Consider the following 57,671-nt stretch of genomic DNA (forward strand, 5'->3'; position numbering starts at 1 on the left):
GCGCGCCGCAGCGCGCTTCGCGCGCGGCCGCGTCGGCGTCCAGCTCCGCGAGACGCCGGGCGGCAGGCAGGCGCGCCTCCAGCTCGGCGCGCCGCTTCGCCGCCGCTGCGGCTTCACGCTGCCGCAGCGGCGACGGGGCCGCCATCAGCGCCTCGATCGCCTCGGCAGCCGCACGGCGGAACCTGGCGGTAACGCCTGCGGCGACCGCAGACGCATAGTGCAGCGTCGATTCGCCGGACCATACGGCCCCGCTTGGCAGCGCCTCCGTTATCCAGCTCTCCTCCGCGCGCGGCATCCAATCCTCCAGCTTTGCCTCCCACTGCTCGTCCCAAAGCTCCAGATGCTGTCCGATTCGTCGCAGCTCGTTCCGGACATGCCAATCCGCCTGGGCTTCCGTCTGCTCCGCTAAAGCCCTTAAGAACTCACTGCTCCGCTTCTCCTTCTCAGCAGCCGTTTTGCTTCCGCCGCCAAACCAGCCTTTCGCCTTAAAACCCGGCGCCTGGCTCTCCAGATACAGCCCTGCCAGCTCCCGCAGGGAAGGCGTCATCAGCTGGGCGTTATCCAGCATTTTGCCGATCTGCGCCAGCTGTTCCTGTCTAAAGAGCTCCCGCCTGCCGCTGTGAACCGAAGCGCCGCTGATCTCCTGCAGTTCCGCCTCCAGCTCCTGAATCTGCAGCTCGCCGCCGGACTGCTCCAGCAGACCCTCGCGTTCCTCCATCTCAGTTTGGGCGATCCGGTTCAAATGCTCCTTGACCGTTTGGGAAGCGGCCGTGTAAGTGCTGTAAGCCAGCAGGTTCCCGCTGTCTCTGAACAACCCGGAGACCGTCTTCTTAAGCATCTCTAAAGCGTTATAAGGATGGCCCGCTTCTTTCAGTGATATATAGAAGATGCCCGCAGGCTTCACATTCCACATTTCAAACGCTTGACTGACCGAGGCCTGATAAGCACGGAAGGACAGCTCCTCCTCTCTGTGCTTGTCGATCTGATTAACCACCATATAGACCGGTTTTCCATAATCGGAAAGGGATTTGGCAAACGTCAAATTGGTCTCCGAGCCGACGTGATTGTAGTCCATCACATAGAAAACAACATCCGCCAAATGCAGAGCCGAATGTGTCGCCATCGCATGTCCTGCATCGTTGGAATCGACCCCAGGCGTATCCAATAAAACTCCGTGAGCGCCGAGCAGCTCCAATGGCTCCCACAGCTCGACACGGGTAAAATCTTCTCCATTCCGGCAGTAATCAGCCGCCTCCTGCAGCGGAACCTCAAGGGTGCGTGCCTGATCCGCTGACGTCAGCAAAGCCCGTTCTTCCCCGTTCCGGATCATGACAATATTAGCGCTGGTAGGCAGCGGACTCGATGGCAGCACCCGCTTGCCGCACAAAGTATTGATCAGACTTGATTTTCCTGCTGAGAAATGGCCGCAAAAGGCCACCACAAGCTCCTGCTTCGACAGTTTATGTTTTAATTCCTGAATGACTTGTTCCGCTTGCTGATCCTGATCGGCTCGAAGCTGTTCCTCCAGCTGTCCAAGCCGATGCTGCAGGTCCTGCTCCAAAGATACTGTAATCGGTTTCATAAATAAGTTACCTGCCTTCCGCATCCTGAAATCTGCAATATGTAAAGCATCCTCATTTTATCATTGGATGCTCCGCCCGGGAACCCTGTGGAGAAAGTTATCTGCTTCCCCTGCTCGTCTACAGCACACCTGAACGTCCAGCACATAAAAAAGCAGGCCGGGAGATTGACTCCCAGCCTGCTCTTCATTGCCGGCACATGGCCTGCTTTCATTATGAATTCTTAACCCAATACTTCCGCTGTTTCTTCAGTCGGCAGCAAAATTTCAAACACTTTGCCGTGCTGGAAGATCGTGATCCCTCTGGTTTTGTCTTTCATCACTACTACCTCAGGCTTGGCGGACATGCGTTCAATATAATGGTCAGGAACCTCACCTGAATCACTTACCGTAACTCCTTCGACTTCGCGCTCATCGTTCTCTCCAAGCTGAAGCGCAAGAACGTCCTCAAACATATCGGAGAACAGTTCAAAATTGTCCGTATAAACAGAAATACATCTCATGGGGTCTCATCCTCTACTATCAATGTTCATTTGGAATTGATTTCTTTATCTTTCCTGACTTGCATCGTTTTCATACGTTTTCTGCCTTCCCGGCATACATCCAGAAGCGGGCAGACCTGGCACTGCGGATTCTGGGCCTTACAATGATATCTGCCGAAAAAGATCAGCCGGTGGTGAGTAAGCGTCCATTCCTCCTTTGGCACCTGCTTCATCAACTTTTTCTCCACTTCCAGGACAGAATCCTTCCACCCTGCAAGCCCTAACCGTTTACTTACACGTTCAACATGGGTATCCACGGCTATTGCAGGAACGCCGAAAGCATTTGATACCACTACGTTAGCGGTTTTTCGACCTACACCAGGTAATTTGACAAGCTCGTCATGTTCGCTTGGTACTTCGCCGCCATACTGCTCGATCAAAATCCGGCACAAACTTTGAATATGTTTGGCTTTATTCCGGTACAGCCCGATTCTGCGGATGTCATGCTCCAATTCCTCAAGCGGCACCGCAGTATAATCAGCCGGCGATTTGTACTTCCTGAACAAGTCGGCGGTAACTTTGTTCACCGTTGCATCCGTACATTGGGCTGAGAGCAGGACGGCGATGGTCAGCTCAAAAGCATTGGCATGATTCAGTTCGCATTTCGCATCCGGAAACATATTTCCAATCGTCTCCAATATATGTCTGACACCAGCTGCATTCATCTTTCTTTCCTCCCGGCGCAAAAAAAATCTTGATGCGGGAAGATCCCGCATCAAGACGGTGAATCTTAAGAAAATGTTATTGTTTTACGATTTCGACGAGCTTGTCCCCGTTGAAATACAATACAATATTATCATTTTCCTGGAGCGATTGCACGACTAAAGTCGTGTCTCCTTGATGAATATATACATTTGAGTCCAAATTAAAGCGGTAATTCGTGTCCGAAAGCGTATCTTTTTTGACATAGACCACTTTTGAAGTAGAATCATAATACCAATAAGTACGGTCTAAAGCCGTTAACACCTTAACCATGGTAGAGCCGTCGGCATCTTTAAGCACAAGCACATGATCATCTGCTGTCAAGGAGGACAAGGAAGAGCTTGTTCCGGAATCCCGGACAACCTTCACGGTCCCAGCCGCCGGAATAGTCGTTGTTGTACCGCTAAAGGTATCTAAGGTAACAGAGCTGGCATCAGCGCTTGTCACTACCCCATAGGTCAGCTTGGCAATTTGCACGGTAGAAGCCGTTGTTCCGTCAAACGTAACATTAACATAATCCCCTGCCTGCAAGTCAGCGATTTTAATAGCTGCTCCGCTATCGTCCAGCAGAGAAGCGTTCGTTACATAGAAGCTTTGCGTAACCCCGTCTAAAACGGCAGTCAGCCGGCTGTTTGCTGTATCCACCGAGGTTATCTCAAACTGCTTTGCAGTTTGGACGTTAATGCTTTGCACAGCATCCTGGCTGCTGCTCAGCACAGCCTTGATGGAATCACCCTTTTTCAGGCTCGACAAAGTGGCGGTTGCTTTACCGTAAATATAGACAGGCATAGAGGCATTCGTATAAGAAAGCTCTCTCGTCTTACCAGCTGCATCAACGATCACCAGATTTTTGCTGGCGGTATCAACACTTACAAAACTGCCTTCATATTGGTAGATGACGCTGATCGACAGCACTTTCTTTCCAATGTTTGTCAATGTTACTACACGATTCGTGGTCAGCAGGGACTCAAGACCGGACAGTGTTGGAGTAGTGCTGTCATACTGAACTGCCGTATCATCGTCCAGCTGAAGAACATAAGGGTTGTCATCGCTGTCTACAACGGTTAACAGCTTGCGTGTTTTGTCGTACTGAACAACGCTGACCTCAGACAGCTGCTCTGCTTGGCGTCCCAGCACATCAATGCTGGTAATTACACCATCGCCGTCCAGGGTAAGCTCAACTTCATCTCCACCATTAACGTCAGCGATCAGATCGGATAACGTTGGTGCTGTAATGCCATCAATCGAAACAGCAGCGTCATCCGCAATTTGGAGCGTGGCGTAGGTGCCGTCTGATTTCTTGTAAGTCAGCAGCTTGCCGCTCTCAAGACTGATTAAAGTCCCGCTTACGGTGCGCTCAACACTTTGCGTTACTTCTACACTGATAACAGCGTTATCTTTAATCGTGTAGCTGATTTCGGAGCCCGCTTTCAAGTCTGCAAGCTCAATTACTTGGCCTTGATACAATATCTTTACGGTTCCATCAAGTACAAGCTTGTCTACATTTCCTGACGATTCTTTAACCGTAATCGTTTTGGTGCTCGTATCCACATCCTCCACGGTTCCGCTGGCAGTCTTGTTCACGATGCCCGACTTCACATTCACCACAACCGGTTTCTTGTCGGCCGTAAAGGTTTCCCGTTTCAGCTCGATCGTACTGTCGTTTGTCAGATCTTCCGGCTGAATGGCGTTTCCGTTCTGATCGTAAAACAGCGTCGAATCATCATAAGTGTAAGTTTCGGCGTCTTCTCCTACGAGGAGCAGCAGTTTATTGCCAGACAATACACGAAGCAGTGTGCCTTCAATGGATTCCAGCTGCTGCGCAGAGTCTGTGACTTCCAAGTAAGCAGCAGCTCCTGCTTTTTCAATGACCATCACTTTGGTATAGGCTTCAACATCGCTTTGGGCGACTTTCGTATCGGAATCTGTTGTGTAATATACCATGCGGCTGTCAAGTGTAAAGCTGCGGCTTTGGCCATCCGTATAAAGAGTCAGCCCGCTGCTGCCGATCGAGGTCAAGACCCCTTCATATACATTAGAGTATCCCGGCGTAATATACGCCTGCGCTCTGCTGAAGAAGGTGGCGATTTGGGCGCGGGTTACGCTTCCTAACGGATCAAAGCGATTGCCGTCAACTCCATTTGTTAATTCCAGACTGATGGCCACATTCACGTAGCCTCGTGCATCCGCCGAAATGGTAGCGTTGTCGGCGAAAGTGGTTCCTTTGCCGGCAGCTGCTTCAGCATCGGACTCTTTGCCAAGGGCACGCACGATAAGCTTGGCTACCCATTCACGAGTTGCCTTCTTGGTCCCCCACGATTCTCCCGAAGCTGTAGCCGCAGTTTCTTCATCGGTGTCAATTAGCTTGTCCTTGACGGCAAGGGCAACATAAGGCTGAAAATAAGCGGTTGCCTCAAGCTGATCAGGAGCTTTCGCACTTTCATCCAGCTGATCTGTTACGTTCATAAAACGCAGGGCCAAAGCGACTGCTTCCTGCTGGGTGATCGAATCACTTGGGCGGAATTTTCCGTTGTCTCCCAAAATAATGCCTTCAGAAGCGAGTTTGTAAATATGCTTCTCTGCCCAGAAACCGTCAGCTACATCACTGAACAGCGCCGTCGACGCCGTGCTGCTTACCGCTGCAGCAGTGCTGGCAGTATCGGTGCTTGCAGCCGCCGCTGTCTCATCGGCCGCGAATGCCGCCGTCCCGCTGGTCAGAAAAGTTAAAGTAAGCAGCAGTGTAGCTGCCGTGCGCTTCAAATTTCTGTTTGACTTATTGTTCTGAATCATCCAAGTCTCCCCTTCTGGCTTATGTTCACCTTACTGTGGTTCGCCGGACCAGGCGAAGACTCCTGCTATTCCCGGGTCATCGGGTGAAGCAGGTCAGCGTGGCCCATTAAGGTTTCCAGCTGTTGTCCATCTACGAGCAGCTCAATACTTGTCACTTCATTAAATTGGAACATGGTCTTCTGCAAGGACTCCAGCGCCATCAGTTCCCCGTCTGACCCTAAGCGGGCCTCGTCAGGCAAATGAATGTCAATCGTTACTTCGCCATCAGCAAATTTAACGCTGAGCAGCTGGACTTTCGCCCACAAAGAAACCAAACCGCTATCCGTGCTGTCCTGCAGGGCTTCAAAAGCCGCTTTATACTTGCCAGCCGAATCCTCAGAATCTTCGAACTGAATTTGCCGGGTTGTTTCCTTTAAGTCCACAAAATCCTGATCTGCATAATAGAGCTTGATTGTTTCGGTTATTTGTTCATCCGTTGAAGCCGCTTCTTCAGAAGAGGAAGGAGCCGGAGATTCTGGCACCGTGGAGCTGCTGGTCTCAGAAGTTCCATCTCCATTCTGTGAATCCTCGCTCTCCGCCGGAGCTGCACCGTTAGCCGAAGCAATATCACCGCTGGTTGCAGGAGCGGCTGCAGGCTTTTGCCCGCAGCCTGCGATTGCTGCCATTAACAGCAGACTCAACAAGATCGTCCAGTGTTTTTTATTCACGGATACACCTGCCTTCTTTCACAAAAATCCTTAATCAATTCCGAGATACTCTTTGATACCGGCTACGATTCCCTCTGCTACTTTCTGCTGGAAAGCCGAGGAGTACATTTTGGCTTCGTCATTTTTATTGCTGAGGAACCCGCATTCCAGCAGTACAGCCGGCATGGTGGTCTCTCTCGTTACATGGAGACTCGCCTGACGGACCTTGCGGTCTGGCAGTCCTGAAGATTTTACAAGGTATTTATGCATAATGTTAGCCAGCTTGAGGCTTTCACCGCTGCGGGTATAGTAGGTTTCAACGCCGGTGGCCGTAGCAGCCCCGCTGTTGCCGTGCACTGAAACAAATACGTCTGCCTTCAGATTGTTAGCCAGATTAGAGCGGTCCGAAAGTGTCGGATAGGTGTCCCCGCTGCGGGTCAGCACATAATCAATGTTCGGCTCGTTTTGGAGAAGCTTCTCCACCTTAAGCACAACTGCCAGGGTAAAATCTTTCTCTTTACGGCCTGTCACGCTGATGGCGCCAGGGTCCGAACCGCCGTGTCCGGCATCAATGACTACCAGCTTCTTGCCGGAGCTGCTGGAAGGCTTGGAAGCAGAAGCAGAAGTGGAAGCTGATTCCTGATTGAGATCAATAATGACCAGGCCGTCTCCTGCGTTGGTCATTTTAAAACCTTTGGCATAATTCAAATCAATGACTACGCGTACTGTGGACGGCGCACTATTAAATAAGGAATAGCGGATCTGTGAGACATCCGGATATTCCGTCACCGCAATCGCGCCGTTCAGTTTGCTGTCGAGCGGATAGCTGGACGAAAAATCTGAGGCAAATTGAACATTCGGGAGATCGATGACAATACGATCCGGATTAGTCAGCGTCGATGTGACCGGACTGACTTGTCCATCTACAGCCATGATGAGCTGGTTGTCGGTGAAGCTGATCCCTTTTAAAGAGGTGAGAGTCGTGCTTGGCGTACTTGGAGAAGTCACCGTTCCGCTTGTGCCGGAATTGCTGCTCCCCGAGTTGCTGCCTGGCAATGCAGCGCTTCCGCTGCCGGAGCTCTGAGTAGTCAGGCTCACCGTTTTGGTTGTACCGTCCCAGTTTACTCCGAGTCCCATCTGTTCACTTACAAAACGGATCGGAACAAAGGTAGTACCGTTCTGCGCATAAGCTGCAGCATTAAGTTTAACCGTCTGGCCGTTTACTGTGGCTGTAGAACTGTTAAGGAGCAATTTAATTTCACTATCGGATTGCTTTATCGTTACCGTGCCTGTCTTGCTGTCCCAATCTACGTCAAACCCTAATTCCTCTACGACGACACGAATCGGAATCATCACGCTGTTGTTTACCGTTTGGACTTGTCTGTCCTGACTTAACTCGATCTCATTCCCATCCAGGAGAATATGCGTTGCGTTTGAAGCAGCATGTCCTGTCAATGGAAAAGCCAACACGCATAGAAACAAAATGACTAAAAAACTAAATTTCTTCATTCTTCACCCTTCCATTCTTATTTTGTGGTTCCTGATGAATGCCGCTCCAGACACGCTGGAACATCAACAGATTCACTATTTAGACGCCATAATCTATCAAAAGTTGCGTAAATTATGGCAATTTCAGTGGAATTAAATAGAATAGGACGCTTGAATGAGCCCTTGCTTCATTTCTCGCAGCATTTAAGAGGCTGCCAAAAATTCCTTAATTCCTGCCGCTATGCCTTCGGCTAATTGCTGCTGGAACTCGTCTGAGTACATGGCCGCCTCGTCCTTCGGATTGCTCAGAAAGCCGCATTCCAGAAGCACTGCCGGCATGTTCGTATTCTTCGTGACATACAGGTTGCCGGTCTTCAGCCCCCGGTCGGCCATTCCGCTGGACTGCACCAGATATTTCTGCATCACCTTAGCTAGAGCTTCACTGTTTCTGTTAAGGGTATAATGAGTTTCTACACCGTTCGGGCCCGTGCCTCCATCCGGGCTGATATTGCCGTGGATTGAAATAAACACGTCGGCATTTATGCTGTTGGCCAGCTTCACCCGGTCCTGCAGCATCGGATAGGTGTCCGAGTTTCTGGTCAGGACGACCTCCAGCCCGCTGTCCTGTTCGAGGATTTGCTGCAGCTTCAACACGGCTGCCAGTGTAAAATCCTTCTCAAGCCGTTTGTTTAAACTGACGGCACCCGAGTCGGTTCCTCCGTGCCCGGCATCAATCACGACAATCTTCTTGCCGCTGGCTGCTGGTAGTGCAGAAGTCTGCTGGTCGTCGCCGCCGGTCTGCTGAGTCCCTGCCGTGCTGCTTGAGCTGGTATTTAAATCAATCGTAATAAGGCCGTCCTTGTCATCGGTCACCTGATAGTCCGCCGGACCACTCAAGTCCAGGACTACTCTCACGGCATCCGGATCCCGGCTGAACAGCGCGTAACGGACATCTTGTACCTGTGAAATCTCGGTGATATCAATCTTTCCGCTTAAAGTGTCGCTGAGAGGAAGGCTGCTGCTGAAGTCTTCGGAAAAGGACGTATCTGCTAAATCCACCACAATTCGATCCGGCGAGCTCATTTTAAATACCGAAGGAGTTACCCCGCCCTTTACAGCCAATATGAGACGCCCTTCTCCAAAACTTAATCCGGTAAGCTGTGAAGAGCTGTCCGATTCAGCGGAAGCCGGAGCTGCTTCAGCGCCTTCCGAGCTGCCGTCTGCAGTCAGGACCGTGTCCTGATTGTCCTGCGCAGCTGATGTTATGTATACTGTTTTCGTTCTATTGTCCCAGCCGACCTGGGCTCCTGTCTGCTCTCCTACAAACCGCAGCGGTACTAGCGTGGCTTTACTGGCTCCATCGCCGCTAAACTTCGCTGGAACCAGCATCGGCACCTGAGCTCCGTTCACTTCCGCTGTAGCTTCTCCTACAACAAGCTTTATCGTAGACTCCGCATTGTTGATGGTTACGGTTTCTGTCTGGTTATCATAGCCGACCGTGTATCCCATATTTTCTGTAACAAGACGTAATGGCACCATAATGGAACCGCTTACCGTCTCTATGCCGGCATCTGCCGTAAGCTCCAGCTCCTTCCCATCCAGAGTGATATGTGCTCCATTGTCTGCTGCGCGGCTCATTACAGGAAGAATCAGCAAAAATAGCAGTAATAAAACAGATAATCCGTACTTCTTCATTCGTTATCCCCGCCGTTTCTATGAATTCTACTTTTTCTGCATCAGGAGCGACAGAATCTATCAAAATGCTGCACTTGTCTATCATTTTAACAGGTAATTTTTACCCGTGATAGACATTTCTCTCTATTTCGGACATGAAAAAATCCGCCCGGACGGACGGATTTTGCAAGTGAAGCAAATTCTATTGAGGTGGCTGCTGGTCAAGCACCGGAATCACCCAGTCAATCGTATTCTCCCCATGTTCGGCAAGGAACCGGTTGGTTTCCGAAAAAGGCCTGCTCCCTAGAAACCCCTTATGCGCTGAAAAAGGGCTCGGATGCGGCGAAGTGATTACCTTGTGCCGCTTGCGGTCGACGAATGACCCTTTTTGCTGGGCGTGGCTGCCCCACAAAATAAAGACCAGCGGCTTCTCCCGTTCATTCAGCTTCTCCACAATGGCATCGGTAAAAGTCTCCCACCCAATACCCTTATGGGAATTGGGCTGTCCCTGGCGGACCGTCAGCACGGCATTCAGGAGCAGAACTCCTTGTCGTGCCCAGTGCAGCAATGAGCCATGGCCCGGATTCGGAGCCCCGATGTCATCGTGCAGCTCTTTGTAGATGTTTTGCAGAGACGGCGGGATGCGGACCCCCGGCTGAACCGAAAAGCTGAGCCCGTGCGCCTGCCCTGGGCCGTGATAAGGGTCCTGTCCAAGGATGACGACACGCGTACCGCTGAATGAGGTAAGCTTCAGTGCAGTAAACAGCAGTTCCTTTGGCGGAAAGACGGTATGCTGTTTGTACTCTCTGGCCAGGGTGTAGCGGAGCTCCTGGAAATAAGGCTTCTGGATCTCCTCCGCCAGCACCTCGTCCCAATCGTTATCAAACATGTTGTTCCTCCTAACGTTCAAGCAGCTGCGGTCGCTGCCCGCAAACAATCACTGTCGATTATGAGGAACCCCTTCCCGGGTTGTCAATCCCTTCTTCCGGTTACGCAAACAGGCGGTCTTTATGTTTAGCCTCATATTCCGCAATCAGGTCTTCATGCTGGAGCGTCAGACCGATATCGTCCAGGCCCTGCAGCAGGAATTGGCGGCGGTGTTCATCAAGATCAAAAGAATATTCAAGGCCATATTCGTCGGTGAGCTTTTTATTTTCCAGATCGACGTTCAATTTATAGCCTTCATGTTTCGCCGTTCTTTGGAACAGCTCCTCAACCTGCTCCTCAGACAGCTTGATCGGCAGGATGCCGTTCTTGAAGCAGTTGTTATAGAAAATATCAGCAAAGGAAGGAGCGATGACACAGCGGAACCCGTAATCCTGAATCGCCCAAGGCGCGTGCTCTCTGGAGGATCCGCAGCCGAAGTTGACACGGGAGATCAGAACGGAAGCCCCATTATAGCGGGGTTTGTTCAGTTCAAAATTCGGGTTTATGTTCCCTTCCTCATCAAAACGCCATTCAAAGAACAAAAATTGTCCGAAGCCGCTGCGCTCGATTCTCTTCAAAAATTGTTTCGGGATAATGGCATCCGTATCCACGTTGACCCGGTCCACAGGGCCTACGATTCCATTCAAAGTTTTAAAAGCTTCCATATCTCAATCTCTCCTTGTTTTGAATATCAAGCCCTGCACAATTAGGTGACAGCCTTAGCTTACAATCTTAGCTTACAATCTTAGCTGACAACCTCAGTTTTGAAGTTCCAGTCGCGAACGTCTACGAAATGACCTTGAATTGCTGCTGCAGCCGCCATTGCCGGGGAAACAAGGTGGGTACGCCCGCCGCGTCCTTGACGTCCTTCAAAGTTGCGGTTTGATGTCGATGCGCAGCGCTGTCCCGGCTTAAGCACGTCCGGATTCATCGCAAGACACATACTGCAGCCCGCTTCGCGCCATTCAAAGCCCGCTTCTGTAAAAATTTTATCCAGTCCTTCTGCTTCAGCCTGCAGTTTGACCCGTCCGGAACCCGGAACTACAATGGCCGTTACCTTGTCGGATACCTGGTAGCCTTTGGCTACGGAAGCTGCAGCGCGCAGATCCTCGATCCGGCCGTTGGTGCAGGAGCCGATAAACACATAGTCCACAGGGATGTCGGACATTGGAGTTCCCGGAACAAGTCCCATATATTCCAGCGCCTGTTTGGCCGCTTTACGTTCATTTTCGCTTGAGAAATCGTCCGGATTCGGCACAGCAGCCGAAATGCTGGTTCCCATGCCCGGGCTTGTGCCCCAGGTAACCTGCGGGATAAGGGAATCGACATCAAACTCGACTACCGTATCGTATTCCGCGCCTTCGTCAGTAGCCAGCTGTTCCCAGGCCTCCACCGCTTCGTCAAACGCGCTGCCTTGAGGGGCATATTGGCGTCCGCGCAGGTAGTTGAAGGTTGTTTCATCCGGAGCGATCAGACCGGCACGCGCGCCTGCTTCGATGGACATGTTGCAGACTGTCATGCGCTCCTCCATAGTGAGGCTGCGGATCGCTTCGCCTGTATACTCAATGACATAACCGGTTGCAAAATCAGTACCATATTGGGCAATAACGCCGAGGATCAAGTCTTTAGCCGTTACGCCAGGATTGCGTTTGCCGACAAATCTGACCTCCATGGTCTTGGATTTGCCCTGCTGCAGACATTGGGTGGCCAGAACGTGCTCAACTTCGCTTGTGCCGATCCCGAATGCCAGAGCCCCGAATGCCCCGTGAGTTGAAGTGTGGCTGTCGCCGCATACAATCGTTTTGCCTGGTGCCGTAAGGCCAAGTTCTGGACCCATGACGTGCACAACGCCTTGGTCAAGCGTATCCAGGTCAAACAAAGTAACGCCAAAATCACGGCAGTTCTGAGTCAGAGTATCGATTTGCTGTTTGGAGATCGGGTCCGTAATATTGTACCGGTCCTTCGTCGGGACATTGTGGTCCATTGTAGCAAACGTAAGCTCAGGTCTGCGCACCTTGCGTCCGTTCAGGCGCAAGCCTTCAAAGGCTTGAGGGGAAGTTACTTCATGGACCAGGTGAAGGTCAATGTACAGGACACTCGGCTTGCCTTCCTCCTGATAAATAACGTGATTATCCCAAATTTTCTCATACATCGTTTTCTTCTGACTCATTCCAATCACTCCTGGTTCTTTAGAAATTCGTACAATGCCGAAGCAAAAATGCTGTGGCGGCTGGAGCCGATCAATTATTTTTGCCTGACTGATTAAGATAACTATAACAAGCACCAGGGTTATTTGAGAAATACATAAATACAATTACATTCATAGGAAATAACTATAGAGAGAATTTATGAGAGAATTTTAGAGCGCATTAAAAAAAGCCTCCCCCGCAAAAGCAATTGCTGGAGAAGCTTTCCTGATCTTTCCTGATTATGAATCTGTCCTATTAACTTCGGACCGGCTACAGAACTTTAACGCCCATAACGTGGTCCAGCGGGATAAAGCCGATCATCCGGCTGTCTTTGCTGTTGTTGCGGTTATCCCCCATTACAAAAACGTCCCCGTCCGGCACATCATATTCCTGATCCGGTTCAACCGTCATAGGCTCCTTGATGTAAGGCTCATCCAGCAGCTGACCGTTGCGGTACACCTTGCCCTGCTTGATTTCGATCTTATCGCCGGGTTTGCCGATCAAACGTTTCACATAAAAGATTTCCTGCTTGTTCTCTCCGGTCAGGAGTGCAATCAGCGGATGCTCTTTCAAATCATCCATAAAAGACCGCGAGCGGTCCACACGGCTGTCGATAATGACGATATCTCCGTAGTCTGGCACCTGGCCGAACGTATGCGACCATTTCTGGGCATAAATACGTTCCTTATCATGCAGAGTAGGGTCCATTGAATGGCCGTCAACCTTATAAGGCTGAATCACAAAGATGCCAATAATTAAGCTCAAAACAAATGCGATCCCGATGGACAGCAGCCATCCGCGGATTTCCTTCCACACCTTCATTCATACAACCTCCACTTTAAACATGGGGTCATTATAGCACACACTAACAGGACATGGGAAATTCCCTGGCTGGCTTGCCGGTCTTCCTGGCGGCTTTCAGTAAGATTTTTGCAATCCCATCTCCTATACTTACAGCTATTTATATCGCCTCAGTAATAGGTTATGATTATAAGCAATACTAAAACCCCAGGAGGAACTATGGAATTCAGACAGCTTCAATATACTCTGCAGATTGCTGAAGAACGGAATTTCTCAAGAGCGGCGGACAAACTGCACATTGCCCAGCCTTCCCTGAGCCAGCAGCTTTCAAAGCTGGAGAAAGAACTCGGCGTCCTGCTGTTCCAGCGCAACACAAGCTCTGTAGAACTGACGCACGCCGGGGAAAGCTTTGTCATTCATGCCCGCAGAATTATGGACGCCGTTGAAGAGCTGCGGCAGGAGATGGACGACATTTCCCAAATGCGCAGCGGCCGAGTAGTCGTTGGCAGCATGCCGATCACCGGGTCACATCTGCTTCCTTATGTACTGCCAGAGTTTAAGCAGGCTTTTCCCGGGATTCAAATTTCTCTGCTGGAAGACACTTCCCTCAATCTGGAAAAGCTTACCGCCGGCGGCGGAACTGATTTGAGCCTGCTGTCGCTGCCACTTCAGGAAACGTCGCTGGCTTATGAAGAAATCGGCGAAGAACGGATCCTCCTCGCTGTCCCGCCCGGACACCGGCTGGCAGGCCGGAGCGAAGCCGACGGCGTCCGGATTGAAGAGCTGCGCGATGAACCGTTCATCGTTCTCAAGAAAGGACAGGGATTCCGGAAGCTGACGGTAGGCCTTTGCCAGGAAGCGGGCTTTGAACCCAATGTCGTATTTGAGAGCAACAATATCGAGACCGTCCAGTCCCTGGTTGCGGCAGGCATGGGCATTACACTGGTTCCCCGCTTTATTGCCCGGGCGAAACGGAGCGAGCTGATTCCTACCTATGTGCCGCTGGCTGAGCCTGCACCAAGCCGCACGCTTGTAATTGCGTACCGGAGAGGCAGATATCTGTCCAAAGCTGCTGAAGCATTTATCCGCACCTTTAAACAAACCTTTAATGACCGCTGGAAGGAAGGCGATCCGAATTAAAGCCTGTAAAGATCCGGACGGCGGTCCTCGAAGACCGGAATCCGCCCGCGCACCTCATCAACGAGCGGCAGGGCGATCCGTCCCGTAACGATGCTTTCGACTTCCCCGCCTTCCGCTAGGATCTCTCCCCAAGGGTCAATGATCATGGAGTGGCCACAGTAACGGTTGCCGGGGTCCTCCCCAACGCGGTTGCAGGCCGCCACGAACATCTGATTCTCGATGGCGCGGGCCTGCAGCAGCGTCCGCCAGTGGTGAAGGCGCGGATGAGGCCATTCGGCCGGAACGAACCATACTTTTGCTCCCGCCAAAGCGAGCGTCCGGCTCAGCTCCGGGAAGCGGATATCGTAGCAGATGGAAGCCCCTGACCTCACCCCGTCGAGTTCGAAAGTTACCGTCTCGCGGCCTTCGGCGAGGTGTTTCTCTTCCTGCATAAGCCTGAAGAGATGGATTTTAGCATACCGGCTGACCAAGCTGCCGCTTCTGTCGAAGACCAGCATTGTGTTCCGGACCCTGCCGTCACCGCCTTTCTCCGCGACCGATCCGCCGACGACATGAACCCCGTGCTCACGCGCAAACCTGCCCAGCCAGGCCGCTGCCGCTTCTGCTCCCGGGTCGGCCAGCTCCTGAATGCGGTCAAGCGCATAGCCTGTATTCCACATTTCCGGCAGCATGACCACATCCGGCTTCACTTCCGCGCTGACCGCCTGTTCCATCAGCACCTCAAGCCGCTGACGGTTCCGCTCCGGCTCTCCCAGCACAAGATCGGCTTGAATGAGAGCCAGGTTCCAATAATCAGGATACTGCTGTGCCATCTGCTTCTCTCCCTTCAATATCTATACTGCTAAGCTGTAAAGACCTAATCAAGCCTGATCTAACCTGATCAAAATTGTAATCATCATAAGCCGGCCGGGTAAGCTAGTCAATTCTCTGTGGAGGTGGGCAAATCAATCGGCAGACTGCGCTGTTGAATGGATTCTTATCGGACTTTCGTCAGATTTTCATCTTTGCAAAGTGTGAAAGTGCGTGTTATCCTAGCAATAAATCAATTAGGAAACGTGATGACGGGACCAGTACGCGGACACAAGCTCCGTTCTCAGAGAGTAAATTCCTTCGGCTGCGAGAATTTACCGGAACTTCTGCGGAACCCTACCCCCGAACGGCCGGCTCATGCCGGACAGCCGCCAGCTGTTAACAGGCCTTGAGTCGGATGAACGGTTCTGTTCATCAATAAAGGTGGTACCGCGGAAGCCAAGCTTTCGTCCTTTGTATTAGCATACGAAGGATGGAAGCTTTTTTTATTGCTGTCACAGCCGCCGGGACTTATCCGGTGAACATTTCAATAAACATCTAGGAGGTAATGCTTATGCTGCATAGAATTGTTGTCAAAATCGGCAGCAGCTCCCTCACCTCGGAGGAAGGCGGGCTGAATGAGAGCGCCACCCGCTTCTTCGCCGCTGAACTGGCTTCGCTGATATCAGCAGGCTATCAGCCGGTGCTCGTTACGTCCGGGGCCGTCGCCGCCGGCTTCAGGGAAATCGGCTACGCGCAGCGGCCGAAGCTGCTGCACGAGAAGCAGGCCGCCGCTGCAGTCGGCCAGGCGCTGCTCATGCAGGCCTACCGTGAAGCATTTGCCCGGCACGGGGTGCGTTCGGCCCAGGTGCTGCTCACCCGGGCGGATTTTAACAGCCGCAAACGGATGGGCAATGCCAGCATGGCGCTGGAAGAACTGCTCAAGCAGAATGTCATTCCGATCATTAACGAGAATGACACGGTATCTGTCGACGAGCTGAAATTCGGCGATAACGACACCTTATCCGCGCTTGTGGCCAATCTGCTCAAAGCGGATCACCTGCTCATCCTGACAGATATGGACGGGCTCTATACAAAGGACCCGCGGATTGATCCGGCAGCGGTACGTATCAGCAAAGTCGAAGAAATTACGGATGAACTCTATCTCGCCGCCGGCGGTGCAGGCAGCAGCGTCGGCACAGGCGGCATGCGCTCCAAGCTTGATGCGGCGCGGATCGGGACCCGCGGGGGGATTCCCGTCTTTGTCGGCCGGATCACCCTGGAGGGCGAAATGCTTGCCGCTGTACGCGGGGACGGGCACGGAACCTACTTCTCCACTTCGCTGGCGAATCTGCCGCGCAAGAAGCAGTGGCTCGGCTTTCTGTCAACGCCGCTTGGCCGCCTGTACGTGGACGAAGGCGCAGCCGAGGCCCTTATTCACGGCGGACGCAGCCTGCTTCCGGTCGGCGTGAAGCGGGTTCAGGGTTCTTTTCATGCCGGAGATGTAGTCGAGGTTTATGGCCCTGATGAAGCAACGCTGGGCCGGGGGATCATTAACTATGACGCGGAGCAGCTCGATACGATTAAAGGGCTCAGCAGCGCCGAAGTCGTCAAACGGATTGATCTGGTCCACCGGCTTGAGGTTATCCACCGTGATGAATGGATTTCTTTGAAGTAAATCCCATTAATAAAGCGGCGTTATTCGCCGATTGGAGGTTACTGTGATGAGTGAAGTGAAAGAGAAAGCGGCTCTGGCGGCTGCCTATGCCCCTCAGCTTGCCTGGTTAACCACGGAGCAGAAGAACCGCGCCCTGCTTGCAGCAGCGGACGCCTTAATCACTGGAACAGAGGAAATCCTGAAAGCGAACAGCGAGGACCTGGAACGCGGCAGACAAAACGGCACCTCCGCCTCCCTGCTTGACCGGCTGGCCTTGACACCGGAGCGGATTGCCGGCATGGCCGAGGGCCTCCGCCAAATTGCGGAGCTGCCTGATCCTGTCGGTGAAGTGCTGGAAACGCTGGATCGTCCGAACGGGCTGCATATTGTGAAAAAGCGCGTGCCGATCGGCGTAATCGGCATTATCTACGAAGCGCGTCCTAACGTTACTGTTGATGCCGCCGGCCTCTGCCTCAAGACAGGCAATGCCGTGCTGCTGCGCGGCGGCTCGGCTGCCCTCTTCTCCAACATCAAAATTGCCGAGCTGTTCCATCAGGCTCTGGAAGCCGCCGGGCTTCCGAAGGATGTGCTGCAGCTGGTTCATGATTCGGCCCGCTCCTCCGTGGACGAGATGCTGAAGCTGAACGGTCTCCTGGACGTCATTATTCCGCGCGGCGGCAGCTCGCTGATCCAGCATGTGGTGCAGAACGCCACTGTCCCTGTTATCGAAACAGGAGCGGGAATCTGCCACACTTATATTGACGCTTCCGCCAATCCGGACATGGCCGTCCGCATTGCGGTTAATGCCAAAGCCCAGCGCCCTTCCGTCTGCAATTCGATGGAGACGCTGCTGGTGCAGCAGGATTTTGCGGCAGGTTATATGCCCCTTCTGGGTGAAGCGTTCAAAACCGCAGGGGTCGAGCTGAGAGGCTGTGATCGGACCCGCCAGCTGCTCCCTGAGGCTAAAGCCGTAACCGAGCAGGATTTTGCGACTGAATATAATGATTATATATTGAATGTAAAAATCGTCGGCGGCCTGCAGGAAGCGATGGACCATATCGCCAAATTCGGAACCAAGCATTCTGAATGCATTGTCACTGAAAATGAAGAGCATGCCGCCCGTTTCCTGAACGAAGTGGACGCTGCAGCCGTTTATCATAATGCCTCCACCCGCTTTACCGACGGGTTTGAATTCGGCTTCGGCGCGGAAATCGGCATCAGCACCCAAAAGCTGCACGCGAGAGGACCGATGGGTCTTCCGGCTTTAACTTCAGCCAAATATCTGATTACGGGATCAGGACAAATCCGGAATTAGATCTACAAAAGCCGGCCAGCAGACCTGTTATCCCGCTTGACCGGTCAAGAACAGGACTTTGGGTGAAATGAACTAACATTTATTAACAGGAGGTACTCAGATATGTCAGAATCAGCAGCATCTGCGACACCAGAAATCGTATTCTACGGGGCAGGATCGATGGCCGAAGCCATCGTCCGGGGCCTGATCTCCACCTCGGCGGCAAAGCCGGGGCAAATCGCAATGTTCAACCGCAGCAATGCCGAACGTCTGGATTTCTTGTCCAAGCAATACGGTGTAGTCACCTCTTCCGCAGCAGATGAACAAGATCAGCTTCTCTCCAAAGCAGACATTATTGTTCTCGCTATGAAGCCCAAAGACGCTGGCGCCGCGATTCGGCGTCTTGCCCCGCTTGTTCATGAACGGCAGCTGATTGTTTCCGTCATTGCAGGCTTGTCCATTCCTACGATCCAATCCCTGCTGGGCAGCAAACTGCCGATCGCCCGCACCATGCCGAACACCTCAAGCACGATCGGACTCGGTGCAACGGGAATTTCATTCTCAGAAGAGGTGACACCGGAACTGCGCAGCCGCACTTTGTCCATCTTTGAAGCTGTTGGGATGGTTTCCATCATTCCGGAGGCTCAAATGGAGACCCTGACCGGCGTGTCCGGTAGCGGCCCGGCTTACGTATACTACATGATGGAAGCCATGATTGCTGCCGGCATTGAAGGCGGCTTGTCTCCGGAGCAGGCCCGTGAGCTGACGGTTCAAACCGTGCTGGGCGCGGCATCCATGATGAAGGAGACCGGCGAGAAGCCGGCTGATCTGCGGAGAGCGATCACTTCCCCTAACGGCTCCACTCAGGCCGCAATTGAGGTGCTGGCTCAATATCAGTTTACCGAAGCGGTCAAATCGGCGGTTCACCGGGCCGCTTCGCGTTCCAGGGAAATGGGCGCGGCCATTGAAGCCGAGCTTTCCTAGCATTCGATTAACTAGGCACTGGGTTAATTATGCGCTAGGGTAAAAATAGACGCACTAGCGAATACGCTGTAACAGTGATATCGGTGCAATAGCGCTAATGCTGAATTTTTGCCATAAAACAAAAAGGAGCCGTCCAATCCGTCTTCCGGATCAGGGCGGCTCTTCATTTATACGGAATCCTGTTATTCTTCAGTATGCTTGCCGTATGCCTCAGCATTCAGCAGCTTGGCGAAGGCTTCCTCGGGGGAAGCGGACAACTTAATTTTGACCATCCAGCCGCTGCCGAAAGGCTCTCCGTTCACTCGTTCAGGAGCATCCGTCAGCTCTTCGTTCACTTCAACAATTGTGCCGCTGACCGGCGAGAACAAGTCGGATACCGTCTTTACGGACTCAATGGTTCCGATGCCGTCTTCCGCACCCACTTCAGTCCCTGTTTCAGGCAGCTCTACAAACACGATATCGCCCAAACGGTCCTGAGCAAAGTCCGTAATGCCGACAAGCACAGTTCCGTCGCCCATGTCCTGCACCCACTCATGTTCTTCGCTGTACCAAAGTCCTTGTTTAATTTCACTCATCGCTTTGTTCCGCTCCATTCTCATGAACTTATTTTACCCGAGCCTAAGAGAGACAGGGATTTACAAATCTAGGTTATTCATTTCTCTAGCAAAAGTCAAATGTCAATATTGCTTACACCAAGCTATTTCCTGACATGTCCCTGTTCTTGGTGTCATTTTTCGTCATTTTAGCCCAATAAACCGAAAGTTAAAAGATAATTCTGTTGACATCCTTCGGGTTTACCCGTTTTAATGAGAGTATGAAGAGCGGGTGAACGTAAAGGGAGAGATTGCTGCGCAAGCGGCGGCGCCGAAGGAGCAAGCTCCTGCAACTGTAAGGAGTGAATCTCTCAGGCAAAAGGACTTTTACCGGACGCATCTCTGGAGAGCATTCGGCATTTCAGCTGCCGGATCACCCAAGGGGAAACCTAAGAACACGAACTGCGGCGCCCTCGGGACGCCCGGTTAGAGAAGTCTAGGGACACTCTCAGGTACCAAGGACAGAGCCTTCAGAATCTGAAAGCGGGATGATTGTCTCCGTTTTGCGGGTTCTTGGGCCTGTCCTTTTTTGTGCTGCTGGTTGAATGGACTAAATTCATGAGGTGAGAAGATGTCAAAGTTGATGAGAACACCGCTTTATCCCTGCTATGCCGATATTCCGGGTGCACGCTGCATTGATTTTGGCGGCTGGGAGCTCCCCGTCCAGTTTGAAGGCATTCAGAAAGAACATGATGCCGTGCGCAGGCAGGCAGGCTTGTTTGACGTTTCCCACATGGGGGAATTCCTTGTCGAAGGCGAACAGGCGCTGGCTTTCCTGCAGCAGATGACGACCAACGATGTCTCTCTCCTTAAACCCGGGGCGGCTCAATATTCGCTGATGTGTTATCCGAATGGCGGGGCCCTGGATGACCTGCTTGTGTACTGCCTTTCGAAAAATCGTTACATGCTTGTCGTCAACGCCTCAAACATTCAGAAGGATTGGGAATGGCTTCGCGCTCACCTGATTGAAGGCGTGCAGATGACCGATATCTCCGCTCAAACCGCGCTCATCGCCCTGCAGGGACCCTTGGCTGAGCAGATTCTGACTGAAAGCGGCGCAGAAGCCGCTGCCGGGCTTGCCTCTTTCACGTTTGCCGCCGATGCCGAGCTGTTTGGCGCAAAAACCATCCTCTCCCGTACCGGATACACCGGTGAAGACGGCTTTGAAATTTACGCACCTGCTGAGAAAGCACCTGCAATCTGGAAAGGCCTGCTTGCCGCCGGAGCGTCGCGCGGGCTTGTTCCGGTCGGACTTGGCGCTCGCGACACACTCCGTTTTGAAGCCAGGCTGCCTCTTTACGGACAGGAGCTGTCCGCCGAAATTACCCCGCTGGAAGCCGGCTTAGGCTTTTTCGTGAAGTGGGACAAAGGGGATTTCATCGGACGCAGCGCTTTGGAAGCACAGCGGGCCGCCGGTCTGCCCCGCAGGCTTGTTGGCATTGAAATGATCGACCGCGGCATTCCCCGCTCCCACTATCTGGTGTACGGGGACGGGGTTAGAATTGGCGAAATCACCACCGGCACCCAGTCGCCCACACTGAAACGCAATTTAGGGCTCGCACTGGTGAACAGCCGGTACGCAGCCCTTGGCACTATAGTCGAAGTCGAGATTCGCGGAAAAAGATTAAAAGCCGAGGTTGTTAAGGCTCCGTTCTATAAGAGAGACTCCAAACCCGCCAAAGGAGCTGAATAACATGAAACACCGTTACCTGCCGATTACCGAAGATAACAGTAAGGAAATGCTTGCCGTGATTGGCGTGGATTCGATTGAAGACTTGTTCGCAGACATTCCTGCCTCTATCCGCTTCAAAGGCGAGCTGCCTGTTTCCTCCCGACTGGATGAATATGCCCTGACCCGCCACATGGGCGCATTAGCCGGCAAGAACGCAAATACAGACCGTTATATCAGCTTCCTTGGCGCAGGCATTTACGATCATCATGTTCCTTCCGTTATCAATCATATTGTATCCCGGTCCGAATTTTACACCGCTTATACCCCCTACCAGCCGGAGATCAGCCAGGGCGAGCTGCAGGCAATTTTTGAGTTCCAGTCCTATATCTGCGAGCTGACCGGCATGGCCGTGGCCAATGCCAGCATGTACGACGGCGCTACCGCGCTGGCCGAGGCAGCCAGCCTGGCCGCAAGCGCAGCCCGCCGCAAGCAAATCGTCGTTTCACGCGCTGTCCATCCTGAAGCACGCGGAGTGCTGCAGACTTACGCTCACGGGCTAAACCTGGAAATCGTCGAGGTGGGTACCGTAAACGGCATTACGGATTCAGATGCGCTGGCAGAAGCCGTTACACCGGACACTGCCGCAGTCATTATGCAGAGTCCAAACTTCTTTGGCGCAATTGAAGATGTGCAGGCTGCGGGAGAACTCATTCACGCCCGCAATGGGCTGCTGATTGTCAGCACCAACCCCCTCGCACTAGGTTTAATAGAAGCACCAGGCAAGCAGGGCGCTGACATCGTTGTCGGCGACGCCCAGCCGCTCGGCATTGCCGGCTCTTACGGCGGCCCTACCTGCGGATTCTTCGCCGTATCCGAGGCGCATATGCGCCGCATGCCCGGACGGATCGTCGGCCAGACGACCGACCGCAACGGCAAACGCGGCTTTGTGCTGACGCTGCAGGCCCGCGAGCAGCATATCCGCCGCGAGAAAGCGACCTCGAATATTTGCTCCAATCAGGCGCTCCTCGCGCTCTGCGCTTCCGTTTATTTGTCGCTTATGGGCAGACAGGGACTCAAGGAGGCGGCGCAGCTTAACTTGCAGAAGAGTCATTACGCCAAACAAACACTGGCTGCCCGCAGCGGTGTATCCATAGCCTTTACTTCGCCTACTTTTAATGAATTTGCTATTAAGCTGCCGGAAGGCACCGATATGGCCGCGCTGCAGAGCAGGCTGCTGGCTGAAGGTTTCATCGGCGGCTATGATCTCGGCAGAGCCTATCCGGAGCTTGAGGGTCATATGCTGATTGCCGTAACGGAACGCCGCAGCAAAGAAGAAATCGACCGGTTCTCGGTCATTCTGGAGGGATCCCTATGAGCATAAGCACACAAGATTTGAAAGATAAAGCGCTGATCTTCGAGCTCAGCACTCCTGGACGCATCGCTTACTCCCTGCCGGAAATCGACGTACCTGTTCAGCCGCTTGACGAGTTAATTCCGGCGAAGTTTCTCCGTCAAGAGGAAGCCGCCCTGCCCGAAGTATACGAGGTTGATGTCGTCCGCCATTATACCGAGCTTTCCCGCCGCAACTTCGGCGTGGATAACGGCTTTTACCCGTTAGGCTCCTGTACAATGAAATACAATCCGAAGATCAACGAGGATGTCGCCCGCTATGCCGGTTTTGCCAAAATCCACCCTTATCAGCCGGAGGAAAGCGTACAGGGGGCGCTTGAGCTCATGTACACGCTGCAAAAAGACCTCGCCGGCCTGACCGGAATGGATGCCGTAACTCTGCAGCCGGCAGCCGGCGCTCACGGGGAATGGACGGGACTCATGATGATCCGGACCTATCACGAAGAACGCGGCGAGCATAAACGCATCAAGGTCATTGTGCCAGACTCCTCACACGGGACCAATCCGGCAAGCGCGTCTGTAGCCGGGTTCCAGACAGTGACCCTTCCTTCCAAAGCGAACGGCCTGGTTGATCTCGACGCCCTGCGTGCTGCAGTTGGTGAAGACACGGCCGCTCTGATGCTCACAAATCCGAATACGCTCGGCTTATTCGAGGAGCAGATCCTTGAAATTGCCGAAATTGTGCACGAGGCAGGCGGCCTGCTTTATTACGACGGGGCAAACTCCAACGCCATCATGGGCATTACCCGCCCAGGCGATATGGGCTTCGATGTTGTGCATCTGAACCTCCACAAGACGATGAGCACACCGCACGGCGGCGGCGGCCCTGGTGCAGGACCTGTCGGCGTGAAAAAGATTCTGGCCCCTTATCTGCCAGGTCCGCTCGTCATCGAGCAGGAAGACGGCTCCTTTGCGTTCAGCGGCATAAACGATTCCTCCATCGGCCGTGTTAAGGCCTATTACGGCAATTTCGGCATTCTGGTGCGCGCATATGCCTATATCCGAACTTACGGTCCGGAAGGGCTTCGTACGGTGTCCGAGCACGCCGTGCTGAACGCCAATTATATGCGCGCCCGCCTGGCCCCCTATTTTGAAATGCCCTATGACCGGATCTGCAAGCACGAGTTTGTCATGTCCGGCAGCGGTCTGAAGCCGTATGGCATTCATACTTTGGATGTTGCCAAACGGCTGCTCGATTTCGGCTATCATCCGCCGACCATCTACTTCCCGCTGAACGTGGAAGAGTGCATCATGATCGAGCCGACAGAAACGGAAAGCAAAGAAACGCTGGACGGCTTTATTGACACCATGATTCAAATTGCCCGGGAAGCCAAGGATCAGCCGGAGCTGCTGCGGAACGCGCCTTACACGACGCCGGTAACCCGGCTGGATGAAACGGGCGCGGCAAGAAAGCCGGTATTAAACTGCGCCTGCAGCTGATCCTGAAGCTGATCCTGAAGCTGTTATGAAGAATAAGTTTTTAACGCATACCAAACAGCCCCCGTGCTGCCAGAATGCCTCTGGCCGCCGGGGGCTGTTTGGTTGAATAGATAGAGCCTAACCTCTGTTTAAAGCTGCCTTCCGGCGGCTGTGATACTTATAAAACAGCCGGAACAGCGGCGGCACCGCCAGAAAAATAAAGAAAGTCCGAAACAGCTGGTAGCCCGCCACCACGGACAGCTCGGCATGAATTTCATGCGCCATAATGCTCATTTGGTCCATTCCGCCCGGAGCCATGCTGAGCAAAGCCGTTGCCATGGACAGCGACTGCGTCCATTTCAGAACCAGCGCGAAGATAAACGCACCTGCAATCAGCAGCACGCCGCTTAGCAGTGCGCAGCCGAACGTCTTGAGCTTGTTCTTCAGCGCTCCCGGCTTCAGCATCAGTCCGACGTTACAGCCGATCATCAGCTGTGCGGCATTCACCAGCACCTGCGGAAGTGCCGGGCCCGGCTGCCAGATTGCCTGCAGCAGCGCTGCCCCGATCGCAGGACCAAGCAGAAAGGCTGTCGGAAATTTGATCCGGTTCGCCAGCAGTGCAAACAGAGCGGCAGCTGCCAGAAAGACCAGCAGCTCCCCGTTCAATCCCGCTCCATGCTCCGCTGCCGTCCCCGCCGCATTCGCCGCTTCTGCCTGCACGCCAGCCAGATGATGATACCCAAACAGCGGACTGAAGATCAGCAGCGGGATAAGAATAATGATCATCATAAGCCGGATAACCTGGTAAACGGTAACAATCGTAATGTCGGCCCCTTCTGTTTCTTCCGCCAGCATTATCACCTGGGTCAAGCCTCCGGGAATGCTGCCCATCAGCAGGGTAATGAAATCAATGCCGGAAAATCTTGAAATCAGGTATGCAAAACCTGTACACATCAGCAGCAGCAGTGCGGTCATGGCAGCCATCGAAGGCAGCTGGTGAGACATGGATTTCAGTGCCGTTCCCGTCATGGACAGCCCGATCGTATATCCGACCAGGATCATGCCGGCATTCCTTGTTTTCCCCGACCACGCATAACGCCCCTTGAGCAATAAGGAACCGATCAGTGCTGCAATCATCGGACCAAGCAGCCAGGGAATCGGCAGACCTCCCCATTGAAATAGACAACCGCCCAGTAGGGCTGTAACCAGCGTAAGCAGCTGACCCGGCAGCCTCCAGGCCTGTAATTTCGTTGTATGCATAACTCTTGCTCCTTTAAGAAGACTCGGCAGGAATGAAATCCCTATTTGGAATCATGTCTCCCCTATTCTAATCGTCCAGCAAATCGGCCTGCAAATTATAGCATAATTTATATATGTAATCAATGACATAACATTCTCTATTCCTCCAGAAAAATAGAAAGATCCGAAGCAAAATCGCCTCGGATCTTCCAAATTTATATCAAGTGAAAGCTTCTTATTTGAATACTTTCACGCGTTCTTCTACCGGCTGGAACTGTTTCTCTCCAGGCTGCATAGCAGGTTTGCCGAATGGCATTTGAGCAATCAGCTTCCAGCTCGAAGGAATTCCCCAAGTGGATTGAACTTCACTGTCAATCAGCGGATTATAGTGCTGCAGGGATGCTCCCAAACCTGCTTCCTCCAAAGATGTCCATACTACCAGCTGCAGCATGCCGTTAGCCTGATTTGCCCAAACCGGGAAGTTGTCGGCGTAAGCAGCGAACTGTTCCTGCAGACCTTTGATGACCTGCTCGTCTTCAAAGAAGAGAACGGTGCCATAGCCGTTGTTGAAGGATGCCATTTTTTCCGAAGTAGAGACGAAAGCTTCTTCGCTCTTCGAAATTTTTCTCAGTTCTTCCTTCGTAATATCCCACAATTTATTATGATTCTCACCAAGCAGAACAACCGCGCGTGCAGTCTGCGAGTTAAAAGAAGAAGGAGTATACTTAACCGCCTCTTGAACGATTTCTACAATTTGATCATCGCTGATTGTAGATTCATTGCTGATTCCGTAGTACGAACGTCTTGTTTTCAAAGCTTCCAAAATTTTGCTCATGAGTTTTAACTCCTCCTTGGTTTCATTAACATTATTGAAAGTAATTTAGTAAGCACAGAAATGTTCGTTAATTACTTTTCGTAATATAGTGTAATATAGTTAACCACATGAAGTCAACCCTTTACAAAAATAAAAAGCAGCCAGAAATAGTATTTCTGACTGCCTCTATTTTTATTTACTCCCAGATTTTATTTACTCCCTGAGCCGGAGCCCCGAAAGCGCTGTGTATAAGCTTTGGCTTCATCCGCAGTGCGGACCCGGTTTCTGCTCCATTCCAGCAAAATCCGGTCGATATAGCGGAAATGAACCTTGCCGGCAAACACTGCTTCTTTAAGCGCCATACGGATCAGCTCCTCTGGATAACCATCCTGGTCGATCCAGCCGGAGATGGTCTCGCATTCCATCGGCGAAAGCGGACGGGCAAACTCCTGTTCAAATACAACAAACAGGTTCCTTGCAGGAAGGTTGTCCGGTTCCCCTGTATCCTCAAGCTGCCCGCGGTCCTGAAGCCTGGCTTCCTTCCGCTCTGCGGCAAAGCCTTCAGCCAGACATACACTCAGCTTCTTGTACATTCCGTTTAAATGATAATGCTCGGATTGGACGCCTGTCCGTTCATCCGTCACCTGGTCGATCACAAGCCAGCCGTCTTTGATCAGCTTCCGGATCGCTGAAGCAACCGTGCCGGAAGGAGCGCTCATTACCTGCTCGATTTCAGCGAGCGGAGGAAATTCACTTCCTCTGCTCTGCCGGAAATGAAGCAGATGAATCAGCAGCATGGCTTCCATATCACTCAGCTTCAGACGCCTGTAATGGCCAAGCAGTGCGGCCGGCACGTTGACGGTTCCGTTCTCCAAGCCGTAGGCGATACCGTTCGCCCATATTTTCCAGCCTTCATTCATCGCCATGCTGGCTCACCTCATGCTGCATTACGGATACAGACGATAAAGCGTACGAGGGAAAGGAATCGTTTCCCGGACGTGATCCAATCCGCAGATCCAGGCTACTGTCCGTTCCAGTCCAAGGCCAAAGCCGGAGTGAGGAACCGTTCCGTACTTCCGCAGATCCATGTACCACTGGTAAGCTTCTGCAGACAGCTCATGCTCTTTGAAACGCTCTTCCATAAGAGCCGGATCATCAATACGCTGAGAGCCGCCGATAATCTCGCCGTAGCCTTCCGGAGCGATCATATCCGCACACATAACCACTTCCGGGCGGTTAGGGTCCGGCTTCATGTAGAAAGCTTTAATCCCGGCCGGATAATGGGTAATAAATACCGGTTTGTCGTAGGCTTCAGCGATCGCCGTTTCATGCGGCGCACCAAAATCCTCGCCCCAAGGAATGTCAAATCCTTGCTTGTTCAAGAACTCAATCGCAGCGTCATAAGTAATCCGCGGGAATGGCGCTTGAATATTTTCCAGCTTGGAAATATCGCGTTCGAGGGTTTCAAGCTCAGGACGGCAATTCTTTAGTACAGACTGAACAATATGCGAAATGAAGTTCTCCTGCACCTGCAGACTTTCTTCATGGTCGGTAAAGGCCATTTCCGGCTCGATCATCCAGAACTCGATCAAATGGCGGCGCGTCTTGGATTTCTCGGCACGGAACGTCGGGCCAAAGGAATAAACCTTGCCCAGCGCCATCGCCGCGGCTTCCATGTACAGCTGGCCGCTTTGCGTCAGATAAGCATCCTCTTCAAAATATTTGGTATGGAACAGGTTGGTTGTTCCTTCCGCGGAGGTTGGTGTCAGAATCGGCGGATCTACCAGAGTAAAGCCGTTCGTATCAAAAAATTCCTGCACGGCGCGGACAATTTCCGCACGAATGACCAGAATCGCACGCTGCTTGGTGGAACGCAGCCAGAGATGACGGTGATCCATCAGGAAGTCGATCCCGTGTTCTTTAGGTGTAATCGGGTAATTCTCGGTCAGCTGGATCAATTCGATCCCTGTAACTGTCATCTCGTAGCCGGATTTGCTTCTTGGCTCCTCGCGGATCAACCCGGTCACATACACGGAGCTTTCCTGAGTCAGGCTCTTTGCCAGGTTCCAGACTTCTTCCGGCACTTCGTTCTTCACAACTACGCCCTGGATATAACCTGTACCATCGCGGAGCTGCAAAAATTGAATTTTACCGCTGGAGCGTTTGTTATTAATCCAGCTGCCGATTACGACGCTCTCCCCGACATGGTCCTTGACCTGCCGAATTACGGTTTTGATCGCCATTTCATTCTCTCCTCTTACGTTACAATAATGATTGGATTAACGGTTTTCTTCTACAATGCGAAGGGTATCGCGTGCGATAACCAGCTCTTCGTTTGTTGGAACAACGAGAACTTCCACCTTCGAATTCGGAGAAGAAATGCGGCGCGGCTCGCCGGAACGGATCTTGTTCAGCTCCGGATCGATCTCGACGCCGAGGTATGTCAGATTTTCGCACACTTTTTCACGTACGATTGCAGAGTTCTCACCCACGCCCGCGGTAAAGACAATCACGTCTACCCCGTTCATTGCCGCAGCATAGGAGCCGATGTATTTCCGGAGACGGTATTCGTACATTTCAAAGGCCAAAGTAGCGTTAGGCTCGCCGGCTTCAAGTCCGTCCGTAATGTCGCGCATATCGCTGCTGCTTCCGGAGATCGCCAAGAGGCCGCTGTGCTTATTCAACATGGAGTTCACTTCGCTGATGCTGAGCTCTTCCTTGTTCATGACAAAGGTAACTACGGCCGGGTCCAGGTCACCGCTGCGCGTACCCATCATCAGACCTTCAAGCGGCGTAAGGCCCATTGAAGTATCCATAGATTTGCCGTCTTTAACCGCAGTCAAGCTGCCGCCGTTCCCGATATGGCAGGTAATGATCTTCAGGTCCTCAAGCGGACGGTTCAGGTATTCGGATGCTATGCGGCTAACGTAATAATGGGAAGTGCCGTGCATGCCATAGCGGCGGACGTGGTGTTTCTTATAAAGAACTTTAGGAATCGGATAAAGGAACACTTTCTCTTCCATCGTCTGGTGGAAAGCCGTATCGAACACAACCACCTGCGGTACTCCAGGCATGTTCTTCTCGGCAGCTGTAATACCGGAAATAGCCGGCGGATTGTGCAGCGGCGCCAGATCAAACAGACGGCGGATTTCCGCTTTGGCTTCCGGAGTTACGAGCGCAGAGCTCTTGAAGTATTCGCCGCCATGCACAACGCGGTGGCCCACTGCTTGGATCTCGTCAACGGAGTTCAGTACACCGTGTTCTTGATCCACCAGCTTATCCAGCACTTTGCGGATAGCCGTAGTATGCTCCAGAATTTCGCTGACCTCTGTCACTTCTTCTTTGCCGGTCGGCTTATGCGTCAGAATGGAGGAATCCATCCCGATTCTCTCCACGAGGCCTTTGGCCAATACCGATTCATCAGTCATGTCATACAGCTGGTATTTCAGGGAAGAGCTTCCCGCGTTGATTACGAGTAATTTCACAGACGGTCACCATCCTTGTCGTATTTGAAAAATCCTTCGCCGGCCTTAACGCCCAGATTGCCTGCGCGGACCATTTTCTTCAACACGAAAGAAGGGCGGTATTTGAGCTCGCCGAAATCGCGGAACATCCGCTCAAGCGCCGCCAGGACAGAATCGAGGCCAAAACGGTCAGCCATTTCAAGCGGTCCGTACTGGAACTGATAGCCGATGCGCATTGCATCGTCAATATCCTCTGCGGAGGCTACGCCTTCACCCAGGACGTGCAGTGCTTCGTTGATCATCAGGCAGATGATCCGGGAAGTCACAAACCCTGGAGATTCGTTAACCATAATGCCGCGCTTGTCGACGACTTCTTCAACGAACGCCTTTGTTTCTTCAAAGGTTTGGTCAGAAGTTTTGAGGCCGCGGATAATTTCAACCAGGCTGATTTTAGAAACAGGATAAATAAAGTGCATGCCGATCACGCGTTCCGGATATTTGGTGGAACCCGCAATCTCGGTGAGGCTCAATGTTGAGGTGTTGCTTGCAAGAATAATGTTGCTTGGACATACCTGGTCGAGCTTTTGGAAGACTTTCTTCTTCGCTTCCAAATCCTCGGAAATGGTCTCAATGACCATATCGGCCTGCCCCAGATCTGCCAAATGAGTTACTTTTTGAATTTTCGACAAAATCAGCTTTTTCTCTGCTTTTGTGATCGCCCATTTCTCGAGCTGCTTGTCAAGGCTGGTTTCAATCATATCGTAAGCATAATTCAGCTTCGCTTCATTCTCTTCAACCAGAAGCACGTCTAGTCCTTTGCCAGCCAGCATTTCACAAATGCCCTGCCCCATCGTGCCGCCGCCGATAACTCCTATTTTCTTAAAGTTCATGGTTCTCTTACTCCATCCTTTCGTCTTATCCTTCTACATAATATACCCTTGATGTCGAAGAATACATCTTTCTACACCCAACATATAATAATATCTTAGCACGGGCAAAAAGTAAAAAAAAATAACCGGCTGAATAAATCAGGCCGGCTGCAGTGCATTGTCACGAAATAGACATCTAAACTCGTCTCCAGACATCCGTTCATCCTTAAACAAGATGTCGAGGGAACGGTCAAACACTTCAGAATGGTCAATCAGCAGCTGTTTGGTGCGGATCGCCAGGTCATCGAGGATCGACTGGTTCTCCTTCATCAGCACTTCAGTAGTGACCATATCCATATTTACAATCCCAAGGGATGTCAAGCCTGAGGTCATCATGGTCTGCACCAGGTTCAGCGCCTGCTCGAAATCGTTGCGCGAGCCTGTGCTTCGGCCCCCGTAATAAATCTCTTCCGCCGCCGCTCCGCCGAGCGCCACCATGATCTGGCCTTCCAGATAACTCTTGGTATACAGATACTGCTCCTCCTGCGGATTATGACGGACGTAACCCAAAGCTTGTCCGCGCGGGCTCAGCACAACCTGGTTGACGCTTCCCGGTGCCACAATTTCGGCCATAATCGCATGTCCCAATTCGTGGATAGCCACCCGGCGTTTCTCTTCCTGGGTGGACTCACGGTCTGTCTTCTCGCCCAGCATGACTTTGTCGACCGCCATCGAAAGATGCTGCTGCCGGATATGCGGCTCATTACTGCGCATCGCATAGATAGCCGCTTCGTTCATCACGCTCTCCAGCTGCGCGCCTGAGAAGCCGTAGGATTCCTCTGCTACCCGTTCCAGACTTACGGATTCGTGGATCGGTTTATTTTTCGCGTGGATATCCAGAATCATCATACGGCCTTTCTTATCCGGCAGATCAACCTGGATATGACGGTCAAACCGGCCCGGACGCAGCAGGGCGCTGTCCAGCATTTCCTTCCGGTTGGTAGCTGCAATAATCAGAATGCGCGGTGATTCAGACGTATAAATCCCGTCCATCTCCGTCAGCAGCTGGTTCAGCGTCTGATCATACTCACGCTGCTGCCCGCCTTCTCTCTTCCCGCCGATGACATCAATTTCATCAATAAAAATAATCGCATTCTGCTTGTTCTCTTTCGCTGCCCGGCTGCGGGCTTCTTTGAACAAATCACGGATGCGGCTCGCGCCGACCCCGACGTACATTTCCACAAACTCACTGCCTGACGAAGCGACAAATACCGAATTTGTATAATGAGCTGCCGCCTTAGCCATCAGCGTCTTGCCTGTTCCCGGAGGGCCTGTCAGCAGAATGCCTTTAATTGGACGAATGCCGAACTTCTGGATCTCTTCATGCCGGACCATAAAGTCGAGCGCTTCACGAAGCTCCTGCTTGGCACTGTCCTGGCCCCCGATTTCTTCAAAGGTCAATTTGGCAGGGCCTGATTTCTTGCGTTTCCGTTCCTGGGAAGCACCAACCGCAAGACCGCCTCTCATCACCGATAAGGTGTACAGAGCGCCAAGCATGATTACTGCCACGATCACAGGTAAAATATTCAAACCGATATAAGCCAGAAAAATAAGAAGAACCGGAACAAAACCGATCAAAATCTCTTTGGTCCATTTAGGCATTGTTCCACACCCCCAGTTGTTCGCCGGTACGCGGCAAAATAATAAACTTGCTGGCATCTCCATCAGTCAGCGTAATATAGACGTTGGTATCGTCCATCTCAGCCGTTGCCTTCAGGCCTGGCAGATCAGCCGTCATCTCATTCAGCGTGCTGGTAATTTCAGTATAACGCTTGTTCTCCATCGCTTCGGCTATCGGAAACAAGGCTTCCGACCACCATTTATCCAAAGCGTCATTGGAATGGTCCTTCACTTCTACCTGAAGCTCCTTGCCGGCAATCAGCGAAGCGCCGTTATCCTTGATATGCTGGATCAAATCTCTTAAATCCGTTCCCGGCTCCAAATCGAGTTTCAAACCGACCGTACTGTGGGTAATATCAAACTGGGCGCTGTTGACGCCGTCATATTCCTTAACCATTTTCTCAAGCGGACTCTGAAGCGCAATCTGACGGTAACCGTACCAGCCGCCAAACAGCAGGAGGGCCGAAACGACTACAGTAGCAACAATCGGAAATAGACGCAGTTTCAAGTAAAATCCTCCTCTTTATCTAAAAGTGCAATCATTAATGATGTTATTGATATATCACTTGCTATACTACCGACTATCCAAACGCGCTGGAATTCATCGCGTTTCTTTGCTGATCTCAAATACAGAATCTAGTATATCACAGAATATATATCAATCTCATATAAAAATATGAACTTATTTTTAATTTTAAGGATTTTTTCTCAAAATCAGTGAACCTATCAAAGCTTTGCCATTGACTCGCCAGAAAAAAGGAGCATCCTCCGCGGAGGTGCTCCTTTAATGCTGTATATACTGCTATATTTCTTTGCTGATATATTTTATTTCTGCAATATTCTTTGCTCCCATACGCCGCTTTGTTGCAGCTTTGTTTGAGCTGCTATCGGTTTGGAAGCGTGAACTCTTCAGTAAGCGCCTCACCGGTAGCAAAGCTGAAGAAGCGGTAATAGTAATGGTCTTTCTCTTTATAATAGAGCTGCCATACATATTGGCCGTTGTAAACGCCGGGAACCAGCCGTTTGATTGCGGCATCCGGCATCAGCGCTTTAATCTGGCTCTCGATGGCTTTCTTGGTTGAACCCGTGTTGACTACTTCGGCATGAGGTGCTTTGCCTTCCTCAATCCAGACCATGATATGCTCATCCGAAGCGTTTTTGCCTTCGACTACCCAGCATACATCATCCCAGACCGATTTGGTGACCCCGATTGTCTTGACCAGACCGGCCTCCTGCTTCGCTTTGAGAATAGCCGCATCCTCCTGGCTCCAGGTATCCTGCATGGTATACACATAATAACGGTAGAGTCCGAAGAGGACGGCAGCTGCGATCAGAATTGCAGTCAGGATCCATTTTGTCCTTGTCCTCAAAGCTTCAACTCCCTCCTCTCCCAGCCTTCACTTCCGCTTGCGCCAAACGGCTTATCGGGCAAGGAGACCTTCAAACGCCTTCTGGGCTTCAAAGCGGATCCGCTCTTCATCTAAAGTCAGGCATTCGCGGTGTTTGACCACCTGGCGTCCGTCAACCCATACATGTTCAACGTCCTGTGCAGCCGCTGAATATACGGCATGGGAGATGAAATCGGTTCTTGGCAGAAAATGAGCCTGCTCGGTATTCAGCGCAATAAAATCGGCCTTCATTCCCGCTTTCAGCGCACCTACCTCAGGAAGGAACAGCGATTTAGCGCCGTATTCCGTCCCCATTTTTAGAGCTTCCAGAGCCGGAACCGCCGTTGGATCTCCTGTTACGCCTTTATGAATCAAAGCTGCCAGACGGATTTCTTCAAACATATCGAGATTGTTGTTGCTGGCTGGTCCGTCCGTTCCCAATGAAACCGTTACGCCAGCCTTCATCAGGTCAACCACGCGGGCTACCCCGCTCGCCAGCTTCAGGTTGCTGCCCGGGTTATGGGATACACCGACATGATTCTCGGCAAGAATCTGAATCTCTTCATCCGTTAAATGAACCGCATGCGCAACCAGCGACGGCCGGGAGAACAATCCCAGCTTCAGCAGATGCTCCACCGGACGCACACCGTAATCCCGCACGTTTTGCTCAACCTCGGCGAGGGTCTCGGACATGTGGGCATGCAAAGGCAGATCCAGATCATGGGCCGCCTGCACAATTCTTTCAATATAGTCCGGAGGGCAGGTGTATGGCGCATGTGGCGACATCATGGACGTAATACGGCCGTCAGCCGCACCGTGCCACTGCTTCGCAAAGCTGACCGCATCCTCAAGCTTGGCCGTTTGAACCTCCGGCGGGCACAGCCCGATCACTCCGCGGGTCAGAACGGCGCGGATGCCGCTCTCTTCGGCAACCTTTCCCACCTGGTCCATGTGGTCGTACATATCCAGAAAAGTGGTTGTGCCGCCCTTGAGCATTTCAAGCACGGACAGCGCAGTTCCGTGATAAACGTCTTCGCTGGTGAATTTGGCCTCCATCGGCCACATTTTCTCCTGCAGCCAAACCTGCAGGGCGAGATCGTCACCATAACCGCGGAGCAGCGACATGGCGGCATGGCCGTGGGTATTGACCAGACCGGGGAGAAACAGTAGACCAGTTCCGTCAAATGTTTCAGCCGCTTCTTCTCCTGCAGGTAATTCTTCGCCAATGTACTTAATCCGGTCATCTTCGATCAGCATATAACCGCGCACGACCGGCTGCTCAGAATTCATTACGGCAAAAGTACCGTTCTTAATCAACCATTTACGACTCATCCGAAGTTTCCTTTCCTTGATCCAAATAGTAAGCGAGGCTTAGCAGGTCTGTTGTAAAGTCGGCTGCATGCACCCGGACCTCTGCCGGAACCTTTAAAATGACCGGCGCAAAATTCAGAATGGCCTGAATGCCGGCTTCGACCAGCTGGTCCGCAACTCTTTGGGCCTCCCAGTGCGGAACGGTAATAATTCCGATGCGGACTCCCATATTCATGACAGTTGCCTTCAGTTCCTCGATCGGCTGAACAGTCAAATAGTTGATCCGGCTGCCGATTTTGGATTCCGATGCATCAAACACTGCAACGATCTTCATATTGTCCTTCAAATACATATTGTAATTGGAGAGGGCTTGACCTAAATTACCGGCCCCCACCAAGGCTACACTAATCTCCTGATCCAGATTCAGGATCTGGCGGATCTTCTCGATCAGATAAGCTACGTCATATCCGATGCCCTTGCGGCCGAAATCTCCGAAATAAGCGAGATCCTTACGGATCTGGGCCGGGTTCAGATCGAGATTTTGTCCGAGCTCCTGCGAGGATACCGTCATGACGTCGCGGCTCTGCAGCTCATTCAAATAACGAAGATATACAGGCATGCGCCGGACGACGGCATCCGATATTTTTTCAGATTTCATTGTTATTCACCCTTTACTGCGCCTTCCTCGGCGCGATTTTCCATAGGTTCAAGCCACTCCGCGATCCGGGGGACCATTTGGCTTAGCGGCATATGCTCCATCTTGGGACCCGGGAGGGAATATAGAAAATGCTTGCCATAATAGGTATCCAGAATCCGTGTATCGTACACAATAACGATTCCCTTATCCCTCGAGGTCCGGACCAGCCGGCCAAACCCCTGCTTAAAGCGGATAACCGCCTGCGGCACGGAGAGCTTGGTGAACGGGTTCTTCTTCTGCTGCTGCAGACGTTCGCTCTTGGCTTCCACCAGCGGATGATTCGGAGGCTGAAACGGAAGACGGACAATGGCCAGGCTTGTCAAAGCGTCACCCGGAATATCAACGCCCTCCCAGAAGCTGCTCGTTCCAAGCAGAACCGAAGCATCCTTGCTCTGAAAGCGTCTCGTCAATTTGGTCCGGCTGCCGCTGTCCATTCCCTGCCCGATCACCGTAATCTGATGAGCGGAGAGCTTCTCCTTAAGCGGTTCGTACACCTGCTTGAGCATCCGGTACGAAGTGAACAGGACAAGCATCCTGCCGTTTGTTGCAGCTGCCGATTCGGCCAGAGAATCAACGAGTGTATTTACAAAATGAGCATCGCCGACGCTGCCTTTCACACTTGGAAAATCCCGCGGAATCACGAGCAGCGCCTGCTCTCTGTAATTAAAAGGAGAAGGAAGAATCGCGGTATTAAGCCGGTTCTGCTCACCCGCATCCTTCAATCCCAGCTGATCGATCATATAATCAAAGGATTTGTCTACGGTCAGGGTCGCTGAAGTCATGACAACACTCTTCCTCTTGTCGAAGAAGTACGTCTGCAGCTGCTTGCTGACATCAATCGGAACCGCGTAGAGCTGAAGGGACTTGCTGCGGTAATGGCCGTTGGCTTCCAGCCAGTAGACATTATCCTCGCTGTCCAGCTTCATGAAGCTGCGCAGGGAATCGCGTTCACTGCCGAGATCCTTGAGCAGTCCGCCTATATCTGTCAGAAGCCCTTCGGCGCCGTAATCCTCCTGCTCTTCCTTGATTTCAGCCAGCAGCCGGTCTCCTTTGCGCAGCACCTCGCTGATGGAGACATGAATCTGATTCTCCAGGACGCTTAAGATCTCCCACTGCTCCGGTTTCCGGGAGGGGAGGAGTCTTTTTACAAATTGTCCCGGCTCTCCCGGCGCTGCGTCGCTGCGTTCCGACATCAGCCCGAACATCAGCTCCGTCAGTTTGTCCCAGCTCTCCTTCACTTCAAGCAGGGCAGGATAGAGAGAGTCAATGGTCTCCGCCCAGCCCGAAGCCTTCTCGGCTCCAGACGATGCAAGCAGAAGCCGGAGATTCGGCAGCTGGCCGGTGCGGCTGTCTTTAAACAGCCGGGTTAATGTATGGATAAAGGAAAAATAATTCATATGCAGACCCAAATGTTTGCCTGCTACATCCTCAAGATGATGGGCTTCGTCGATGACAAGCCTCTCGTAAGCGGGCAGCAGCTGATGGCCTGCCTGTATATCAGTAAAGAGCTTCGAATGATTGGTAATGACAACATCGGCTACACTTGCTTCATGTTTGGCGCGGTGATAGAAGCATTTGCGGAACCAGGGACAGGCGCGTCCCAGACAAGAGTCCGATTCGCTGGCAACCGTATCCCAGAAATCGCCTCCGCGGCCGAGATTCAGCTCCTCTGCATCCCCTGTTTCCGTCTGGCTTAACCAGACGATCATCTGGGCAGCCGTAATGGAATCCTCTTTAGGACTTACAAAGTCACGCCGGCTGAGCTTGTGTTCAAACTTGCGCAGACATAAATAGTGCTGCCTTCCTTTAAATACCGCTGCCCGGAAAGGAAATGGCACGGCTTCCGTCAATAACGGGATATCCCGTTCCCTAAGCTGCTCCTGCAGATTAATGGTATGAGTGCTGACCATGACCTTCTCCCCGGTTTTGACCGAGGAATAAATGGCAGGCAGCAGATAGCCAAGGCTTTTTCCCGTGCCGGTTCCGGCTTCCACAAGCAGATGCTTATCTTCAGCAAAAGCCTGCTCCACCTCATGGAGCATAATGTTCTGCGCTTCCCGCTCCTCGTAATAAGGCAGCTTGAGCTTCAGGTTGTCCTGAACCTGTCCCAGAAAGCTTTCAAAGGTTACGCCGGAGAGCGGATTCTCTTCCATTTCATGCCTAGCAGGCAGAATATCCATCCAGTCGTCACTGGCAAGCGCAAACTGCCGGTAATAAATATAACCAGCATCATCGGTTTGCTCCGCCCGGCTTTCCCGTTCCGCTAAGAGGGCATCAAAAAACCAGCCCAAATCACTGTCCTCCGCAGCAAATAAATCCGCAAGCCTCTGAATTGTAATCAGAGGAAGCTCAGCAAGCTCCTCCAGACACTTCAGAAAGATCAGAGCCGTAGCGACAGCGTCGCTGTCCGCCTGGTGCGGACGGTCATGCTGCAGCCCGAATTCCGAGCTGACAAGCCCGAGCTGGTAGGAATGAAGGGATGGAAAGCAAATTTTCAAGAAATCCATCGTATCCAGAATGCGGCCTGTAAAAGGAAGATAACCGCTGCTATCCAAAGCCTGCTGCAGGAAATTAAAGTCGAAAGCGACATTGTGGCCTACCAGCACCACATCCTCCAGCAGAGGGACCATTTCCATCAGCACTTCATCAATCGCAGGCGCATCGGCAACATCTTCTTCGGTAATGCCAGTCAATCCCGTAATGAATGGAGGGATCGGCACACCTGGTTTGACATAAGAAGAATAAACCTTTGAAATGGTGGAATCATGATCTATGATGGCAAGCCCTACCTGAATAATTTCGTCAGAGGACTGATTACCTGTCGTTTCAAAATCAAGCACAGCATACTTCATTGGTTTGTAAAATCCCTTTCTTTCGGGGTCTATCCCCTAGCATAACAAAAAATAACCCGTTTGAAAATTAAACGGCAGACCGGCAGGTGAAATGCTGCACGTGGACAGCCTTGGACCACGTTTCAGTTTTCACAAGTGCTGTCTGAAAAAAACGATGCGTTTTCACGCATCGCCTACGCATTGGCCGCTTCACAAGAAAGTATGCAGCTGGCCCTCAAATTGAAAAGCTCCCTTGTTCGCCATGCACGCCTCCAGGTTGGCTAGAGGCTCCGGCAGGCTGGGGTCAAGCTTATACGCAGTTAAAAATAATTCCCGCGCCTTCTCCGGGCGGCTCTCCATTGCCGCAATGCAGCCGAGCGCGTTGCAGCAGACGGCTTTAAGCCTCCTGTCCTCACCGTGAGTCAGAATATAGCTGAAATAACCGGCCGCATTCTTCCGGTCGTCCAAATGGATGCAGCAGGCTGCAAGGAACAGCAGCGGAAGCGGACTGTCCGGGTATTGGCAGGAAGCGTGCTCAAACTGCTCGGAGGCCTGTTTGTACATTTGCAGGCTGAAATACCCTTGCCCTCTTTCGAATGGTCCTCCATCCAGCTCTACAATCTTCAGCTGGCTTGGAGCCTCGAAATTCCCGCATTTCCTGCGGATTTCCCCCATTTTCTCTTCCAGGGTCATCCATTCCTCGATAATGCCGTCACTCATTTGCTTCAGTACTTTCCATTTCATGCCCAGCACCTGCTTCTGTTCGCCGGTAGCAGCCGGATAGTAGCGGGCGATCTCCTCCAGTGTGCTGTTCATCTCCGCAAAGATATGTTCAAACATTACCCCACCTCACTGAATAAAAAATGAAATCAGTGCGAAACTGAACCGGAAATTTAGATTGGTTCAGGTTTATCTTCATTTTTTGTTCAAGCGGGCTTTTTCATTCTGCAGACCAATGATTACATAACGGGACCAGCTTTCTCTTGAGCAGGCCATTCTTATTGAACCCAAGGCCTCATGCCCTCAAGTCCTTCATCCGCATCAGCGGACGGTAGCGTGCATTTCCTTGTCGGCGGATTCGCTCGGGCGGTTGTTCTCGTCAACAAACACTACAGTCGGCCGGTGATTCTTCAGCTCCTCCGGAGACATTTGCGCATAAGAGATAATAATGACACTGTCTCCAGGCTGCACCAGACGGGCTGCAGCGCCGTTCAGGCAGATCACACCGCTGCCGCGGGGTCCTGTAATGACGTAGGTTTCGAGACGGGCGCCGTTGTTGTTGTTCACAATCTGCACCTTTTCGTTCTCAAGCAGATCGGCTGCTTCCATCAAATCCTCATCAATGGTAATGCTGCCGACATAATTCAAATTCGCTTCGGTAACCGTAGCGCGGTGGATCTTGGATTTCATCATCGTTCTATACATGAAGGGCCACGTCCTTTTTCTCAAATAACATATTGTCAATCAAGCGGGTGTTCCCAAATTTCACGGCCAGTGCAGCGATAAGATCCCCCTGGTAATCGTCTATACGGACTTGCTCGTCAAGCGGCTCCAGCTCCGGAAACGTAAGCACGTCTACATAATCAATCTCTGCTAACGGCTTGGACTGGATTCGCTCGGTCAGCCTGCGCTTCAGTTCGCCTGCGGTGGTCACTTTATGCTCCGTCACCAGGTCGTAAGCTTCCTTCAGGGAAGCCGAAAGAATCAGAGCCTGCGCACGCTGTTCGCCGGTCAAATACACATTGCGGGAGCTGAGCGCCAGCCCGTCGCTTTCGCGCACGATCGGACAAGGCACAAGCTGCACGTCCATATTCAAATCACGCACCATCTGGCTGAGGACCGCAACCTGCTGCGCATCCTTCATCCCGAAGTAGGCAAAGTCCGGATTCACAATGTGGAACAGCTTTGCTACTACTGTGGTAACGCCGTCAAAATGACCGGGACGCGAAGCGCCGCATAAGCGGGAGGTGAGCTCCTCTACCCGGATTTTGGTTTTGGTAGGCTGCGGATACATGTGCTCCACTTCCGGCATAAAGACGATATCGACCTTCTCTTTCTCTGCCAGAGCCAAATCACGGGCGGCATCCCGCGGATACCGGTCAAGGTCTTCATTCGGTCCAAACTGGATCGGATTCACAAAAATACTGAGGACAACCACGTCGCTGCTTCTTGCCTCACGGAGCAGGCTGGCGTGTCCTTCATGGAGGAAACCCATGGTCGGAACAAGGCCTACTGTCAGCTCATGCCCCTGTTTGGCCGCTTCAAAGCGGCGGCGTTTCAATTCCTGCTGAAGCTCTTTAGGTTCTTTAATCGTGATCATCTTGCAGCGCCAACCTTTCTCTCTGCTTCATTGTCTGTTTGCTGCACAGCCTCCTGCTCAGGCTTGCTCTCCTTATTGCCGTACAGGGAGCCGACGACCCCTTCTTCCGCACCGAACACATGCTGCTCAGCCGGGAACAGACCGCCCTTCACTTCTTTCACATAACCTTCAATTCCCGCTTTGATCAGCGAACCTGCATCGGCAAAAGTCTTAACGAACCGCTTCTCGCGGTAGTTATCCGTATATTTAACCAAATCATGGAATACAAGCACCTGTCCGCTGCAGCCGCGGCCGGCTCCGATTCCAATCGTCGGGATTTCGAGCAGCTTGGTAATTTCAGCCGCCACTTCTTCCGTTACTAATTCGAGCACAACGCCAAATGCCCCCGCTTCCTGCAGCGCTTTGGCGTCTTCCAGCAGACGGCGCGCATCCTTGGCATCTTTGCCTTGGATACGATAGCCTCCAAGCTGATTGACCGACTGAGGCGTTAAGCCGATATGGCCCAGTACAGGTACGCCTGCACGGACGACAGCCGCAACCGTATCCGCGATTTCGGCTCCGCCCTCCATCTTGACGGCATGGACGTGTCCTTCCTGCATCAGCCGTCTTACGCCGCGCAGCGTTTCATCCAGACTGCCGTGGTAGGTCATAAACGGCATATCCGCAACAATAAAAGTATGCTCCGCGCCTCTCGCAACAGAACGGGAGTGGTAAACCATATCATCAAGGGTTACGGGAATTGTCGAATCGTAGCCAAGCACCACATTGCCCAGGGAGTCTCCGACCAGCAGCATATCTACCCCCGCTTCTTCAGCAAGCCTTGCCGATGGATAATCATAGGCGGTAACCATGGCGATCGGTTCGCCTTTCCGCTTCATCTTTTTTAATTTCAAAATGTTAAGAGCCTGTTTTGATGCCATTTTATCATTTCTCCTCTCGTAGTCGGCCTGTCCGGCGAACCGGACAATTTTACCTTTAAACATGACAAAAAAGCCTTTAGTTTACACTAAAAAGGCCCGAAAGTCCTAAGAAGAGTCACATGGCGATCGTCCCTTCTGTCTCGGTCCTTTCGGCTCAGAGCAGAATCCAGGCGTAACCGGAAATAACATAACCAACAATTTCATATTACGAAAAATAAATACTGCCCCAAGAGTGCTGTTCGGATAATCCGATACCGCCTCATAGGGACAGTATAACAAATGACGTTAACTTTTTCATCTGTCAATTTTCATTTTCATTTGCCATTCATTGGCGGTTCATTGACGGTTAATAGTGACGTCACCGGAGAAGACCTTTTCAGTGTCCCCGTTTGCCAGCTGAATGACCAGCGCACCTGAAGGGTCAAGCGACACGGCTGTACCCGACAGCTCCCGGTTCACCATCCGGACCGTAACCTCTTTATGCAGGCTGACCGATAATGCCTCCCATAATGCGGCGACCGGACCAAACCCCTCATCCAGATACAGGTTGTACAGCTTCTCCATTTCATTCATGATCCCGCCCGCCAGCTGCGCACGGTCCACAATCTGTCCGGCTTCAATTCTAAGGGAAGTCATGATGGAAGCGAGCTCATCCGGAAGCTCATCGGCCTGCATGTTGACGTCAATCCCGATTCCGACAATGCAGTATTTGATCCGTTCGTCTTCACCCGAGGATTCGAGCAGAATTCCGCAGCTCTTCCGGCCGCCAATCAAAATATCATTCGGCCATTTAATGCCGGCGTCCACTTTAGCGACAGTCCGGATCGCCCGGCATACCGCTACTGCCGTCATAAGCGTCAGCTGAGAAGCGGATCCGAGCGGCAAAGAAGGCCGCAGAAGCAGGCTCATCCATAGTCCGTTCCCGGGCGGAGAATACCACGTTCTCCCCATCCGTCCTTTGCCTTTCGTCTGCTCTTCGGCGATGACCAGCGTTCCTTCCGGCGCGTCCTGCTCGGCCAGCATTCTGACCTCATCCTGAGTCGATTCCGTGACCGGCAGCAGCTTCAGATTTCGTCCGAGCACGGATGTTTTGAAGGCCAGCATAAGCTCGAACGCTGCCAGCCTGGAAGGTTCACCGGTTAACCGGTATCCTTTGCGGGATACCGCTTCAAACTCATACCCGGCTTCACGCAGCTTGTTGATCTGCTTCCAGACAGCCGTTCTGCTGATCCCGAGCCGGCGGCTGATCTCCCCGCCGGATATATATTCCCCTGCATGTTCCTTGAACATACGCAGCAGCAGCTGTTCAGGCTGCTCGGATTCAAGATTTGATTCAAGATTATTCGATTCAACCTGATTTGATTCAGATTCCATGTTCAAAACGCTCCTTCACCGCATTCAGCAGCGCCGGCTGCTCATTAGAAAGGTCACCGGACGCTACCTGCTCCAGCAGCTCTTTCATCAGTTCGCCCAGCCACGGGCCTCCGCGGCGTCCGCTCAGCGCCATCACTTCACCCGCCGTTACAGCGAGATCAGACACCTGGTGAACCGGTACCTGTCTGTGCCACTCCTGTGCACGTTCAACGAGCAGAGCACGGTCAGGGTTCCTAAGGGCACCTGCGGATTTCAATGTTGTTTCCCGCTCGAGCCAAAGAGCGGTCGCCTCCCTGCCGCAGACAAGCTGAAGCTTTATCCAGCTGCGCCGCCAGTCCATGCCGCCCGAAGGGCTGGAAGGGCCGGAAGGGCTGAAAGAGCCGGAAGCTCCGGCGGCCCCTTCCTGCGCAGGCTCCAGCAGCCGGGCGGCGGCTTCGTCGAGCTGCAGCACAGAGACGACCTGCCGGGTCAGCACACCCGGGAAGGTCCAGGTGCGCAGGAGCGTCTCCGCGTCTGAGGCGGAGACGCCCAGCGCCTGCAGCAGCAGCGACCAGCGCAGCGCCGGACGTTCCGGCGCAAGCGCAGGCAGCGCTGCCAGGGCGGCCGGGCTGTCCTGCCCGGCCCCGGCAGGCAGCGGCGCTTTGGCCCGCTCCAGCAGGCCGCTGCGCCGCAGCAGCTCCAGGCCGCGCAGTGGACGCGGCCCGAGCACGATCCGCTCGAGCTCCGAGCGGATCCGTTCCACCGCGATGTACGACATGCCATCGCGGCACTGCACAAGCCCGCGCCAGAGGCTTGGGAGCGGCTTGAAGCCGAAGACGGAAGCGAAGCGGACCGCGCGCAGCATGCGCAGCGCGTCCTCTTCGAACCGTTCTTCGGGCTTCCCGACGCAGCGGATCCAGCCGCGTTCAATGTCGCGGCTGCCTCCGTAAGGATCGAACAGCTGCCCGTCCAGATTCCGGGCAATTGCGTTCATCGTGAAATCGCGCCGTTTCAAATCTTCGCCGATTCCCTCGACGAACTCAACCTCGGACGGTCTGCGGTGGTCGGCATAACCCGTTTCCCGGCGGAACGTGGTGACCTCAAACGAGAATCCTTCCAGCAGGACAGTTACCGTGCCGTGCGCAAGCCCTGTTGGCACTGTCCGCTCAAACAAATCTATAACCTGCCCGGGCTGCGCAGAAGTCGCAATATCCATATCGTGAACAGCCCGGCCCATCAATTCATCACGGACACAGCCGCCAACGTAATAAGCCTGATAACCGGCTGTTTCCAGACGGCGCAGAACCTCATCGCCGGCCGCCGCCATTTCGGGCTCAGCCTGAAGCCAATTCCGTTTCAAGCTTCATCCCCCGTTTCGCCAAAACCATCCATGTGCCGGCTCACCAGCCGCCGGCATTACGACCTTACATGCGATTCATGCTCGGAACCGCTGACTCCAGCACACGATAGTAAATTTGCTCATATTGTTTCGTAATTGCGCTGCTGCTAAATTCGGCTTCGGCACGCTTGATGCAGGCTGCCCTGAATTCTGCGGCCAGACTCTCATTGCTGAGCAGTTTGAGGGCATATTCCGCCATAGCAGCCGTGTCACCGATCGGTGCAAGATACCCCGTGCTTCCATGCTTGACCAGCTCCGGAATTCCTCCGGCAACCGAACCGATTGTAGGCACGCCGCAGGCCATGGCTTCAAGTGCAACCAGGCCAAAGCTCTCTTTCTCGGAAGGAAGCAGGAGCACATCAGCCAGTGAGATCACCTGGGCAATCTCGTCCTGTTTTCCAAGAAAATGAACCTTGTCCTCCAGGCCCATCTGTCTGATCTTATATTGAATCTTCGGGAGATCCGGCCCCTCGCCGACAAACAGCAGTCTGGCCGGCAGCTGACGGCTCACCCTGTCAAAGACGTCCACCACATCGCAAACCCGCTTGACCGGGCGGAAATTGGAGACGTGCATCATAATTTTTTCATCCGAGGACGCAAACTCTTTACGCAGCTCTTTGACATCCCTCGGATAATAAACGCGCTTATCCACAAAATTGTAAGTCAGGTCAATGTCCCTCGAAATATCCAGCAGCTCTCGCGTTTCGCGGATCAAATCATTGGATACCGAGGTAACCGCATCACTCTCGTTAATTGCCAGGCGGATCAGATCCTTAAGCGATTCGTCCTGGGCAATCACCGTAATATCCGTGCCGTGCAGTGTTGTAACGACTTTTAACTTGTCGCCGACCATCTGCTTGGCCAGAAACGCGCAGACCGCATGAGGCACCGCATAGTGAACGTGCAGGACATCGAGTTTTTCCCTTTTGGCTACTTGAGCCATTTTGTTCGCCAAAGATAAATCGTACGGCGGATAACGAAACACATAATAGTCGGTCACTTCGACTTCATGGTAATAAATATTTTTATTAAAAGCCCCCAGCCGGAACGGAACGCTGTGCGAAATGAAATGGACCTCATGGCCTTGCTCGGCAAGCAGCTTGCCTAATTCAGTCGCAACGACGCCCGATCCGCCAAGAGACGGGTAGCAGGTTATGCCGATTTTCAGCGGTTTGCTCAACTTCAGGACCACCTCTATATGATAGTAATATGGTTCAGTTCCGGTCAGATAAACCGTTCCATTCAGATAAACCGTTCAATCCGGTAAGGCGTTTTAACCGCAAAGCCTTCAGCCAGAGGAATAAGCTTTCTTTGTCCAAGAAGAGAATCCCTGGCTTTGACACGCTCGACGTAACCCTGGGTTAAAGGCGTGGATACCGAATCTTCGCCCTGAACCTGTTCAAACTGCGATTTATAGCAATTCAAAGCTCTCAGCTTGCTGTCATAATGATCCGTGACGTCAACAACCAGATCCGGAACTGCCCAGTCGTTAATAAAATAGAAGAACAAATCCTCAACAAGGACCGGCGGCTTGTCCGGCATATATTTCCGCAGCTTGGCGTTAAATACCGCTTCCTCTACAAGTCTGCTGCAGGCAACATGGTCCGGATGCCTGTCCTCCCAGTAAGGAGCAAAAACAATTTTTGGCGAATGCTTCCGGATCTCCCCGGTAACCGCAGCAATATGCTCGGGAGTAAGATACAGCCCTCTGTCAGGCAGCCCTAAATTGGACCGGACCTGCAGCCCCAGCACGGCTGAAGCCTCATAAGCTTCCTTCCTGCGGCGCTCCACATCCCCGTTTGATGACATTTCCGCAAAGGTCAAATCACACACGCCGACCTTAAGTCCAGCTGCCGTATGTTTGGCGATCGTTCCGGCCATGCCGATCTCGGCATCGTCTGCATGCGCCCCAAAGATCAGGATGTCAAGCCTGCTCATTTCTCAGCCTTCGGCTTGTGCAGCTCCACAAGTTCACGCCAGCCAAAGTCTCCCCGGTCCAGCGCCTTAATCATGATTTCTGCCGTAGCCATATTCGTAGCCACTGGAATGCCGTGCACATCGCACAGACGGAGCAGTGCGGTAATATCGGGCTCATGCGGCTGCGCCATCAGCGGGTCGCGCATGAAGATCACGAGATCCATCTCATTCTGGGCGATCAAAGCGCCGATCTGCTGGTCGCCGCCAAGCGGGCCGGAGAGAAAGCGGTGAATCGTTAAGCTCGTCGCTTCCATAATCCGTTGTCCGGTTGTTCCGGTAGAATACAGCTTCTTGTCCTTAAAAACATGCTCATAAGCCACTGCCAGATTGACGATATCCTCTTTTTTACGATCATGGGCAATAAACGCAATATTCAGCATAACCGAAAATCCTCCCTCTACTCCATTAAGTGCTCAAAGCCGTACAGCATTCCTTTATAATTCATAACCCTCTTGACTGCGTGGTTAACGCCCGGCATATAGGCGGAACGCTCGTAAGAATCGTGCCGGATCTTCAGGCTTTGGCCAAAATCCGCAAAAATCACTTCCTGCTGGGCAAATACCCCCGGCAGCCGCACACTGTGAATCCGGAAGCCGTTATAGTACCCGCCTCTAGCCCCTTCAATAGTTTCTTCTTCATTCGGATTGCCTTGTCTGATCTCCTGACGGTTCGCCGCAATCCATTCCGCTGTCTTAACCGCTGTGCCCGACGGAGCATCCAGCTTCTGGTCACCATGATATTCAATAATTTCGAGATTAGGAAAATATTTGGCCGCCTGGGCGGCAAACTGCATCATAAGAATAGCCCCGATCGAGAAGTTGGGGGCAATAAGTCCGCCAATGCCTTGAATCTGGCACTGCTTGTCCAGCTCCTCAATCTGCTCCGGGGTGAAGCCTGTAGCTCCCACCACCGGACGAACTCCGAGCGATATGGCGAGCTGGGTATTGGCATAGACTGTTTGCGGTGTCGTGAAATCCACGAGCACATCAGCTCCGGACGATTTCAGCGCCCTCTCCAGATTGTTCTCGATCAAGACGCCGGAAGCCGGCAGGCCAACCAGCGTACCGGCATCACTTCCGGTGTGCGATCGGTTGACCGCACAAACAAGCTGCAGCTCTTCGTCCTGCAGAACCATCTTGACGACTTCCCGGCCCATTTTACCGGCTGCACCCGCAACCGCTACTCGTATTTGATCAGCCATATGATGTCCTCCCATTTTGCTAGTTTGATGTGTGATCGATATAGGTCTTAAATCGCTGCTCCAGCTTTTTCAAATGTGCGGATACGGTATCATCCTGCATTAAAGCCGATGCTTCCCAAATGGCATTAAGCGCTTTGCGGTAATCTTTGAGTTCCCCATAGGACAAGGCAAGCCAAACCTGAGCCTCGGCAGACAGGGGATCAAGCCTTGCCGCCTGCTCCAGCAGAACCGCAGCCTCTGCCGCTTCACCAAAGTCATTGTCCTGCCTGAACTGCAGCTTCCTCACGGCCTGCCGCATTAAATCTTTGGCCTGCAGCCGCTGAAAATGCAGCTTGTAAGAGGCTTCATCCGGGTCAAGTCTGATTGCTTCCTCCGCTTTGCTGATCGCCTGATCCAGCTTGTCGCTCCTTGCGTAAGTGATGGAGCAGCGGTAGCGGATATCGGCCCGCTCAGGTTCAATGGCTATAGCTTGCTCAAACCAGCTGATGGCCCCTTCAAAATCGTTGTCCAGGATGCATCTGTAAGCCTTGTTCAAGAGATCATCCGCTTTCATCTGCTGTCCCTCCCTCTCATCCGGGGTATGATACAGCATATGAAGCTGAGGCCTATTCGGTGTCCTTTTTGGTCCAGCGGTTCGCATCCCTTGTATTGAATTTGCGCATGACCTTATCGTGGGCTTCTGTCAAATCTATACCTAATGAATTTGCGAAGCAGATCGTAATAAATAAAATGTCGCCGAGTTCAAGCTCGATGGAGTTCTCCTCCTCCGAAGCCTTCTTCGGCTTCTCGCCAAACTGGTGGTTAACCTCACGCGCCAGCTCGCCGACCTCTTCGCTCATCCGGGCCAGCATGGCAAGCGGGCTGAAATAGCCCTCTTTAAACTGCGATATGTACTGATCCACTTCCCTCTGCAGTGCTGAAAGCGGTCTGTCAGCCATCTTATCCCCTCTTTCCTGCAGGCTTTTTCCCCCCTTATGTTATCTTAAAGGAGAATTGAAAACAAATGCTTTTTTAATTAGCAGCCAAAAAGGTATACTAGGAATGTTATCCAAATTCTATACGCTGATTAAAGAGAGGGATATCATGAACAGCAGCAAATTGTCCGGTTTCATAAAAATAACGATGCCCATTCTGCTGGGCACCGCCATCTACGCGTTCGGACTGCTTTATTTTATTATTCCCAACAAATTGACGGAAGGCGGAGTAACCGGTATCACGGTTCTGCTGAACTACGGCTTTGGAATCTCCCCATCCTTAACTACGCTTGTGCTGAACATCCCGCTGTTCCTGGTCGGCTGGAAGATGCTCGGCGGCAGACAAATCATCTATACCGGAGTAGGGATCGGCTCCCTGACCTTCTTCCTGTGGCTGTTCGAACTGCTGATCGACCACGGCTGGATTCATCCTTTCAAGACACAGCAGGATTATATTCTGGCTTCCCTATACGCGGGCGTTACCCTTGGGGCAGGCCTCGGGATCGTATTCCGCTATGGAGGAACCACTGGAGGCTCCGATATAATCGCCAGAATCCTGAACAGGAAGTTTGGCTGGAGTATGGGCCAGGTCATTCTGTTTACCGATGTGCTGATTATCTGCTTATCGCTGCTGTTTATTCCAATTGAGAAGGTGCTTTATACCCTCGTCGCCGTCTTTATTGCCTCCAAGGTGATTGACTTCATTCAGGAAGGCGCCTATGCGGCCAGAGCCTTTATGATCATTACCGATCATGCCGAAGCCATTGCCGATCTGATCACTAAAGATATGGACCGCGGAGTTACCCTTATACCAGCCATCGGAGCTTACTCGAAGCAAGGCAAAAATGTCATCTACTGTGTCGTATCGAGACAAGAAATCCGCAGGCTCAGCATGATTGTAAAGTCGGTAGATCCCCGCGCGTTCATGGTCATCAATGATGTGCACGACGTTCAGGGCGAAGGCTTCCGGGAAGGATAGCCCTTCGCCATTCGCCTTCCCCTCTGAATTTATAACGCCTCCCTGCCGTATCCGCAGCCTACCAAGTCCGTTTGCCAGAAGTCTTGTCACTCGAAGGCAGTACCGGCCGGACCTCCTGCTCACCCGAATATTTCCTATAGGCTGTGTAACCGAGCGCCAGCAGAATCCAGACGCCGATCAGGAAGCTCCATTGCCAGGGATTGCTGTACCCGGTAATCGGCAGAAGTACCGGCTCTTCCTTCGGCTTGCCGAACAAATCCTGAAACAGTCCCTTCCCTGCGGCCGAAGCAGTCTGCAGTGCCTTTAAATCCGGCTTGTCTGCGCCGCTCAGGCTCCCGATATAAGACATCCAGGAATCGAGCGCCGTTACTTCGGACGTTCGCTGCTGAATAACCGCCGCAGGACGGATCATTTCGTAATGATCTTTCATTTTCTGAAAAGAGCTCTGCACGGCCTCCGGGTCACTCTCAATCACCGCTTTGTCCAGCTTGCTCGAATCTTCCTGCAGCACTTTATAATATTGAAGCCACATCGCACCTTTGGCATGCAGCAGACTGTCAACAGCCAGCCGCAAACGCGCGGAAGTGCTGCTCCATACCTCGGGCGAAGGCGTTACATTCAGGACGGCCGTTCGCGCATCGAGCACACATGCGGTCAGCTCATGAATGCCGTCAACGCCAGTTAAGCCCTGGTAGGATATTTTGCTGATCAGTGACGTTATCCGCTCGAGCTGCAGCTGAGCCTGCTCAGCCCTGCCGTTCTGCATCGCCTGATACAGCGACTCGGAAGCCTGCTCCAGAGCCTGCAGATTTTGAGTCTGGCCAGACAGCTGTTCACTCCCCTTAATCTGCGGAGCCGCCTCCGCACGGGCCGTCCAGCCCCCGCATATTCCGGTCATAAACAATGCGGCCAATAATATCGCTGCAATAACTCCTTTATCTCTTGCCTTCACCGGACATCCCCCCTACCACAATTTATGGCAGGTTGTCTCCGCTTAGAACGGGAAAGCTAGGCCCGGCCAGCCCGGCGCACCAAAATCCAGGATAACGCGATACAACACAGGGTCAGCAGAAACGTAAAATTTTGCACCGCTGTCAAATCATCTCCTAGAGGGGCGGGCAGCCAAGGAAATACTCCGTATGTATAGTCGATCGTATCGTTTAGCAAGGTCCAGACCCCGGCGATCAGAACCGCAGCCGTTCCGCATACAAAGAAGCGGAGGAAGAGCAGTGCTTCGGCGGCCATCGCCAGGTGAGAAGCAGAGAGCATGATATCCTTCCACACCAGCTCGTCTCCCTGAGCAAAACCGGCAAAAATCATCGTTACCGCCCAAATCCCGTACTTGATGCTCGTCACAACGCCGAGAGCCTCGATAATCATGCGCAGGGGCAGCCACTTCGCTCCCATACGGTCCTGGAAGATCAGGAACACAAGGGCTAGGCTGAAGAACAGGCTTGCGGTCGGGCTGTCCGGCACGAAGATCAGCAGCCAGTCCGGCTCGTGCTGAGAGGTATATTCCAGCTGGGAACCATACCAGATATAGCCGTAAACCGTGCCTAGAAGATTGCAGACAAGCAGAAACCACAAAAGTGCCGGACGGGTCAATACCCGCTCGCTCCAAGCCAAACTGACATTCATGAATCGGTTTCCCCTTTCTCTCTTTTCCATATTCTATTTTCCATATTCAAATCTTCCATGCTCTACTCTTTCATACCGGTTCTCTATTTCTTTCCTATTTTATCCTATCCCGGCTGCCGGCACAAAAAAAAGAAGAAATGCCGGAGCATTTCTTCATCTCTGCAAGGTTTTCAGTTCATCCGTCAGAAGTCGGAAGGCCGCTTCATTTCCTTCTGCCAGCGCACTGTCGATTTCACCATACAGCTTTTCTTCACGACTTTTACGCAGTACTTCATCCAAAGCCATTTCCGCAGCCAAAGTCAGCATAACTTCATAAGTAGCCTTCATTTTATCCATTAGGATGCACCTCCAACAGTTATAAGATTTTTAAGTAAGGTTAGAAGTTGAAGTGAACAAGGATGTAGACTATTGAGCTTCAAGCATGAACATCCCGGACATTTTTTGATTTCAGCTCATGCAGGCCAGCCGTTCCGGCCACCAGGCTGCTCACGATCCTCTGACCGGCTGGAGTCATTCGAATGACTAATTCCTGCCGCATATCCTCCCCAACCTTCATCATGCCGAGGTGGAGCATCATTTTGACAATCCGGTCCTGAAAGATCGACTGGGGTGTATCGTAATAGAACGGCTTGATAAACCTCTGAACTGAGCTGAAAATGGATGCAGCGCTGCTCCAACCGGTGCTGCCGTGGCTGATCCAATAAACCAGTGACAAGAGATTAGGGATGGGGGTTTTATAAAGTCTTAACCAGAATTGGATCAAATCAAGCAACGGTTCCTTTATCTCTTCGTCAACCATCTGATGTCCAAGCTCCGTCAGAACCAGCTCATTCCCCCTCTCACGCAGGTAACCGCGATAGCAGGCGTAATCATAGAGTAGTGCAAGCCTGTCCGGGTAATCCTTGAATCGCCGTCCATACCCGAACCGCCAGCCCGAGCGGCTCACCAGAGGCTCAGAGATGTGAAACTTCTCCATCAGCTGGGATTGGCAGCGCTTGTGCATGACGCCTTCGGCGTTTAACGGAACCTCGTGCCGCTGGACATAGTGCAGGAGCAGAAATAAATCCTCCTGAGCCTGTTCCTGCTCTTCCCGGTACACTTCCGGCTCATCAACCCGGACAATTTGTTCTTTCTGCTGCTGTTCCAGCACACTGCGAAACCTTGCCTTCAAATCATCCGGAACCCCAAACAAATAACGGGTATCCGGGGTTGAACCGTTAAACAGCCATCCTCTCTGCCTGAACCGGGCGATTATGTCCCGAACCGAGCCTTCCTGCTTCTGGTCATCGGCAAATTTGGCCTGCCCCGCGCTTGCGAGCAGTTCTTCAACACTCAGGCGGCTTCTTTTGTCGAACAACAAGGTGTTGAGAAAACGCAAATCTTCAATGCCCATCTGGTCCACATGCTCTTGAATAAACGTGCGGTTGCCCATTTTGTTCAGAATGCTTTGAATAAGCTCCTTTTTGGAGTGGGCATTACAGCTGCACTCATAGTGAGCTGCTATTTTCGAGAGCATTTCGATATCGGCATAAGTCAGCATTTCTGCCAGGTTCATGGAACATCGCCTCACCGTTTTAATACCATTATGGGAAATCCTGCGGCTTTTATTCTCTTATTTATAAAAAAATATCCATCCGCGCAGCCCGCTCCCGCTTCTTCTTTCAAAGCAAAAAGCCGCTGCCTGAAGTGCAGGCCAGCGGCTGTTCATTTTATTAAAAGCTCATCTTGATCCTTATTCCTTCGTTTGATCGGCAGCAGGAGTTAAATGGCGCGTGCAGTTGTACAGCACCAGGTCCCACTGAACGTCGTTCTTCTCCAGTACAGTCAGCGACAAATTGCCAATCCGTTCCCTGTATTGATCCTGGTATAACGCCCGGTATAGCTGGGCAAGAAGCCCTCCATGCGACACAACCAGAACATTCTTATCCGGAAACCGCTTGTCCAGATCCTGCATAAAAGCCAACGCACGCTTCTGCACGTCTTCAACGCTCTCCTGCCCGATCTGTTGAATATCCCAGGCTGTTCCCCAAAGCGTTTCACGTTCCTGTGCGGTCAGTCCTTCCGCTTTGCCGAATGAACGCTCTACGAGACGGGAATCCGGGTCATAGACCGGAATAGATAACGCTTCTGCAATAATTTCACCGGTCTCCTGTGCCCTTGACAGGCCGCTTGTAATGACAAAATCCCACTTGCTAGGTTCGCTTTTCAGCCGTTCAGCCAGCAGCTTTGCCTGCCTTCTCCCTTCCTCATTGAGCGGAATGTCGCTTCTGCCCTGAATTTTCCCTAATGCATTCCAGTCTGTAAGCCCGTGCCGAATCAAACCGACGATCATGAACATCCTCCTTTAGTAGCCCTTCACAGCCATGCTGATGATTCCATTAACCAAACGGCAACAAAAAAAGCAAACACCGATAACGGCATTTGCTCCGATTAATTCCGAACCCGCCGCAAACCTCTCCAAGCCAGAATGGCCAGCCCCATAGCTACCATGGACAGCACAATCCAGTATTGTGGATAGGCCGGGCTTATACCTGCTGTAAAAGGATCCGCAATTCCACTGGACACTCCAGTCAAATCATAACTGCTGTTTGCTCCTGATACACTTTCAGCCCCCGCAACAGCCGTAGGCAGCAGCCCGGAATCTGCTGAATGGGACTTTGTCCCCCAGGTTGAATTAGAAAATGCTAATAATGCAAGACTTATCAGGAATACTGCCATAAAGCTTGCGGCCCATATTTTCAGCCTGCTTCGAAATATCCGCTCGGAGGCAGTCTGCTTCCCCTCCGCGAGCCAAGGAGATTCGGCGTAGATCCGCTCCATTACTCTGCGGTTAACCGCCTCCGCCCGCTCTTCGCTGATTTCGATAGGCAAACTATGTAAAATACCTAAGCTTTCCTGCCATATTTCAAACTCTGACGAACACTCTGCGCACTCCAGCAGATGGCATTCCAAACGTCTGCGGTCGGGGTGGGATTTGGGTAAATCCGCCGTCCATCCAAACATTTCTTGGGCCTCTCTACAGTTCATCTGCTTCTCATCCCTTCGAATTGCTCAAACATCGGTTCATAGAGATAAGGTTCAAGCTGATTCTTCACACTGCTTCTGGCTCGAAACAGCAGGGATTTCACAGCGCTGATGCTTTGACCCAGAATCAATGAAATTTCATGATAATCAAGCTGGTCATATTCACGCAGAATTAATGCAGATCTCTGTTTCTCGGGAAGGTTGTTGATCGCATCCCTTACCTTGTTAACCTTCTCATTGCGGAGAACGGCATGCTCCGGAATAATATCCTGCGAAGCAACCGGAACATATCCGCTTTCCTCCAAAGGAACCTGGCTGCTGCGATGCTTGCGGAGCTCGCTGAGCACCGTATTTCTGGCAATTGTATACAGCCATGTGGAGAAGGAAGCATCCACTTCCCGAAAGGAGTGAAGGCTCCGGAATGCTTTGTAAAAGGTCTCCGAACACAAATCCTCGGCCATCAGCTCGAGATTGGCGCTCTTAAGCATATGGTAAATGAATGTTAGAATCTTCCGTTGATAGCGGCGCATTAATTGGGAATACAAATCAGTATTTCCATCCTTGATTTCCTTAATCAGTTGGGAATCCGTCATTGACATGCGATCCTCCTCGCCACCCTGTCTTCATCCCGCTTAATCTCTGCAAGTGTATACTGCCCCGGGACAAAAAAGTTTCGGTGCTCCGCCATAATTGTTGCTGCTCCATCATAATTGCTGCTCTCCATAATTGAGCTCATTCGTTTTCTGAGTCTAGTTCTCTAAATCCAGTTTCCTGAATCCAGTTTCCTGAATCCAGTTTTCTGAATCCAGTTTTCTGAATCCAGTTCCGGGCTCCAGCTTCTAGACTCCAATAGTATAACATATACACCAGCCGGCAAAAAACAAAACAGTTAGCATTCCCAATTAAATGTTTCAATATACCTAGCCGTTCTTAACTTCTTAACTTCATAACTTCTTATCCACTCTTATCGGCATACCTTTAATAAATATGTAGCCGGGCCGGATTCAGACACTTTTATTTGACAAAAAATAAAATGACAGCCGTTACTCTTGATAACCAGAACGATTAATCAAAAAAAAAGACCGCCTTTCGGCGGCCTACGTTCATTTTCAGAACGTACAGTTATTGGATAGGAGTGGAGAGAAACCATACTGTACTTTTATTATATGTATACGTTTTCATTCTGTCAACACTTATTTTAATGCGCTTACATTTTCTTTATTCTGGAAGAAGATCCAGACTGAAACCTATACATACACTTTGTACTCCAGTTTATCCAGCAGAACTTTCGCTTTCTCCATCTCTTTCTCATTGCGGAAGGACAGCCGGAGGGTACCAGGCACATCTTCGCGGCTTTCGATTATCTGCATGTTGCTCAAGTTGATCTTCCGTACGCCAAGCACGGTTGCCACCTGACCAATAACACCCGGTTCATCAGGCACATCGATATAAATATCATACAGCGGCTGGATTGCGCCTTTCCTGCGTTCAGGCAGTTCGCTTCTGAATGCTCCCGCTTCCCGGAAAGCCCGTTCGATCCGCCCTCCATCCTCCAGCTTCAGCATTTCAGCGAACTCATCCACGCCCTGCCGCCAGTCATCAAGGAGCCGCAGCAGCACTTCTCTGTTACTCAGCAGAATATCCCGCCAAACGCCAGGGTCGCTGGACGCAATCCGGGTAATATCCCGAAAGCCTCCCGCAGCAAGCTGACGGTACAACTCGTTATATTCGTTATAGCCTCTGACCTGGTTGACCAGAGCGACCGCAATGATATGCGGCAGATGGCTGATAGCCCCAACAATATCATCATGCAGCTTCGGTTCTACCCGAATTACATGCGACTTCGTATGCTGCAGCAAATGCTCAAGCGAACGGTATGCAGATTCCGAGGAATTGATTGAAGGGGTAAGGACGTAGAAGGCATTCTCAAACAGTAAAGTTGAAGCTGCTTCCACACCGGAACGCTCGGAACCGGCCATCGGATGGCCCCCGATAAAGGTTACATCCTGGAGAGAAAGGGCGTCCGCCGCTTCCATGATCGACGATTTGGTGCTCCCGACGTCCGTAATGATGCATCCCGGCTTTAACGGCAGCCCGCTTAGCTTCTCCAAATAGGAGTTTAGCAGGCCCACTGGCACGCTTAAGAAAATAAAGTCTGCATCCAGCACTGCCTCTTCCAAAGACATCGTTACCTGATCAGCGACCCCGCGTGCTTCGATCCGGTCCAAAATGTCCTGACGATGGCTGTAGCCGACCACTGTGATTCCTGGCTTGCCCTTAAAACAAAGCGCCAGCGAGCCGCCGATCAATCCTACACCGATAATTGCGATTTTAGTTCTCATAAACGACCTCTCGACTTCCCGAAATCAATTATTGTCATCATTATAAAAATGAAGCGGAACCCCATGTTCCCCGGGTTCACGCTCCTTCGTTCCCTGCAGCCGTTAAAGCATGATCAGATAAGACCAGATCAGATAAGACCTGATCAGAGGTAAAGCCTGATTAAATAAAGCCTAATCAGACTGCTGCCTGCTGCTGTTTGAGCACCTGCTCCAGCGCGGCGATGAATTTCTGATTCTGTTCGGAAGAACCTACCGTTACGCGGATATGGTTTGGATATTTCTCGAACCCGCTTCTAATGATAATTCCCAGCTTAAGCATCGACTGGAACATCTCTTTGGCCGAGCTGCGTACGTCCACCATAATAAAATTGCCGTGCGCCGGGAAATATTCAAGTCCCAGCCGGTCAAATTCCTGATTGAGGTAGGCGATGCCTTCACTGTTCGACCGGCGACAGTCCTCAACAAACGTCTGATCTCCTAATGCTGCCAATGCTGCAGCCTGCGCGATCCGTGAAGTGTTAAACGGCTCCCGGACCTGGTTGATCAGCTTAATAACGGCGGCGTCTCCCATGCCGTATCCGATCCGCAGAGAAGCCAGTCCGTATATTTTTGAAAAAGTGCGAAGCACGACAACATTTTTATACTGCTTCAGCAGAGAAAGGCTGTCCGGATAAGTACCATCAGTGACGTACTCGGCATAAGCTTCATCCAGAACGACCAAAATGCGGTCCGGAACTTTGGCCAGAAAAGCGTTCAGTTCTTCCGAAGAAACCAAAGTGCCTGTCGGATTGTTAGGATTGCACACCCAAATCACTTTAGTGCGGTCGGTAATAGCCGCAAGCATCGCGTCAAGGTCATGAACACCATTCACCAGCGGTACTTCAATGCTGACTGCACCTTCAATATCGGCGTTGC

54 protein-coding genes and 2 riboswitches (1 of these 56 running past the window's edge) are annotated in these 57,671 nt (G+C 52.1%); of the genes, 8 read left to right on the forward strand and 46 right to left on the reverse strand.

Annotation, left to right across the window (positions count from 1 at the left end):
* The 11 genes from FCN15_RS00005 to lepB all read right to left on the reverse strand — a co-directional run.
* A partial coding sequence (locus tag FCN15_RS00005; protein ID WP_203232055.1) for a dynamin family protein occupies positions 1-1,582 on the reverse strand: 1,582 nt, incomplete at its 3' end.
* Between the two features lie 221 nt (positions 1,583-1,803).
* Positions 1,804-2,082: an NAD/NADP transhydrogenase alpha subunit gene (locus tag FCN15_RS00010; protein ID WP_138492901.1), complete on the reverse strand. Its 279-nt coding sequence runs from the start codon at positions 2,080-2,082 to the stop codon at positions 1,804-1,806.
* Between the two features lie 26 nt (positions 2,083-2,108).
* Complete coding sequence (gene nth / locus FCN15_RS00015; protein WP_138492902.1) at positions 2,109-2,786, reverse strand: endonuclease III; 678 nt, start codon at positions 2,784-2,786, stop codon at positions 2,109-2,111.
* Positions 2,787-2,862: 76 nt separating this feature from the next.
* Positions 2,863-5,613 (reverse strand): S-layer homology domain-containing protein, encoded by a 2,751-nt coding sequence (locus tag FCN15_RS00020; protein ID WP_138492903.1) that lies wholly within the window; start codon positions 5,611-5,613, stop codon positions 2,863-2,865.
* A gap of 65 nt (positions 5,614-5,678) precedes the next feature.
* Entirely contained in the window at positions 5,679-6,320 is a 642-nt protein-coding gene (locus tag FCN15_RS00025) for a GerMN domain-containing protein (RefSeq protein WP_138492904.1), read from the reverse strand.
* 30 nt (positions 6,321-6,350) lie between these two features.
* Complete coding sequence (locus FCN15_RS00030; protein WP_138492905.1) at positions 6,351-7,808, reverse strand: N-acetylmuramoyl-L-alanine amidase family protein; 1,458 nt, start codon at positions 7,806-7,808, stop codon at positions 6,351-6,353.
* A gap of 183 nt (positions 7,809-7,991) precedes the next feature.
* Entirely contained in the window at positions 7,992-9,443 is a 1,452-nt protein-coding gene (locus tag FCN15_RS00035) for an N-acetylmuramoyl-L-alanine amidase family protein (RefSeq protein WP_162515255.1), read from the reverse strand.
* A gap of 220 nt (positions 9,444-9,663) precedes the next feature.
* Positions 9,664-10,350: a uracil-DNA glycosylase gene (ung, locus tag FCN15_RS00040; protein ID WP_138492907.1), complete on the reverse strand. Its 687-nt coding sequence runs from the start codon at positions 10,348-10,350 to the stop codon at positions 9,664-9,666.
* A gap of 100 nt (positions 10,351-10,450) precedes the next feature.
* Positions 10,451-11,053 (reverse strand): 3-isopropylmalate dehydratase small subunit, encoded by a 603-nt coding sequence (gene leuD / locus FCN15_RS00045; RefSeq protein WP_138492908.1) that lies wholly within the window; start codon positions 11,051-11,053, stop codon positions 10,451-10,453.
* Positions 11,054-11,133: 80 nt separating this feature from the next.
* A complete protein-coding gene (gene leuC, locus FCN15_RS00050) occupies positions 11,134-12,558 on the reverse strand; it encodes a 3-isopropylmalate dehydratase large subunit (RefSeq protein ID WP_138492909.1) in 1,425 nt (474 codons plus the stop codon).
* A 289-nt stretch (positions 12,559-12,847) separates the two neighbouring features.
* Positions 12,848-13,399 (reverse strand): signal peptidase I, encoded by a 552-nt coding sequence (gene lepB / locus FCN15_RS00055; protein WP_138492910.1) that lies wholly within the window; start codon positions 13,397-13,399, stop codon positions 12,848-12,850.
* A gap of 198 nt (positions 13,400-13,597) precedes the next feature.
* Between lepB and FCN15_RS00060 the strand changes: the two genes are divergently transcribed.
* Complete coding sequence (locus FCN15_RS00060; RefSeq protein WP_138492911.1) at positions 13,598-14,518, forward strand: LysR family transcriptional regulator; 921 nt, start codon at positions 13,598-13,600, stop codon at positions 14,516-14,518.
* Here the strand turns inward: FCN15_RS00060 and FCN15_RS00065 are convergent.
* Positions 14,515-15,330, reverse strand: a complete 816-nt coding sequence (locus FCN15_RS00065; protein ID WP_138492912.1) for a carbon-nitrogen family hydrolase — start codon at positions 15,328-15,330, stop codon at positions 14,515-14,517. The genes FCN15_RS00060 and FCN15_RS00065 overlap by 4 nt on opposite strands.
* 551 nt (positions 15,331-15,881) lie before the next feature.
* Here FCN15_RS00065 and proB point away from each other — a divergent pair.
* The 3 genes from proB to proC all read left to right on the forward strand — a co-directional run bounded on the left by proB (position 15,882) and on the right by proC (position 19,242).
* Positions 15,882-16,985, forward strand: a complete 1,104-nt coding sequence (gene proB, locus FCN15_RS00070) for a glutamate 5-kinase (protein ID WP_138492913.1) — start codon at positions 15,882-15,884, stop codon at positions 16,983-16,985.
* 46 nt (positions 16,986-17,031) lie between these two features.
* The gene (locus FCN15_RS00075) at positions 17,032-18,279 is read left to right on the forward strand and encodes a glutamate-5-semialdehyde dehydrogenase (protein WP_138492914.1); all 1,248 of its coding nucleotides are present in this window, start codon (positions 17,032-17,034) and stop codon (positions 18,277-18,279) included.
* A gap of 102 nt (positions 18,280-18,381) precedes the next feature.
* The gene (gene proC, locus FCN15_RS00080; RefSeq protein WP_138492915.1) at positions 18,382-19,242 is read left to right on the forward strand and encodes a pyrroline-5-carboxylate reductase; all 861 of its coding nucleotides are present in this window, start codon (positions 18,382-18,384) and stop codon (positions 19,240-19,242) included.
* Positions 19,243-19,424: 182 nt separating this feature from the next.
* Here the strand turns inward: proC and gcvH are convergent, their stop codons facing one another.
* A complete protein-coding gene (gcvH, locus tag FCN15_RS00085) occupies positions 19,425-19,817 on the reverse strand; it encodes a glycine cleavage system protein GcvH (protein ID WP_138492916.1) in 393 nt (130 codons plus the stop codon).
* 250 nt (positions 19,818-20,067) lie between these two features.
* Positions 20,068-20,172: riboswitch (glycine riboswitch) on the forward strand.
* 3 nt (positions 20,173-20,175) lie between these two features.
* Positions 20,176-20,302: riboswitch (glycine riboswitch) on the forward strand.
* Between the two features lie 104 nt (positions 20,303-20,406).
* Between gcvH and gcvT the strand changes: the two genes are divergently transcribed.
* From gcvT to gcvPB, 3 genes are read left to right on the forward strand one after another with little or no spacing between them, the layout of a single operon-like run.
* Positions 20,407-21,528 (forward strand): glycine cleavage system aminomethyltransferase GcvT, encoded by a 1,122-nt coding sequence (gene gcvT, locus FCN15_RS00090; RefSeq protein ID WP_138492917.1) that lies wholly within the window; start codon positions 20,407-20,409, stop codon positions 21,526-21,528.
* A gap of 1 nt (position 21,529) precedes the next feature.
* Positions 21,530-22,882, forward strand: coding sequence for an aminomethyl-transferring glycine dehydrogenase subunit GcvPA (gene gcvPA, locus FCN15_RS00095; protein WP_138492918.1), 1,353 nt, complete (start codon positions 21,530-21,532; stop codon positions 22,880-22,882).
* A complete protein-coding gene (gene gcvPB, locus FCN15_RS00100) occupies positions 22,879-24,357 on the forward strand; it encodes an aminomethyl-transferring glycine dehydrogenase subunit GcvPB (RefSeq protein ID WP_203232056.1) in 1,479 nt (492 codons plus the stop codon). The genes gcvPA and gcvPB overlap by 4 nt, the downstream gene beginning before the upstream one ends.
* Before the next feature lie 117 nt (positions 24,358-24,474).
* On the opposite strand, the gene FCN15_RS00105 is transcribed toward gcvPB, so the two are convergent.
* From FCN15_RS00105 to FCN15_RS00220, 24 genes are all read right to left on the reverse strand, one after another.
* Complete coding sequence (locus FCN15_RS00105; RefSeq protein ID WP_138492919.1) at positions 24,475-25,596, reverse strand: AbrB family transcriptional regulator; 1,122 nt, start codon at positions 25,594-25,596, stop codon at positions 24,475-24,477.
* Positions 25,597-25,810: 214 nt separating this feature from the next.
* Positions 25,811-26,410 (reverse strand): nitroreductase family protein, encoded by a 600-nt coding sequence (locus FCN15_RS00110; protein ID WP_138492920.1) that lies wholly within the window; start codon positions 26,408-26,410, stop codon positions 25,811-25,813.
* Between the two features lie 188 nt (positions 26,411-26,598).
* Complete coding sequence (locus FCN15_RS00115) at positions 26,599-27,315, reverse strand: DnaD domain protein (RefSeq protein ID WP_138492921.1); 717 nt, start codon at positions 27,313-27,315, stop codon at positions 26,599-26,601.
* 21 nt (positions 27,316-27,336) lie between these two features.
* On the reverse strand, positions 27,337-28,632 hold the full coding sequence (gene asnS, locus FCN15_RS00120) for an asparagine--tRNA ligase (RefSeq protein WP_138492922.1): 1,296 nt from the start codon (positions 28,630-28,632) through the stop codon (positions 27,337-27,339).
* Positions 28,633-28,668: 36 nt separating this feature from the next.
* Positions 28,669-29,874, reverse strand: coding sequence for an acetate kinase (locus FCN15_RS00125; protein ID WP_138492923.1), 1,206 nt, complete (start codon positions 29,872-29,874; stop codon positions 28,669-28,671).
* Positions 29,871-30,743 carry a 3-hydroxyacyl-CoA dehydrogenase family protein gene (locus tag FCN15_RS00130; protein WP_138492924.1) on the reverse strand — a complete coding sequence of 291 codons (873 nt, stop codon included), beginning with the start codon at positions 30,741-30,743 and terminating at the stop codon, positions 29,871-29,873. The genes FCN15_RS00125 and FCN15_RS00130 overlap by 4 nt, the downstream gene beginning before the upstream one ends.
* Positions 30,744-30,881: 138 nt before the next feature.
* On the reverse strand, positions 30,882-32,384 hold the full coding sequence (locus FCN15_RS00135; protein WP_138492925.1) for an AAA family ATPase: 1,503 nt from the start codon (positions 32,382-32,384) through the stop codon (positions 30,882-30,884).
* Positions 32,377-32,910 (reverse strand): hypothetical protein, encoded by a 534-nt coding sequence (locus FCN15_RS00140; protein WP_138492926.1) that lies wholly within the window; start codon positions 32,908-32,910, stop codon positions 32,377-32,379. The genes FCN15_RS00135 and FCN15_RS00140 overlap by 8 nt, the downstream gene beginning before the upstream one ends.
* 376 nt (positions 32,911-33,286) lie before the next feature.
* Complete coding sequence (locus tag FCN15_RS00145; protein WP_138492927.1) at positions 33,287-33,772, reverse strand: cell wall elongation regulator TseB-like domain-containing protein; 486 nt, start codon at positions 33,770-33,772, stop codon at positions 33,287-33,289.
* Positions 33,773-33,823: 51 nt separating this feature from the next.
* Complete coding sequence (locus FCN15_RS00150; RefSeq protein ID WP_138492928.1) at positions 33,824-35,122, reverse strand: amidohydrolase; 1,299 nt, start codon at positions 35,120-35,122, stop codon at positions 33,824-33,826.
* Entirely contained in the window at positions 35,112-35,759 is a 648-nt protein-coding gene (locus FCN15_RS00155; RefSeq protein ID WP_138492929.1) for a redox-sensing transcriptional repressor Rex, read from the reverse strand. Before FCN15_RS00155 ends, FCN15_RS00150 begins: the two co-directional genes overlap by 11 nt.
* 2 nt (positions 35,760-35,761) lie before the next feature.
* Positions 35,762-38,650 carry an ATP-dependent DNA helicase DinG gene (gene dinG, locus FCN15_RS00160; RefSeq protein ID WP_138492930.1) on the reverse strand — a complete coding sequence of 963 codons (2,889 nt, stop codon included), beginning with the start codon at positions 38,648-38,650 and terminating at the stop codon, positions 35,762-35,764.
* A 189-nt stretch (positions 38,651-38,839) separates the two neighbouring features.
* A complete protein-coding gene (locus FCN15_RS00165) occupies positions 38,840-39,469 on the reverse strand; it encodes a hypothetical protein (RefSeq protein WP_138492931.1) in 630 nt (209 codons plus the stop codon).
* Between the two features lie 201 nt (positions 39,470-39,670).
* The gene (gene panD, locus FCN15_RS00170) at positions 39,671-40,054 is read right to left on the reverse strand and encodes an aspartate 1-decarboxylase (RefSeq protein WP_138492932.1); all 384 of its coding nucleotides are present in this window, start codon (positions 40,052-40,054) and stop codon (positions 39,671-39,673) included.
* Positions 40,047-40,949: a pantoate--beta-alanine ligase gene (gene panC / locus FCN15_RS00175; RefSeq protein ID WP_138492933.1), complete on the reverse strand. Its 903-nt coding sequence runs from the start codon at positions 40,947-40,949 to the stop codon at positions 40,047-40,049. Before panC ends, panD begins: the two co-directional genes overlap by 8 nt.
* Entirely contained in the window at positions 40,946-41,869 is a 924-nt protein-coding gene (gene panB, locus FCN15_RS00180) for a 3-methyl-2-oxobutanoate hydroxymethyltransferase (RefSeq protein WP_138492934.1), read from the reverse strand. Before panB ends, panC begins: the two co-directional genes overlap by 4 nt.
* A 336-nt stretch (positions 41,870-42,205) precedes the next feature.
* Positions 42,206-43,243 carry a biotin--[acetyl-CoA-carboxylase] ligase gene (locus FCN15_RS00185; protein WP_138492935.1) on the reverse strand — a complete coding sequence of 346 codons (1,038 nt, stop codon included), beginning with the start codon at positions 43,241-43,243 and terminating at the stop codon, positions 42,206-42,208.
* Entirely contained in the window at positions 43,233-44,582 is a 1,350-nt protein-coding gene (locus tag FCN15_RS00190; protein ID WP_238996439.1) for a CCA tRNA nucleotidyltransferase, read from the reverse strand. Before FCN15_RS00190 ends, FCN15_RS00185 begins: the two co-directional genes overlap by 11 nt.
* A 64-nt stretch (positions 44,583-44,646) precedes the next feature.
* The gene (gene bshA, locus FCN15_RS00195) at positions 44,647-45,801 is read right to left on the reverse strand and encodes an N-acetyl-alpha-D-glucosaminyl L-malate synthase BshA (protein WP_138492936.1); all 1,155 of its coding nucleotides are present in this window, start codon (positions 45,799-45,801) and stop codon (positions 44,647-44,649) included.
* 62 nt (positions 45,802-45,863) lie between these two features.
* Entirely contained in the window at positions 45,864-46,559 is a 696-nt protein-coding gene (gene bshB1 / locus FCN15_RS00200; RefSeq protein WP_138492937.1) for a bacillithiol biosynthesis deacetylase BshB1, read from the reverse strand.
* Positions 46,556-46,978 (reverse strand): methylglyoxal synthase, encoded by a 423-nt coding sequence (gene mgsA / locus FCN15_RS00205; RefSeq protein ID WP_203232057.1) that lies wholly within the window; start codon positions 46,976-46,978, stop codon positions 46,556-46,558. Before mgsA ends, bshB1 begins: the two co-directional genes overlap by 4 nt.
* Before the next feature lie 17 nt (positions 46,979-46,995).
* Entirely contained in the window at positions 46,996-47,799 is an 804-nt protein-coding gene (dapB, locus tag FCN15_RS00210) for a 4-hydroxy-tetrahydrodipicolinate reductase (protein WP_138492938.1), read from the reverse strand.
* A gap of 19 nt (positions 47,800-47,818) precedes the next feature.
* The gene (locus FCN15_RS00215) at positions 47,819-48,352 is read right to left on the reverse strand and encodes a tetratricopeptide repeat protein (protein WP_138492939.1); all 534 of its coding nucleotides are present in this window, start codon (positions 48,350-48,352) and stop codon (positions 47,819-47,821) included.
* A 52-nt stretch (positions 48,353-48,404) separates the two neighbouring features.
* Positions 48,405-48,737, reverse strand: coding sequence for a nucleotide pyrophosphohydrolase (locus tag FCN15_RS00220; protein ID WP_138492940.1), 333 nt, complete (start codon positions 48,735-48,737; stop codon positions 48,405-48,407).
* A 145-nt stretch (positions 48,738-48,882) separates the two neighbouring features.
* On the opposite strand from FCN15_RS00220, the gene FCN15_RS00225 reads away from it, so the two are divergent.
* Positions 48,883-49,752, forward strand: coding sequence for a YitT family protein (locus FCN15_RS00225; protein ID WP_138492941.1), 870 nt, complete (start codon positions 48,883-48,885; stop codon positions 49,750-49,752).
* Positions 49,753-49,810: 58 nt separating this feature from the next.
* Here the strand turns inward: FCN15_RS00225 and FCN15_RS00230 are convergent, their stop codons facing one another.
* From FCN15_RS00230 to hisC, 9 genes are all read right to left on the reverse strand, one after another.
* Positions 49,811-50,704: a sporulation protein YpjB gene (locus FCN15_RS00230; RefSeq protein WP_138492942.1), complete on the reverse strand. Its 894-nt coding sequence runs from the start codon at positions 50,702-50,704 to the stop codon at positions 49,811-49,813.
* Positions 50,705-50,760: 56 nt separating this feature from the next.
* On the reverse strand, positions 50,761-51,390 hold the full coding sequence (locus FCN15_RS00235; RefSeq protein ID WP_138492943.1) for a DUF1405 domain-containing protein: 630 nt from the start codon (positions 51,388-51,390) through the stop codon (positions 50,761-50,763).
* Positions 51,391-51,543: 153 nt separating this feature from the next.
* Entirely contained in the window at positions 51,544-51,726 is a 183-nt protein-coding gene (locus FCN15_RS00240) for an IDEAL domain-containing protein (RefSeq protein WP_138492944.1), read from the reverse strand.
* A gap of 79 nt (positions 51,727-51,805) precedes the next feature.
* A complete protein-coding gene (locus tag FCN15_RS00245) occupies positions 51,806-52,945 on the reverse strand; it encodes a hypothetical protein (RefSeq protein WP_203232058.1) in 1,140 nt (379 codons plus the stop codon).
* A gap of 177 nt (positions 52,946-53,122) precedes the next feature.
* Complete coding sequence (locus tag FCN15_RS00250; protein WP_138492945.1) at positions 53,123-53,722, reverse strand: histidine phosphatase family protein; 600 nt, start codon at positions 53,720-53,722, stop codon at positions 53,123-53,125.
* A gap of 98 nt (positions 53,723-53,820) precedes the next feature.
* Positions 53,821-54,393 (reverse strand): anti-sigma factor, encoded by a 573-nt coding sequence (locus FCN15_RS00255; RefSeq protein WP_238996440.1) that lies wholly within the window; start codon positions 54,391-54,393, stop codon positions 53,821-53,823.
* 20 nt (positions 54,394-54,413) lie between these two features.
* On the reverse strand, positions 54,414-55,007 hold the full coding sequence (locus tag FCN15_RS00260; RefSeq protein WP_138492947.1) for an RNA polymerase sigma factor: 594 nt from the start codon (positions 55,005-55,007) through the stop codon (positions 54,414-54,416).
* 654 nt (positions 55,008-55,661) lie between these two features.
* Positions 55,662-56,756, reverse strand: a complete 1,095-nt coding sequence (locus FCN15_RS00265; RefSeq protein WP_138492948.1) for a prephenate dehydrogenase — start codon at positions 56,754-56,756, stop codon at positions 55,662-55,664.
* A gap of 175 nt (positions 56,757-56,931) precedes the next feature.
* Positions 56,932-57,671 carry the 3' portion of a histidinol-phosphate transaminase gene (gene hisC, locus FCN15_RS00270; protein WP_138492949.1) on the reverse strand. 358 nt of this gene lie beyond the right edge of the window, so the window shows 740 of its 1,098 coding nt (coding positions 359-1,098); its start codon lies off the right edge, out of view; its stop codon occupies positions 56,932-56,934.

It is taken from the genome of Paenibacillus pinistramenti (assembly GCF_005869875.1).
Classification (GTDB): Bacteria; Bacillota; Bacilli; order Paenibacillales; family Paenibacillaceae; genus Fontibacillus; species Fontibacillus pinistramenti.

Bases quoted from the DNA above. Each gene is read 5' to 3' on its own strand.
- FCN15_RS00165 (WP_138492931.1), bottom strand. From the start codon at position 39,469: ATGTTTGAACATATCTTTGCGGAGATGAACAGCACACTGGAGGAGATC.
- FCN15_RS00060 (WP_138492911.1), top strand. From the start codon at position 13,598: ATGGAATTCAGACAGCTTCAATATACTCTGCAGATTGCTGAAGAACGG.
- FCN15_RS00110 (WP_138492920.1), bottom strand. From the start codon at position 26,410: ATGAGCAAAATTTTGGAAGCTTTGAAAACAAGACGTTCGTACTACGGA.
- FCN15_RS00220 (WP_138492940.1), bottom strand. From the start codon at position 48,737: ATGGCTGACAGACCGCTTTCAGCACTGCAGAGGGAAGTGGATCAGTAC.
- leuC (WP_138492909.1), bottom strand. From the start codon at position 12,558: ATGAGTCAGAAGAAAACGATGTATGAGAAAATTTGGGATAATCACGTT.
- leuD (WP_138492908.1), bottom strand. From the start codon at position 11,053: ATGGAAGCTTTTAAAACTTTGAATGGAATCGTAGGCCCTGTGGACCGG.
- FCN15_RS00150 (WP_138492928.1), bottom strand. From the start codon at position 35,122: ATGAGTCGTAAATGGTTGATTAAGAACGGTACTTTTGCCGTAATGAAT.
- FCN15_RS00250 (WP_138492945.1), bottom strand. From the start codon at position 53,722: ATGATCGTCGGTTTGATTCGGCACGGGCTTACAGACTGGAATGCATTA.
- FCN15_RS00075 (WP_138492914.1), top strand. From the start codon at position 17,032: ATGAGTGAAGTGAAAGAGAAAGCGGCTCTGGCGGCTGCCTATGCCCCT.
- nth (WP_138492902.1), bottom strand. From the start codon at position 2,786: ATGAATGCAGCTGGTGTCAGACATATATTGGAGACGATTGGAAATATG.
- FCN15_RS00010 (WP_138492901.1), bottom strand. From the start codon at position 2,082: ATGAGATGTATTTCTGTTTATACGGACAATTTTGAACTGTTCTCCGAT.
- FCN15_RS00130 (WP_138492924.1), bottom strand. From the start codon at position 30,743: ATGAACTTTAAGAAAATAGGAGTTATCGGCGGCGGCACGATGGGGCAG.
- panB (WP_138492934.1), bottom strand. From the start codon at position 41,869: ATGGCATCAAAACAGGCTCTTAACATTTTGAAATTAAAAAAGATGAAG.
- FCN15_RS00135 (WP_138492925.1), bottom strand. From the start codon at position 32,384: ATGCCTAAATGGACCAAAGAGATTTTGATCGGTTTTGTTCCGGTTCTT.
- FCN15_RS00215 (WP_138492939.1), bottom strand. From the start codon at position 48,352: ATGAAAGCGGATGATCTCTTGAACAAGGCTTACAGATGCATCCTGGAC.
- mgsA (WP_203232057.1), bottom strand. From the start codon at position 46,978: ATGCTGAATATTGCGTTTATTGCCCATGATCGTAAAAAAGAGGATATC.
- dapB (WP_138492938.1), bottom strand. From the start codon at position 47,799: ATGGCTGATCAAATACGAGTAGCGGTTGCGGGTGCAGCCGGTAAAATG.
- FCN15_RS00260 (WP_138492947.1), bottom strand. From the start codon at position 55,007: ATGACGGATTCCCAACTGATTAAGGAAATCAAGGATGGAAATACTGAT.
- proC (WP_138492915.1), top strand. From the start codon at position 18,382: ATGTCAGAATCAGCAGCATCTGCGACACCAGAAATCGTATTCTACGGG.
- lepB (WP_138492910.1), bottom strand. From the start codon at position 13,399: ATGAAGGTGTGGAAGGAAATCCGCGGATGGCTGCTGTCCATCGGGATC.
- FCN15_RS00235 (WP_138492943.1), bottom strand. From the start codon at position 51,390: ATGAATGTCAGTTTGGCTTGGAGCGAGCGGGTATTGACCCGTCCGGCA.
- FCN15_RS00155 (WP_138492929.1), bottom strand. From the start codon at position 35,759: ATGAAATCTGAAAAAATATCGGATGCCGTCGTCCGGCGCATGCCTGTA.
- FCN15_RS00115 (WP_138492921.1), bottom strand. From the start codon at position 27,315: ATGGCGATGAATGAAGGCTGGAAAATATGGGCGAACGGTATCGCCTAC.
- asnS (WP_138492922.1), bottom strand. From the start codon at position 28,632: ATGGCGATCAAAACCGTAATTCGGCAGGTCAAGGACCATGTCGGGGAG.
- FCN15_RS00105 (WP_138492919.1), bottom strand. From the start codon at position 25,596: ATGCATACAACGAAATTACAGGCCTGGAGGCTGCCGGGTCAGCTGCTT.
- FCN15_RS00240 (WP_138492944.1), bottom strand. From the start codon at position 51,726: ATGGATAAAATGAAGGCTACTTATGAAGTTATGCTGACTTTGGCTGCG.
- FCN15_RS00225 (WP_138492941.1), top strand. From the start codon at position 48,883: ATGAACAGCAGCAAATTGTCCGGTTTCATAAAAATAACGATGCCCATT.
- FCN15_RS00020 (WP_138492903.1), bottom strand. From the start codon at position 5,613: ATGATTCAGAACAATAAGTCAAACAGAAATTTGAAGCGCACGGCAGCT.
- gcvH (WP_138492916.1), bottom strand. From the start codon at position 19,817: ATGAGTGAAATTAAACAAGGACTTTGGTACAGCGAAGAACATGAGTGG.
- FCN15_RS00185 (WP_138492935.1), bottom strand. From the start codon at position 43,243: ATGGAATCTGAATCAAATCAGGTTGAATCGAATAATCTTGAATCAAAT.
- FCN15_RS00265 (WP_138492948.1), bottom strand. From the start codon at position 56,756: ATGAGAACTAAAATCGCAATTATCGGTGTAGGATTGATCGGCGGCTCG.
- gcvPB (WP_203232056.1), top strand. From the start codon at position 22,879: ATGAGCATAAGCACACAAGATTTGAAAGATAAAGCGCTGATCTTCGAG.
- dinG (WP_138492930.1), bottom strand. From the start codon at position 38,650: ATGAAGTATGCTGTGCTTGATTTTGAAACGACAGGTAATCAGTCCTCT.
- gcvPA (WP_138492918.1), top strand. From the start codon at position 21,530: ATGAAACACCGTTACCTGCCGATTACCGAAGATAACAGTAAGGAAATG.
- bshB1 (WP_138492937.1), bottom strand. From the start codon at position 46,559: ATGAGCAGGCTTGACATCCTGATCTTTGGGGCGCATGCAGACGATGCC.
- FCN15_RS00245 (WP_203232058.1), bottom strand. From the start codon at position 52,945: ATGAACCTGGCAGAAATGCTGACTTATGCCGATATCGAAATGCTCTCG.
- FCN15_RS00255 (WP_238996440.1), bottom strand. From the start codon at position 54,393: ATGTTTGGATGGACGGCGGATTTACCCAAATCCCACCCCGACCGCAGA.
- FCN15_RS00065 (WP_138492912.1), bottom strand. From the start codon at position 15,330: ATGGCACAGCAGTATCCTGATTATTGGAACCTGGCTCTCATTCAAGCC.
- proB (WP_138492913.1), top strand. From the start codon at position 15,882: ATGCTGCATAGAATTGTTGTCAAAATCGGCAGCAGCTCCCTCACCTCG.
- FCN15_RS00030 (WP_138492905.1), bottom strand. From the start codon at position 7,808: ATGAAGAAATTTAGTTTTTTAGTCATTTTGTTTCTATGCGTGTTGGCT.
- panD (WP_138492932.1), bottom strand. From the start codon at position 40,054: ATGTATAGAACGATGATGAAATCCAAGATCCACCGCGCTACGGTTACC.
- gcvT (WP_138492917.1), top strand. From the start codon at position 20,407: ATGTCAAAGTTGATGAGAACACCGCTTTATCCCTGCTATGCCGATATT.
- panC (WP_138492933.1), bottom strand. From the start codon at position 40,949: ATGATCACGATTAAAGAACCTAAAGAGCTTCAGCAGGAATTGAAACGC.
- ung (WP_138492907.1), bottom strand. From the start codon at position 10,350: ATGTTTGATAACGATTGGGACGAGGTGCTGGCGGAGGAGATCCAGAAG.